Here is a 57,671-nt window from a genome sequence, read left to right on the forward strand (position 1 = left end):
CGTTGCTGCCTGATGGCCGTAATAAATCCATCCTGAAGCGTTTGCAGCAAGCTGTACAGGGCAGCACTCCTTCCCGGAAAACATCCTGGAAACTGAGTCGCGTGATCTGGAAGGCGGGTGAATACAAGATCAAAGAAGCTACCCCTTATCTGATCCAATTATTTCAAAAAGGCGACACGCTCCATCAATACGCCTGTACCTGGGCATTGGCCCGTACCGGTAATGAGGATGCAGCCGGCGCCTTGCAGGCAATTTATAAAGACCACTCCTCCCCATTGGTCAGCCGCATAGCCGGGGCCGGTCTGCTTACTATACTTACCGGTACAGCCCGGGAGCAACACGCCACGCACTACCTCAATGCCCTGCCGGAAGCGATTAAAGCAGTCATTGAAAGCAACCAGGCCACTGCATTGGAGTCCCTGCTCACAGAAAGGCTATTGCAATTACAACCGCAATACAACTGGCTGGAAAGCCTGTACCTGCTTTCGGTGGAAAGAAGATGGCTACGCCCTTTTATAAAGCGGTTATTGCTGCAGGCGCCTTTACAACCCAATTATTTTAAACACGTACGCGCTATTTATAAGCTGGCTGAGTTGCTGGATGATTTTGAATTTACCGGCGTGCTGGGCTGCCGTATAGAACGGGAAGAAGAAATGTTTGAGCACCATGTGCCCAATACTGTCCGAGAGCGGAAAGTATTTGTGCAGGAAGTGGATGAATATGTGAGCCCGCACAAGGAACTGCTGAAAAAGAACAGCCGGCTGGCCTACTCACAAAAAACACGCTGGTACCTGCACCGCCGTATACGCCGCCGCCTGCAAATGCTGGGCAATACCAACAATACCGATTATGTGAAGCTGGCTACCGCCTTGCTGATCAGCTATAATAAAGAACGGGATTTTAAGGAGACCTACTCCACTACCCATTATACCTGGATAGGTGGCCGGTACACACAGGTGAAGACCCATTACCCGCAAAATGCGCACGCCGTATTCATGCACCAGGTATTAAGCGGTGAACATCCTGAGCTGCAACTTGTCAATGGCCATGTATGGAAAATATTAACACCCGCGGCCGCCCGTGCTGCTGCACAGGCACGCCAGGCCATCCAGAATAACCGCAATAGCGGCGGCTTGCTTAAAAAGCTGATCGGACTGTTTTCCAAGAAGAAAACTGCCTATACGCCGATAGCTGGTCCCGTGCCCTCATCAACGCAACAGCCGGCAGCGGCAGCGCCAACTTCCAATGAAAATGGAACGCCCTTCCTGCATTTGTGGAACCAGCTTCCGCAATCATACCTACAATTGTTGCTGGAAGCGGAGATGGAAGAGATCCATGAGTTTGCCGCCGGGGCATTACCCATTCACCCATCCTGGCAAGAGATCAAGGCAAAACTCGACCTACCCGTTTATAAACGTTTAGTTACATCACCCTTTTCCATACCGGCTGAATTCGGCTTTACCCTCGTACAGGAAAGGTATGCTACCCTGCAACCGGAATGGGACCTGGTAATTGCCCTGCTCAATGCCGGCCATGAACCGGCAAGGAATAAGGGAAAAGAGTGGACTACCGCTTACCAATCTGCTTATTTTCTCCAAAGTGATTTTATCAAAGACCTGGTGTTTGCCCGCCAGGCTGATATCAGGCAATGGGGCGCCGCACTTATCCGTAACAGTCAACTGACCAGTGACCTGAAAAAAGCGGTGGCAGGCAAAGCCATTGCAGAAATAATGGCTACTACCACCACGGATGAAAGCACCGCAGCGATTATCAAAGGCGCCGGTGACAGTTTATTTGAATTGTTTGGCCCCGAATTACAGGAAGTACCGTTTACCATCATCGCCGACCTGCTGCAGCATTCCGCTCCACCGGTACTGGTATTTGGCCTGCGGTTATTAAAGGCCAACCGCCAGCAGGTGAAACCTGATACGCTCAGCAAATCCCTGTTGGTAGGGTTACTGCAACATCCTTATGCCCCGGTACGGGAAGCCGGTATTGGCTTATTGACCGATATAGAGGCAGGCACTTTACTGAAGTACCAGGAAGAGATGATCGCCGCCTGCGTATCCGTGCATCAGAATGTACGGCAGGGCATGCCACCGGTGATTGGCCGTATAGCACAGCAGGACACCCCCTTTGGCAATAAGGCAGCAGAAGTACTGATGCCTTTCCTGTTAAGAAAAGAAATTAGTGAAGGATTGCATGAAGATGTGAGCAGCCTGTTGTGCAATGAGCTAAGCGGCTATTTGCAAAATGCCAATAAAGAAACTGCCCTCAACCTGTTGTACGGTAATTATAAAGCTGCACAGAACGTGGGTGTGGTGATCCTGGAGAAGTACACCAGCCCCGATCAGTTGACCATTCCGCAGGTAATAGCCCTGGGTGGCCATGAAAACCTCACCGTACGTACCTGGAGCTGGAAGTTTTACCGGGAGCAGGCCGCCCGTATTAAGTATGAAAAGGAAGCAACTGTAAAACTACTGGAAAGCAAGTGGCAGGATACCCGGCAGTTTGCGATGCAATATTTCAGGGAACAGTTTACGGCTGCCGATTGGTCGCCCGAAGCCCTGATCACTTTAGCCGACTCCGTAAAACCCGATATAGAAGCATTTGGCCGGGAACTTATTACGAAGTTCTTCGACAGTGAGCATGGTATGCAATACCTGCTGCAACTGAGCCAGCACCCCAGTGAAAAGATGCAATTGTTTGCGACCAATTACCTGGAACGTTTTGCAGCCGGTGATGTAGAGAAGATACAGTCACTGGAATTTTATTTCCGCTCCGTATTGACCCGTGTAAACAAAGCGCGGATCGCGAAGAACAGGATCTACCAGTTCCTGCTGGCCGAAGGGCGGAAATCAGAAGCGGCCGCCAAAGCAGTGAGCGCTATCCTGTCCGACATCTCTGCCATGGCTGCCATTGGCGATAAGGCCAAATGTATCGAGGTGTTACTGCAGCTCCGGTCGCTCTATGAGGTGGAAACACCTTTAAAGGTAAAACTCATTGAAACAAGATTATCATAAACCGTCAGCATGTTATTCAATTATCGCTTTGCAGGCAATAGTACAGTGACCAGTACCTCGCACATGACAGGAATGTCGTTTGCGCCGGATACTTTACGCGAGAGCGCCTGGTTTGTGGGAAAGCTGCACAAGAAGCTGGCTTTCCGGGAGGCCATTTCGGCCCTGCATGATGTAGTGATCAGTGATCTCCGGTTCAAGCCCAAAGACAAAACCGCTTATAAGGAATGGGTAGCGCAAAATGAAACGATGTTCCTGGCAGAGTATATGGCAGGTTATGATGCACAGGCTGCCACCAACCGGATGGCGGAGATTAAAACAGAACTGGCCACCATCGCGCAACAAAAAGATAAGATCCTCTCCCCTTTTTACAGGGCACGGAAGAGATACTTCGATTACCTGTACTTTGTCAACAGAGAAGCCTGGTTTGTGCTGGACCCGGTAATCACGATCCATCCGGATGAATTATTCTTTGAGTGTTTCAGTGAAGATGAATCCACTTATGGCAAGCTGGGTTGCAATTACAACGTGTTTAAAGAGATCAACGACTACAAGTGTGGTACTACCAATGTAGATTATTCTTCGGGTCTGTATGAAGAGTTCCAGAAGATACGGGATTATAAAGAGACCGAGCTGAAGGTAGACCCCACCGGCTTTACGGTACAAACCACCCAAGAGGAGGCCTTCAAGGAAAAAAAGATTGACCTGCCGGATAGCTGGGTACGTGGCTTTTTACAGGTCAGCAGCGCTATGACCCTGCCCACCATCCAGGTAGAGCTGCACCCCATGGATATTTACAGCATTTGCCTGCTGTTGCGCCGCTTCAAAGAAAAGAGAGGTCCCCGCTCCCTGCGGTATGTGTTGGAGCCGGGCCACCCTGTAAAAGTGGTGCTGGAACCCTGGGGTAAAGAGATCGTATGCGCGCGCAGCGTATATACCGGCTCGATAAGCCAGGAGATAAGGACCTGGGGCAGAAGAAGGCTGTTGATCCTGGAAAGACTGATACCGGTAGCCAAAAAGTTTACCGTGCATTTGCTGGGCACCGGCCTGCCTGCTTTTTATATTGCCGACCTGGGTGATATGAATTTTACGCTGGGCCTGAGTGGCTGGACCAGTAATGACTGGAGCCATGCCGGGAATTTTGACCTGCTGGCCCCACGCCTCACCGTAGATGATGCCACCAAACAACAGGTATTTGCCGCACTGCAAAAGGAATGGCTGGGCACATCGGCACAGATTGCCCAAAAGCTCAATATAGATACGGCCAAAGTAGCCGGCGCGCTGAGCGCCTACACACAGGCCGGGCGGGTGATCTATGACCTGAACAGTGATGTATACCGCCTGCGGGAACTGAGCCGGGAGCCCCTCCCCTTCGACAAGTTGCGTTTTGATAACCCGCGCGAAGAAATGGCAGCGCAGTTACTTACCACACAGGAGATAAAGGTTAGCTCCCAGGCATTGCCGGATAATTGCCTCCAGCTTACCGGTACGGTGAAGAGCGCCCGGAAGACCTTTAATCCGCAACTGGTGATTGATGGTGATGAGAAGATCAAATCGGCGCATTGCGATTGCAGTTATTATATAGAAAATAAGCTATACAAGGGGCCTTGTGAACACATGCTGGCCATGCGCCAGTCATTCAATAAAACGAGGATTGCCCATGGCTTGAAATAAGCGCCCTGGTATTCTAAAAAGATACCGGTCATTTTTATAAAATTAAAAAACAGCAACCTATATTTGTTAACCGCTTTTCGTGTTCTTTGACAGAGGGAAAAAAGATGCACCTTGCTTCCGAAAGGAAAGGGCGATGTTTCGTCGTCCATGCAACATGAACTATTCATGCATCACCAAATGTAATCTTTACTATGGCATACCGGCTACCAGTGCAATTTATCAGTACTGGCACTGTGTGCCTTAAATTGCACTGGTAGCCGGTATGCCTGGCGTTGATTAATCTGGTCACCGGCGCGCACGAAGGCAGCATGCTTCCCTCTGTCAGAACATGATATTCCACTCTTCATCCACTATGTTCGATAGCAAACCCACCCGCCAGCAATTGTATGACCGCATCCGCGAAAGCTCGAAGGATGCCGTGGTATTGGAGGAAATGAAGCGCCTGGGATTCTGGTCTAAAAATGATCAGTCGCCCACTATCCCGGAATTGCTGATCAAACAAGAGGTTGAACTCAATAAAGAGTTCCAGCAACTGTTCAACCGGCACCGGCAATACCAGAACAAGGAGGCCGTATTGAAGGAAATGCGGCTAAAGCGGATGGCCGAGGCCAAAGCAAAGCGGGAGGCGAATAAGAAGAAACGGGAACAGCAACGCTTTGAGAAAGCGGAAGCCTGGCGGAAGCAAAAAGAAACGGAAATTATTTACCTCGGCGAAGAGGTATCCATAGGATTAAACCATACTGAATCCAATGTAGCTGCTTTACAAAAGCACCAGTTGCCTGTATTTGTGAATGAAAATGAACTGGCATTGGCGATGGGTGTTACATTGAAAGAACTGCGCTTCCTGGCTTTCTCCCGGAAGGTATCTACCGTATCTCATTACAGGAAGTTTTACCTGCCCAAAAAATCAGGCGGCAAAAGGTTGATCTCCGCCCCCATGCCACGCCTGAAGAAAACACAGTACTGGATACTGGAAAACATCCTTAATAAAGTAGCGGTGCACCAGGCGGTACATGGCTTTACGCTGAATCGCTCCATCCTCAGCAATGCGCAACTGCATGTAGGTAAAAAGGTGGTATTGAATATAGATGTGAAAGACTTCTTCCCTTCTATCCACTTTAAAAGGGTGAAAGGACTGTTGCAGCAACTGGGCTATGCAGAAAAGATTGCTACCATCCTGGCCCTGCTGTGCACAGAAGCGGTAACAGAAGCCGTAGAGATTGACGGGAAAGATTATTTCGTACAAAAAGGAAACCGGGTATTGCCGCAGGGTGCGCCTACCAGTCCGGCCATCACCAACATCCTGTGTTATAAGCTCGATAAACGTTTACAGGGTCTGGCTACCAAACACCAATGCCATTATACCCGCTATGCAGATGATGTTACTTTCTCCTGGAACAGCAACGATGTTAATGCACAGCAAATGGTATGGCGTATTAAGAATATCCTGCAGGATGAAGGATTTACCGTGCATCCCGACAAGGTCCGTATTATGCACACCGGAACGCGCCAGGAAGTGACGGGCATCGTCGTAAATGAAAAATTAGGCATAGACCGTAATAAGCTGCGCCGGTTCAGGGCGCTGCTGCACCAGTTACAAACCAAAGATGCTGCGGAACTCATGCCGGGTGTGGAAAGTCCGGCCAATGTAGTCATTGGCTATGCCAACTTTGTGAAGATGGTGAAACCAGCACAGGGCGCCGCCTTTTCTAAACAGATAGACCAACTGTTCCAGTCCGGCCGCCTGCAATACCTGGTGAAAGAAACACCACCTTCACCTGGTAATAATGGTGTGCCCCCTACTCCTCCCAGTCAACAGGCAGGCAAGGATGATGATAAGCCGTGGTGGAATGTGGTGTGATTCATTCACATTAAACCTTATAAGCATGAAGCAATTACTTTTACTCCCTCTATTATTATTAGCGACTGTTTCCCTTTTTGCGCAGCCTGCGGGATATGTGCCGGGCACACAGGTTTGCTGGACTTTCAATAACCGGCCACATGGTTATTTTAAAGCGGCCGGCAATGGAGAAAGGCATGTTCTCATTTCATTTACCGGTAGCGGGCTGAAACTTTGTGATAAGTTAGAAGTAAATGCTCCCCAAAAATTGCTGAGAGATTCCGGTATTAACTGGAATGGACGTACGGTAAGAGGCCCCGGTGATACGATTGTGTGGGAAGTATTCACTATACTAGATACTGACAATTATTCATTGGCCGCCTATGCCAATGACATCAATTATTTCTTCCAGCATATTGCACCGATTGATACCAGCGACCATACAAAGTTTCATATGGAAGGATTAAGTGGAGGCGTAGCAAAGATTTGGGGATTCCTGGGCAATCACCAGAGCCACAACAGCCCTTACCGGCATATATTCTCCACGACCATCAGTATGTCAGGGGGATTTCTCAGTCCCGGTTTAGCACCTCTTGTAAGACCTGCCAGCATCGGTAAAAGACATTGGGTATGGCATGGCCTGGGTGATACCACCAACGGTCAAACGCCTCCCCATGCTTCTGAAATACTATATGACAGTTTAAGCGGTACCAAACACCTGACCCTGCAGCCGGGAGGAGCGCATAATGGAACAACATGGGACCAATGCCTCACTTTATCAGGTACGGATACTACTACTAACCGGTGGATATGGATGGTGACACCGGCGCCTCCCGTTACACCACCACCTACAGATCCCTATCCTGGTGGCCCGGCCGGGTATACACCAGGTACACAGGTTTGCTGGACATACAATGGCCGGCCACATGGTTATTTCAGGGCAGCCGGCAACGGAGAGCGGCATATCCTGATCGCATTTACGGATACGAGCAGTAGTTGCAACAGTTACCAAAATGAAGCGCCGCAAAAATGGCTGAATGATGCCGGCCTTAACTGGGATGGACGTACCGTAAGAGCGCCCGGGGATACTATTGTATGGGAAGTGCTCACCATTGTGAATACCAGCAATTATTCATTGTCTGCCTATGCCCGGGATATTGATTCCTTCTTTAAGTACATCGCCCCCATTGATACCAGTGACCATACCAGGTTTCATATCGAAGGGATCGGTGGTGGCGTAAACAGGTTGTGGGGATATGCAGTGAACCATCAAAGCCACAATAGTCCCTACCGGAATATATTTTCCACCACGATAAGCCAGGGCACTACCTGGCTCACCACCAATGTATGGCCATTACTAAAAGCATACAGCCCCGGCAGAAGGCATTGGGTATGGCATGGGGCAGCCGATGGGGGTGGTACGCCACCCGGGGCCTCCAAGCAATTGTATGACAGCCTGGGCGGATTCAAGATATATACCTTGCAGGCAGGAGGCACACACAGCGCCAATACCTGGGATAGCTGCCTGAGTTTATCCGGAACAGATACCAGCACCAACCGGTGGCTGTGGATGGTAGCCAACAATACATCACCCTTGATGACAGGAAGAGCCACTCAATTCACACAGGAGACAACCATTGATAAAGGGATAACCTTGTTGTATCCTAACCCGGCCAGGAATAACCTGGTGATTGACCTTAGTCATTTACCGGCCGGCTCTTATACCCTGACAATCGTAGATGCCATGGGCAGGTTGCACAAGCAGGTTCGTCAACTCCGCAATACCAATTACCCGCTGGATGTTTCCGCTTTGCGCAGCGGCATTTATACGGTACAAATTAAAGCAGGTAGTTTCCAGGTACAAAGAAAGCTACATATAGAATAGTGCAAGCTGATCATAAGACATTTCAATAGCTACTCCACCTACCTTGGCAGGTGGAGTAGTTCGTATTGACATGAATCAAGAATTATCCGGGGAAATAACCATATGCCCAAATGAATGCCATCAACAAGCATATTATCAAAATAATATATTTAACTTAGGCATATAAACAGGTTTTCTCTGCATTAAATACCAAATCCAATCAGAGAAATAGTCGCCTTATCGCTATCAATAAATCAAATTCTATCCTTCACCGATTTATATCCGCATTCCACGCAGTTACATAACACTACTACTACTGGTCCACTAAAGAAGTATGGACAACCTTTATCAGTGGTTAAATTCTAATTTCCTATTTCATAGTACATATCCCCTAGCCTCCAAAACAAACAGTTTTTTTACCCTTTAAATCGTTTGTCATGAGAACACTTTCCATCCTAATCTTCACACCTGTTATATCAATTGGACAGTCCGGAAATCTTGACCAGATAAGAAATGGCCCGGCCAGCAATCCTTCCATGAATTTTTACACCACCTTCAATAATCCTGAATGGGTAAATGGTAATGCAGAACCATCCAATGCCCACTATGTAGAAGGTATGTCCATTGCATACCGTTCATTGATAACGGAAGCAATATCCGGCCAGTCCTATGAGTATGTGATCAAATATGATACCCGGCACAGCGGCAGAATGGCCATTGATTACCTTACCCATTACCAGCGACTGGAACCGCATGGATCATTTGGGCATGATGCCGAAGTAATAAACCCACGGATCTTTAAATCAGGCAACACTGAATATTTACTCGGTACAGTAAGTACCAATACCTTCCCTATTCCTGCACCTTTCCAGGCGGCAGGCAATACTCCGGTGGCCGGGATGCCCCAAAATAGTTTTAATGCACTGCCGGCCGGGGAAAGAATGATGTCTATTTACAATGGTGTCATAACTTCTATTGCCTACGATCTTCAACAGTCCTTAACAATTGCTGCTACTAAATCCAGCACACGCGTTCGCATCCGGTTCACCGCCGAAAAGGATTCTGTAGTATTAGCCTGGGGCGGGCATATAGGCAGCCGGCGAGACTGGGGTTTCATCAATGCCTCTACTCCCCGTTCTGCCGGAGGTATCAGCGGCTCTCCCTATCACATGAGGCAGCTATCCATAAATACCTACCCTGATTTGGTTAATATATCCGGTGTTGGTAACCAGGATAGGTCACTCTCTGCAGCCGCCGTGGTTGCTGTACAGGACAATACTGCGCCTACTGTGGTATTCTGTCCTTCCAATGGAGAAATCGAATGCCCGGAAACTCCGCAGTTCGGCAATCCTTCATTCACTGATGATTACGATCAGAGCCTGGACGTTACATTTAATGATGTAACAACACCTGGCTGTGGCAATACGTTCAGTGTAACACGTACCTGGACTGCGAAAGATGATGGTGGCAATACTGCAACATGTAGTCAGACAATAGCAGTTGTTGACAAAACACGGCCTTCAATCACTTGTCCGGGAACTGTAGTTGCACAATGTGATGCAGATGTGCCTGCGCCCGATACAGATCTTGTAACAACTTCCGATGCCTGCGGTAATGTAACGGTTACCTGGGAAGGCGACGCTTCTTCAGGCAGTTGTCCTAAGATCATTACCCGTACCTACAAGGCTACAGATGCCTGCGGTAATACTAACACCTGCACACAAACCATTAATGTGCATGATATTACTCCACCTGTAATTACCTGTCCTCCGGATATAGTAGTAGAATGCGGTTCAAACACTGATCCGGCCAATACCGGTACCGCTACTGCTACAGATAACTGTTCAGCAGAGGTATTCTATCTTGATGAATTCGTAGTGAAGAATTGCTTTAATCCTTATATAATCCGTACCTGGATTGCCAGAGACCCATGCAACAATAGAAGTACCTGTGAACAGAACATCATTCTTGTAGATCGCACAGCACCGGTGGTCATCTGTTCGCCCGATCTACAGATAAACTGCGGCGACCCTATTCCAACACCTGTGTCACCTGTGTTTTTTGAAACTTGTTCTCCTACCCTCACAACTGTACTTTACAGGGAAGTGCCTGCGGAAGCATCCGGTTGCCCGGCCAATCCGAATAATATAAACAGGACCTGGACACACATAGACGCAAACGGCAATATAGGTACCTGTGTACAAAAGGTCACTTTTGTACCAGCCAGTCTTACCAGTACCAGTGCTGCCATCACTACAACCGGCAAAGCTGTAACAGTGACAACCCAACCGGTGAATAAAACAGGCAGTATCCCATTAAAAGGTAACCTGTCTGCTTTGCAGGTACACGCAGATCCCAATCCATATTCCAGTGTAATCAATTTCCGTTTTGTTTCTCCGCAAAGCGGTCAGGCCATGTTGGTGGTTTACAACCTTACAGGTGCAAAGATGGCGGTTGTATACAATGGAAATGTTACTGCAGGCTTACTGTATACTGTAAATTACAAAGTGCCTCTTTCACAACGGGTACCCCTCATTTACAAACTGAGTGTTGGAGCTAACTCAGCTCAGGGCAAACTGTTATCGTTTGGCAGGAATTTTAACCAATAGCAGGCAGTTTCCAGGTGCAGCGAAAGCTGCACATAGAATAGCGCCAAGCTGATCATAAGTTATTTCAATAGCTACTCCACCCCCTATTGGCAGGTGGAGTAGCTATTCAACACGGCATGACAAATGAATAGCTGGTCGGCAGGGTAAAAGGGGAAGGCGAATGATAGTCGTATTTAAAGAAGGAGGCGCAGGTAAAGCTGCAGGTTCTGTAACATCGTATTTGTAGTGCCCCACTACCTTTTGAAGGCTTTCCCAATGGGTATTGATCGCATGGTTTTCATAGTTTGTTTTCTTGAAGGTTGTCTTCACACAAGAATTAATCACTCCAGGCATAGATATACAATACCACCCTTCCGCCCGCAAAAGCAGTGGTTAAATAGTAATAGAGATAGTACCAGTAACAAAGCGAGGAAAAGGTAATGGGGAAGGAGGGATAATGGCAGTTTAGCCAATAATGCGACAAACATTATGCCACAGGCAAGTCCTTTAAGCTTTGGCTTATGCTTTTCTATGGCTGTAAAAGACAAACCTTATTTGCTGGTCTGGTTTAATTTGAATAGCTTCATTATTCCGTCTTACCCCACCAAAGCGCACCAACCTTACTTCCTCTTTTTATTTTCTGATTGTAAATCTAAAAGCTGCCATTATGAAAAAGCTTCTTTCATGGGTTGCAGGGTGCTGTATTTTGTTATCCTGTAACAACAACAAACCCGCAGAAACAACCATCGAAAGTTCAAAAGACACGGTCCCAGGCACCAGTTCCCGCGACACAAAACAGGCTGAATTTGCCGATGCCCGGTATGTAGAAATGGGCAAGAAAACATTGGGACTATTTGCTGCCGGCGACATTGATGGATGGATGAATGGTTTTGCTGATACAGCTATGTTCCGGTGGTCATCCGGCGATAGCCTGGCTGGTAAAGCAGCCATCACCAGGTTTTGGAAAGAGCGCCGGACCAAAGTGATTGACTCGATCCAGACATCCAATGATATCTGGATACCGATTAGAGTAAACACTCCCCAGCAAGGACCTGACATTCCGGGCGTATGGTTATTAAACTGGCACCAGGTGAATGTGAAATATAAAAACGGGAAACGACTGATGTTCTGGGTGCATATAGATATGCATTACAACAGCGACGATAAGATTGATCAGATCATTCAATACATAGACCGGGCACCTATTAACAAAGCACTGGGTATTCAATAAGTTTCATTGCCATTCAGCAGTGGTTCGAGGATTCATGAACCACTGCTTTCTGCCTGCTGTCCTCTTCTTCGTGGTTCAAAACCATTTGCTTTCAGGAAGTCTGTCAACTCACTTATAAGATTCCAAACAGCCCCCTCATCCCCGTCATTGCTTTCCTGTACAACCAGTCTTTCAACAAATATTCCTTCAAACGTCAGTCCTTTCGGTTTCAACAGGCTGACCAGTTGTTTTTTGGGCACCTTATCGGTGATACGCTCATCAATACCTATGTAGACGTTGAACCGCTTGCTGGCGCCGCCTATTTTTACAGGAAAGTCATTTACGGAACCTACCAGTCTTTTACCGGCAAAAAGGAATCTTGAATTAACAGCCGTTAATTCTGTGTTGAACCCTTTATCCGTAAGGGCCTTAAATGGAGGGCTGTTAAAAAGTGCCGTTGCCCTTTTAAAATCAATGAACGCCCCCAATAAAAATACAACGTAGCCAAACGAGGAAAGGGCCACACTTACCATTGCATTCACCCAAATCTTCTGTAAACTGGAGTCGTAGGAAGTCCGGTTTACAATAGTCAGTACAGCAAAAATGGCCAGGAAAAAGATAACCAGTCCCCAGACCTTCTTTTTATTCAGCAGTATATAGTCAAGTACTTGCATACATCAAAGTTATGACTTAGACGCTATCTGCCATCCGTCAAAAGGTTTAACAGTGGCACAATTGGGGGTACCGTCCTTACCTGTTCCGGGAACACGGGTTTCCAGTATAAGGCTGGAGTTGGCCGTTACCTGTTGTACCATCTCTGTTGTAATTCCCCTTAACGGGACCTTTAACCGCCTGCTCCAGGGAGATGCTGGCTGCCCGGCCATAGCGCCAATGTCAATGTAGACGAATCTTTCACCGGCTGGTCCCTGTACAAAGGGACCTGAGAAGTCGGGCTGACCATCTTTGCCGGTCTTTAATTTAGCAGGGAAGGTAAAAATGAGGTCAGTTCCGGCAGACTGCTGCGTCTGCACGGTTTCATAAGTATTACCACTCCCCTTTTGCAGGGCAAATTGGACGCCTGTTACAGGCGCCAGCAGGATGATACAAAAACTGATTTCCTGGTTCATAAGATTTGATATGATTACCACACAGCAGGCATAAGTGTCGACCTGATCACCTCATTAATAACAGGCCGCTGCGTGGAATAAATAATGTTTATAGTATCTCCAACCACCAGTATCCCACGGGAACATTTATCCCTGTACGTTTTCCCATTAACATCTGTAAACTCATATTCAGCATATTCGCGTATTCCTTTTGAATACCCCATCTTCACGACTACCGCTTTGGCATTACGACCATACTCTTGTATATGATAGTTTTTATAACTGTCGGCCAGTTTAATCATACCGTATACGCCCCCAACCCAAGAGGCAATGGTTAAAACAGTGCCCAATGTACTGCCCCGTGTCCATTTTACCCGCCTATCTTCCCAACCTATTATTTCAGGAAGCGGCGGTAACGGGATATTCCGTTTGTCCGGAAACAGCGCATAGGAAATATAGTACGCCATATACATACTTCCGGTCAAAAGAGTAATAAAACCAATGAGGCAAACGAATGAAAGTGGCGCATCCTCAAACCAGCAATAAATGGTTGCAGGCCCCGTCAAAATGATCAGGATCAGCGGGAGGAAAACATTCTTTACCATGCCATGCATTTCCGGCTTTACAGCCTGTTTATCATAAATATAAACAAGAAAGGGCAACAATCCGGCCTTTTTGTGACCCGGTCCTTAAAGGCCCACCCGGAGTTATGCAATCGTTTGTGCAACCCCTGTTTACAATCATTTAATTTTGAAACAAGAATCTATCTTTGACATTTGCAGGAGTTTAAATTTATGCAACCGTTTGCTTTAGTTACAATCGAAAAGAAAACTGCATATTACATAAGATAGCCTCCCGTGGATTTTATCAATAACATACAACAAGGTGATCACCTGGTATTCCGGCAAGCCTTTTTGCAATGGCAGCCCAAGGTATATACTTACCTGGTACGGAAAACAAAAGATGAAGCCATAGCCGAAGAACTCACCCAACTCACCTTTATTAAGTTATGGGACTTCCGCCATACCCTCACCACAGAATATTCCTTCGACACCCAGCTTTTTCGCATAGCCCGCACTACGTTAATTGACGGTATCCGGGAACGTGAGCGGCGCAGAAAGCTGGAACAGGGTTTACAGGTTGCCAATCATGAGGCCGGCGATATCTTCCGGGAAATGCCTACCGCCTCCCTGGAGATTGCCCATGCCTTAAGTTCACTTCCGCCGGCCAGGAAGAAAGTATTCCTGCTCAACCGCCTGCATGGCTATTCGTATAAACAGATTGCCAGCGAACTGTCGATTTCTGACCGCACCGTGGAAAAACACATTTCACTCGCGCTGAAACAATTAAAGAAAATGCTATTGCTCACCCTCCTGTCCTCTATTACCGGATGGTAAAAAAATATTTTTGGGCCTATTACGGGTAAACCTTCTTCACAAGCGTATTATATAAAGACACCTTTTTATTTTGAACTTATCCAAAGAAATTATTGAACGTTTTTTAGCCGGTCGCTGTACCCCGGAAGAAGCAGCCGCCATACTGGATGCCCTGAGGGAGCAGCCCGGACTGCTGGATGCCTATATGGGCAAAGATGACTGGGATGAGATTGATGAAAACAAAGCAGTGATGCCGCCTGACGTAGAGGCCCGCACTACGAAGGCGGTACTGAACTACACTACGCGGACAACGCCGGGCGCTTTTTTAATAAAACGCCGATGGATGATGGCTGCAGCCTCTATAGTGGCACTAAGTATTACCGGTTTTTATTTGTTCAAACAACGATCATCCCCGCAACAGGATCAGGCAGTGGCGCAATCAAAGGAGATCAGCGTAGACGTTCCACTGAATAAGGATACAATGATCATGAATACCGGAAAAGGGAAATTAACAGTGGCATTGAAAGACGGGTCACAAATATTACTGAGCAGCCAGGCAGAGATCCGTTATGAACCTCAATTTACCGGAACCAAAAGGGAGATCCAACTGAAGGGAGAAGCGTATTTTAAAGTGTCGAAAGATAAAAGCAAGCCGTTTATTGTATATAGTCATGGTATTACTACAACAGCCTTAGGCACTTCCTTTACCATCCGGGCCTGGGGAAATGACCCGCAGGTATCTGTGGCGCTTCACACCGGGAAAGTGGTAGTCAGGTCCATAACAGCCAGTGACAGTTCCGCCAAATCCATTTACCTGTTGCCGGGCGATCGGTTAACGGTGAATACACAAACATTTGCCACACATATTGAAAAAGAAAAGCCTGCTGCAATAGTGGCGAAAGATACGCCTCTGAAAAAAGCCTTTGTGCTGGATTTTGACCGGGAACCATTGGCAAAAGTTTTTGATAAGCTAATACAGGAATATGGTACGGCGATACAATATGATGGAACTTTGTTATCGGAATTGAGCTTCACAGGCAGCATAAAAACAGATGACCCATTAGAAAAGATACTGCAAAACATTGCTTTACTGAATAGCTTAACGGTGACCAGAACGCCCAAAGGTTACCTCATCAGCACCGGTCAATAATACAATACCAACATATGCCTTCAAAACATGTACAAAGTACATGCGGCATTCTATTACCTAAAACTACCGATTTATGAAAAGGATCAGGCGTTTACCAAAACTAAAAAAGCTGCCATTACTCCATTCACTGCTGTTGCTGGCATTTACTTGTTGCATGAGCATCACCGGGTATACCCAGACAACGCCCGCCTCCATCCGGGGCGTAGTACAAAACGAAAAGGGGGAAGGTTTAGCAGGCGTAAGCATTGCGATCAAGAATGATTCCCTCCGTTACAAAAGCAACACTTCTACTGATGCGCAGGGTGTGTTTACCTTTTCCGATCTGCTACCCGATATTCCCTATACCATTTCCTTTTCCTTTGTAGGTTACGAAACACAGACCAGGAGCCGCTATGCACTGAAGCCGGGCGAGAAAGCCTCTATGATGATTAACCTGAAAGAGCTGCCGGCCGACCTTCAGCAGGTAGTGGTAGTGGGATATGGCACTTCAAAGAAGATCAGTGTAACCGGTGCAGTAGATCAGGTTTCGGGCAAGCGGATTGCAGAGCGTCCCATCGCCAACATATTTCAGGGATTGCAGGGCGTGAGCCCGGGACTTAATATCACGTATGGTGGTGGTCAGCCGGGACAAACACCCACCATCAATGTGCGGGGGTATACGTCCATCAACGGTGGTGGTCCGTTGATCGTTATTGATGGGATTGCCGCTGCAACAGATGATCTGTTGAGATTAAACCCATCCGACATCGCCTCTATTACGGTATTACGCGATGCAGCTTCTGCAGCTATTTATGGCGCCAGGGCATCGTATGGCGTACTGCTGGTAACCACCAAGGAAGGTGTTAGCGGTGGCAGGCAAAATATCAGTTATAATAATTATTTCGCCTGGTCCAGGAGAACCATATTGCCCGAACCAGTAACCGATCCTTATATCTATTCCAGGGTGCTGGAAACTTCCACTGATAATACGCCCTGGGATTACGTCAACTTTTCGGATGAATATTATAAGTGGGCCAAAGAACGTTCCGATAATCCCTCCATTGAAGATGTACGGGTAGATCCATCAGACCCATCAAAATGGGCCTATATGGGCAGCAATAACTGGAATGATTACTTTTTCAGCAAAACCAGTTTTTCCCAATACCATACTATTTCTTTCAGTGGCTCTTCTGAAAACAACAGGAAACTGCCCATCGGCTATTTGTTGTCTGCCGATTATACCAAAGAAAACGGATTGAATAAACTGACGAAGGATGACTGGAACCGGTATGGGCTGCGGGGCAAACTGAATATAGCGCCATTCCCCTGGCTGAAGCTGGATAATAATCTCTCTGTATACCAGTTGAAACGCGATGCACCCACTTATGCGGCTACCGATGTTTATTATCTGCAGCCAACCAACGTAGCCAAAAATCCGGATGGTACCTGGGGCAATAACTCAGCCGGCAGACTGGCTGCACAGCTAACCAGCGGTGGCCGCAATCAACAAACCCGTTTTGGGTTCCAGAATATTGCACGGGCAGTAGCTACGTTTTTGAATGGCAGCCTGCAGGTAACGGGCGATGCCAGTTTTAAGCGCGAGCTTTGGAAGTACCATAGAGAAGACCTTCCTTACCTGCTTGGTTATGGCCCCAATGATGTACGGCAGGAAAACAGCATAGGATCTATTGCTGAAACGAATGGTATTATCAACCAGGATGTATTTGACCTGTATGTTAATTACAATAAGGAACTGGGTGATCATGCGTTTAAATTGCTGGCAGGTTATAACCAGGAAAGTTATGAATGGTCGCCGGTAACTGCTTCCAAAACACAGTTGATATCCTCCTCTGTGCCTTATATCGGACTTACTACGGGCGATGCCACCGTTAGCACCACAGGCGAGGGTGGTTATTACTCCTATGCCATCCGTAGCTGGTTCGGCCGTATTAATTATACTTTCAAAGACCGGTATATTATAGAAGGCAATGGCCGGTATGATGGATCCTCCAGGTTCCCTTCCAATAATCGTTGGGGCTTCTTCCCTTCTGTTTCTGCCGCCTGGATAGCCAGCCGGGAAGCTTTCTTCGACAAGCTGGCGCCCACCCTGTCTACCCTGAAATTACGCGCTTCTTATGGCGACCTGGGCAACCAAAGTGTCAATTATTTCGGTTACGTACAGTCATTGCCTACGAAGTTATCCACGTACCTGATCAATGGCAACAGGCAAACCGTTATAGGTAACGCCTCAAGTCCCTATAACCTTGCTCCTTCATTGCGGGTTGACCCCTCCAATTATACCTGGGAAAAGGTAACCACTACCAACGTAGGAGCAGATATTGGCGTACTCAATGATAAGGTGCTTGTTTCTTTCGATTACTTTGTACGCAATACCCTGGGTATGCTGGCGCCCAGCCAGGAACTGCCCGGCGTACTGGGCACTTCAGCGCCGCAACAAAATTCAGCGGATCTTTCTACACGGGGCTGGGAACTTTCCGTAAGCTACCGCAATAGCTTTAGCGTACAATCCCAACCGCTCTCCTTCAACGCACGGCTGGTGGTATCCGATTCAAGAAGCAAGATCACCCGATACAACAATGCGCTGGAGACCTTTTCGGCAACTTACCGGCCCGACCAGTATATTGGTGAGATATGGGGCTTAACGAATGATGGTTTCTTTCAAAGCAAAGATGAGATTGACAAGCTGGACGAATCATCACTGATTCCCTGGGGTGCTTTGGACATCGTACCAGGCTGGCCTAAGTACAAGGATTTTGATGGCGATGGCAAGATTGAGCAAGGCCCTTCTGCCAAAGATCCCAAAGACCTCCGCGTCATTGGCAACAGCAGCCCGCGCTACCGCTTTGGATTCAATCTTGATATGAGCTGGAACAATATTGACCTGAGCGTATTTTTACAGGGTGTGGCCAAGCAGGATTATTATCCACGCCATTATCTTTTCTGGGGTCCCTACCAACAACCTTATGCCAATGTATATCCCTGGAACCTGGACTTTTACCGGGCTGCAGATGATAATGCCCAACAAATCGCACAACATTCAGCCTCCTATATCAACGCAGGGCTCGCCAAAGCCAATACCAACGCTTATTTCCCAGTATTGCAGTCATGGCTGGCTGACAATAATTATGGCAGCGGCCTGGACATCGCACAAACTAAATATCTCTTAAATGCAGCTTATTTAAGGGTTAAAAACGTTACGGTTGGTTATACCCTGCCTGCCTCACTCATGAAGCGTTTTGGTTTTAAACGCCTGCGCTTATTCTTCAGCGGAGAAAACCTGTATGAGTTTTCTTCCATCAAAAAATACCTTGATCCTGAATCTATCAGTGACGGTTTCGGATGGGAATATCCTTACCAGCGTAAATATTCTTTTGGAGTGAATGCAGATTTATAAGTATTGACCTGCCAATTAAAAATGAAACAATGAAAAAGATACTTTACTATATACTCGCAGGAAGTTTAATAACAACAGGTGCCTGCAAGAAAGATTTCTTAGACCGCTATCCTCAAACAACCATTTCGCCGGAGCTGTTCTTTAAATCAGAAGACGATCTGTCGCTCTACATCAATGGCCTGCTCAATCATGACGGCGTAGGAAACTATTTAGACGATCAGAGCAGTGACAATACGGCCACCACGGGGGCCGTCGAGGTAAAAGTCGTCATGACGGGTTCGCCCAGCTCAAAAACCATTACATCAGGCTGGAACTGGAGCAGGCTTCGTGACATCAATTATTTCCTGGATAATTATGGGAAAGCGGCAGTGACACAGGAAGTGAAAGACCATTATGCAGGCCTGGCCAGGTATTACAGGGCCGTATTTTATACAGGCATGGTAAAAAGATATTCTAATGTTCCCTGGTATTCCCGCACCATCAATCCCAATGATACCGCGATGCTGTACATGGCCCCTACTCCCCGCGCCCAGGTGATGGATAGTGTTATGGCCGATCTGGCTTTTGCTGCAGCACATGTACGAGCCACTGTTCCGGCAGGTACCCCGGGTGTATGGGCAGTAAAAACCTTCTATACAAGGGTGGCTTTGTATGAAGGTACTTACCGCAAATATCATAGTGAGCTAAACCTGGGAAGTTCGGCTAATTCCTTCCTGGAGAAGGCCAGGGATATTGCAAAAGAGATCATGGGCTCCGGCAATTTCCAGTTAAACAATACAAATAGTCCGGAGAAGGATTATGGAACGCTTTTTGGTTCGGCCGACCTGTCGGCCAATAAAGAAGTGATCCTGAATACACCCTATGATCTCAGCAAAGCAGGGGCCGGCAGCAGTAATATTAACTCCACGGTATTTGGGGATTATGAGCAATCCCCCTCCCGCAGCCTTATACAGGCCTACCTCATGAAAGACGGTTCCCGCTTTACTGATATAGCAGGTTATGAAACATTCGGCTTTGTGAAGGAATTTGAAAACCGCGATCCGAGAATGAAACAGACCTTGGTTTATCCGGGTTTTGCAAGGATTACCGACAGTAAATCTTATGTACAAAGGCTCAATAAAAATTTCACAGGTTATCATCAGTTAAAAGGCTATTACAATAACTCTACCGACAATGTCATACTGGGCAGTTTTGATTTCCCAGCCTATCGCTATGCTGAGGTGTTGCTCACCTATGCAGAAGCGTTGGCAGAACTGGGTACTATTACACAGGCCAATCTGGATGAATCGGTAAATCTTGTAAGAAGCAGGGCTGGCCTACCTGCCTTAAACCTCGTAGCTGCTAATGGCAATCCCGATCCGGTGCTGGCCGCTCAGTATCCCCAGGTTTCCGGCGCGCAGAAAGGTGTACTGCTCGAAATACGCCGTGAAAGAAGGGTGGAATTTGCCATGGAAGGATACCGCTACGATGACCTGATGCGCTGGCAAGCCGGCAAGCTGCTGGAAAAGATACCGGAAGGCATGTATTTTCCGGGCCTGGGCAAATACGATCTGACCGGCGACGGACATGAGGATATTATTTTGATTGATAAGAGCAGCAATATACCGGCCGAAGCACAAAAGGAAAAGAATGCACTGGGAGAAGTATTGGTGTATTATAAAGCGGGCAGTTTCGGAGAGAATGTGACCGTTTACCTGCGCAATGGCAATAGCGGCGGCACGCTGGTTACCGAAGTAACACCCCGGAACTTTATCGAACCTAAGTATTATTACCGCCCCATCCCTTATAACCAGGTGGTGCTTAATCCGAAGCTTACCCAATCTTTTGGCTGGGAGTAAATCATTCAAATAATATCCATTATGAAAAGAAGGGAAATGCTCAAAGCGGTGGGATTGATGACCGGTGCTATGGCCGCAGCTAACCAGGCTGTACTGGCTGCAGCCACCGGTGTGGGAAAAGAGAAGGTTCCTAAACCTGTATTGCGGGTGGTACATATCACTGATGTACATATACGCACCGGCGACAATGCACCAGATAGGTTTAAAAAATGCCTCAAAGAAATAACAGGGCAGAAGGTTGATTTTTTCCTCAATGGCGGAGACTCGATCAATGATGCCTCCTATGACAACGTAAAAAGGGAAAGCGTTACGGAACAATGGAGCTTATGGGACGATTGCTTACGGTCCATCGGGCAATATGAAGTATATAGCTGTATTGGCAATCATGATCCTTGGTGGGCAGCGCCTTCCCAAACAGATGAAATGTATGGCAAAGAGTATGTGGTAAAGCGATTAAAAATACCAGGCCGGTATTACAGCTTCCCCAAAAAGAACTGGCACTTTATTATACTGGATGGCAATAACAAAAATATCTCCCTCGATGAAGAGCAATTTACCTGGCTGGAGCAGGAGCTTGCCAGACTTCCTGCTTCAACCCCTACCCTGTTGATGTCGCATTATCCTATACTGGGTACCACTCCTATATTGGTAGGTGGCGGTCATTCGGACCATAAAAAGCTGAAGGACCTTTTTTATAAACACCGCGACAAGGTAAAGGTATGCCTCAGCGGACACAACCACCTGTATGATAAAACGCTTTACAACGGCGTATTGTATTGCTGTAACGGAGCTATGTCTGGCTACTGGTGGGGTAAGGGAGATAAAGAATCGGCCGGCGCCGGCTACTACCTGGAAACACCTCCAGGCTATGCTATACTGAATTTGTATGAGGACGGTACAGTAACGAACGACTATACGCCCCATGCTTACCTTTGATTGTTGAACATTCATTAATGACCATTCTCCAGGGAAACCTATTTTAATTAGCTATATGAAAAGATTTGCTACAGCAGTGCTCTTTCTTTTTTCCACCGCTGTTTTCTTCCCGGCTCAGGCGCAGAAAACTAAAAAGGCGGTCTTTGTTATCGTAGACGGTATACCAGCCGATGTGATTGAAAAACTGGCCCCGCCCAACCTGCAGGTCATTGCGAAAGAAGGTGGCTATACAAGGGCTTATATGGGTGGTGTTAAAGGAACGTATACACAAACGCCCACCATTTCTGCAGTGGGCTATAACAGTATACTCACCGGCACCTGGGTTAATAAGCACAATGTTTGGGACAATGATATTGCCCAACCCAATTATCAGTATTATACCATTTTTCGCTACCTGAAGCAACAATACCCGCAGAAGAAAACAGCTATTTTTTCCACCTGGCTGGACAACCGCACGAAGCTCGTGGGTGATAATATACCGGCTACCGGTAATATTCCCGTAGATCATCATTACGATGGGCTGGAGCTGGATACGGTTAATTTTCCGCACGACAAGCAAGGTAATTACCTGAATAAAATAGATGAAGCGGTGTCCAACCATGCGGCTGACTATATTAAAACCCAGGCGCCTGACCTGTCATGGGTGTACCTGGAGTTTACTGATGATATGGGACATGCATTTGGAGACAGTCCTGCGTTTTATGAGGCAATCAAAAATGCAGACAAAAGAATAGGCTATTTATGGGAAGCGATCAAATACCGGCAACAACATTTTAAGGAAGACTGGTTAATCGTGATCACTACAGACCATGGCAGGGATGCCAAAACCGGAAAAGGTCATGGCGGCCAGTCAGACCGCGAACGCAGCAGTTGGATATTTACGAACGCCCAAGACCTGAATGCTGAGTTTCGTGCGCCACAGGCATCTGCCGTGGATATTATGCCTGGCATTGCCAGGTTTATGGATATCAGTCTTCCAAAAGAAAATGCCTGGGAAGTAGATGGTATTCCCTTCACCGGTAAGTTATCCTTTATTGCACCATCTTTTGAATACATCGGCAATACAGTAAAAATAAAATGGACGCCTGTTGGGAAAAATGAGGATATCAAGGTATGGGTAGCCGCCACAAATAATTTTAAAACCGGTACGCGCGACGAATATCAACTCATTAAAACATGGCCGCTTAGCCAGGGATACGGAGAAGTGAAAATACCCGGTGAAGTGGGAACATTTTATAAAATAGTACTGGAAGGCGTTTACAATACAGCCAATAACTGGCATAACGCCAACACAAAGTAATTATAAGCAGCAGGTGGGCCATCTTCAACAAATGGTCCACCTGCTGCATTCATTATTTTACCTGCAATCTTACAACAGTACCATCTATTTCCAGCAGGTAGAGGCCTGGCTTTATACCAACGAGGGATATCTGCGGTAATCGTACGGCAGGATCAATGTTAACAGACTTGATCAACCTGCCCTCCAGGTCCTTGATCGTGATGGCAGCCGTTTTGCGCTTGCCGGTGATGGTAATGCTATTGCCGGCAGGATTGGGATAAAAACCAATGGCAGGCGCAGCAGGAGTTACGTGTACCGTAAGTTGCCGCGGCTTCGCCGGCAGGATAGACGGGTTCATGTAATGTACCGTTATACTGATATGATCAATACGGGCCGACATGGATACGCTTGCCAACCCTGCGTTCAGGGAGGCCGCAATGGCCACACCGAAATCATTGGCATTAATATCAGAAGGCAACCAGGAGAGCCCCCAGGTATCTGTTGAGCTGCCATAGGTAGCCGTTGCATCACTACTGGGCCAACCGGCGGCGCTGGCATGTTCTGCACCTGCTATACTGCCATTTTTAACAATCATCACCGATAGATCCTCTACAGAGCCTCCCAGGCTAAGCCCTCCTGCACTACGCTCCACAGTTACTGTAATACCGCATATAGCAGCGCCTGTTGGAATAGCAAACCCCAGGTTCTGCACCACCAGGTAATTGGTTTGCGCTGTAGCAAATAACGACAATACCTGGGTGGCTTGTGCGCGGCTGCCATCAGATAAGGCAGCATTGCCCGGATTGTTCCAGGCCACCGTACCAAGAGATGTATTATTGGAAAATAAAGCAGCATCCAAAGGCCCCACCTGGATACACTGGGCAACAGCAAATGGATGAATGAGAACAATGCATACGAATGCCATAGAAAGAGCAAAGCTTTTCATGAAATTTGGTTTAAAGATTAATTAAGCAATAGAAGCCTCACCGGGACGATTATACGGTCCCGGGACAATACAGGGGCATCCCAACGTGCATCGTTGTCGGGCGACCCGGCCAAATGATCAATAAGGGAAATGTTTAACCGTTACCGGCTAAAGGATAAGGGGGGCTTCATGAGCCCATGCAGGAAATCAGCGGTTGAACCATTGCTACTAATAGAGAGAGAACCAGAGAGGTACAAAGAGTTGCGTGCATTATAACGGCAACGGGAAAGTTTTATGATAATAAGCTATCATCTGTTCTTTTTTCTTGTTTTAAATCAATTCAATGCATCTATAACCAGTCTGGCATTGATATAGGACAATATAGTCTATAATTGCATCTCATCTTTGTGGGCGTTGCGGATAGCAGTAAGTTTTTGCAACCACCTGGGAGAAAGAAAAAAGATAGCCAATATGGCCAGCAATAAACCTGCGAGCAGTGCCACCCCTACCTCCAGTTGCAATACCTTAACCCGGTTGGCTTGCCGCAAATTCTCCTTTTCATGACCCTCTTTTAGCAGCGCTTCCTTTTTCTCATACACAAACTTTGCCTGCAGCTCTGCTGTCTTTTTACGGGTCTCTTCATTGAAAAGGCTGTCTGCATAAACTTTATGCAGCTTGAAATACTTCAGGCTATTCCGGTAATCGCCTTTTGCTTCATATAGACCGGCCAGTGATTCGCTGGCATTCGCTATTCCCTCTTTATGGTTTATTTCATTGGCCAGTGAAAAACTTTCCCGGGCATAATCAATGGCCACATCCGTTTGCCCGAGTCCACGGCAGGCCCTGGCTATCGAGCCCGTGGTGTTCATTCTGCCCAATTTATCATGGGTTTGCAGGTAATACTGCAGGGAAGGCTCAAAATAAGCCAGCGCCTCCTTGTATTGTCGTTTTTCACAAAGTACACTACCTATATCCACCCTGACAAAGGCGGCTACATAGCCATTGGGATCGTTTATAACCTGCATTGCCTGCCGGTATAGTTCCAGCGCCTTGTCATAATCGTTCCGCAGTTGATATACACCGGCCATGTCAACGAGCAGGTATGCTTTTCCTACACTATCCCTCATTTCCTGCATCATCCCATAAGCTTTGTTTAGATGTTGCAAAGCCTCTTCCTGCTTCCCTGTATTTATATAGAACAGGCCAATGTTCCTGATCATATTAGCGGCCAGTCTTTTTTCATTTACTTTTTCAGCCAGGAACTGCGCCTGCTGAAAATAGGAAAGCATTTGCGCATAATCGCCCTTTAAGGAATAGTAATAACCATGCACAGACAGTCCTTCCGCTTCTCCCTTTTCATATTGAATATCTTTGGCGTATCCATATGCCTTTTGCGCATAGAATAGCATACTATCCGGGTTTATTGCATAAAAACTGGTAGAGAACTTAAGCAACACATTGATATACCCGGTATCCCGTTCAAAACCTTTTTTGGATGCTTTCTCTGTAAGAAGATGCCGGTAACTTTCCAGCCGGTAGGGTTGTGCAAAAGAGTGACAGGCGAGCAATAGCCCTATAAAAAGGACTGCGGTATGGCGTTTCATGGTGGGTACGGGGTTTAGGGACTTTAACAAGGGTCATAATAGCTACGTAAAATATAAGAAAAATTGCTAATTCACAATACCCCCCGTAATAAAAAAGACCGTCTCCATGTACTGCTGAAGACGGTCTCTCTTTTATGATGAAGATCAAGCTTTATATCACAAATCCATCCGGCAGGATGGCGCCTTTTTTAACGACCACGATACCGTCCTTGATGGTATACAGGGAGTGGTCGGTATTTTCGAGGTGATCGCTGCCATTGATGCGTACATCATTACCAATACGGCAGTTTTTATCAATGATGGCATTCTTTATATAGCAACGGTCGCCAATGCCCAGCGTAGGCAGTCCGCGCTCCTGTGCATGGGTCATTTCCTCAATGGTTTCATAATAATCGGTCCCCATCAGGTAGCTGCTCACAATGGTGGTGCCATAACCAATACGGCTGCGGATACCAATCACACTGTGTTCAATACGGCTGGCATTAATGATACAACCTTCTGAAATGATCGCCTTTTCGAGGGTAGTGCCACTGACCTTGGCAGGCGGCAGCATACGGGCCCGTGTATACACGGCATTGGAATTGTCGAACAGGTTGAAAGGAGGAATATCCTGTGTAAGCGCCAGGTTGGCCTCAAAGAAGGAGTAAATATGCCCGATGTCTGTCCAGTAACCATCATACTGGTAGCTGGCCACTTTATAATTTTCCAGTGATTTGGGCAGGATCTCCTTCCCGAAGTCTGTACAATCCTTGTATTCATCCAGCAACAGGTCGTTCAGCAACTTGCGGTTGAAAATATAGATACCCATGGAAGCCAGGTAATCCCTGCCCTGGGCCTGCATTTCAGGCCCGGTATCGCTCGACCAATCGGGCAACAGGTCTTTTTTAGGCTTCTCTATGAAAGAAGTGATCAGGTTATTGTCATCTGATTTTAATATCCCGAAATCAGAGGCTTCACGGGCAGCTACCGGGATGGTGGCAATAGAAATATCAGCGCCGGTGTCCTTATGGTTGGCCAGCATTTTCTGGAAATCCATCTGGTAAAGCTGATCACCCGACAATATGAGTACATATTCGCATTCATGCTGGTTAATGTGCCGGAGCGACTGGCGCACCGCATCCGCTGTACCCTGGTACCAGGAGGGATTGTCCGGCGTTTGCTCTGCCGCGAGGATATCCACAAAAGCGGCGCTGAATATGCTAAAATGATACGTATTCTTAATGTGCTTGTTGAGCGAGGCAGAATTGAATTGCGTAAGTACAAACATCCGGGTAATACCCGAATTGATACAGTTGGAAATAGGAATATCCACCAGGCGATACTTTCCGGCAATGGGTACAGCAGGCTTGGAACGACTGGCTGTAAGAGGGTATAACCTGGTGCCGGCTCCTCCACCCAATATGACTGCAATCACTTGTTTACTCATAATTGTGGGATTTTATAATTTGATCAGTGCTTTTTTGTGAATTGTGCATCGGAATTGTCAATGGGCTGCTGATAATAACATGACTTTCGAAAGAAAGTTTACCCCAATGCCGCCTGGTATACTTCAATATACTGCTGAACGCTGCTTTCCCAGCTAAAATCCAGTTGCATCATCTGCCGGCGTATTTGCTTCACTGTTTCCTTTTGATGATACAATTCTGTTGCCCGCCATATGGCATGGGTAATATCGCCTACAGTAACATTATTATAGCAGATACCATACCCGCCCGGATCGCCATGGTCAATAACGGTGTCTTTTAACCCACCGGTACGCCTCACCATCGGCACCGTGCCATAGCGCATGGAGTACATCTGGTTCAGGCCGCAGGGCTCCACCCGGGAAGGCATCAGTAAAAAGTCCATGCCCGCATACATGGTATGGCTGAGCCCTTCATGATAGCCAATGTATACATTGTAATCGTATTGCGACATCGGCTTGATGGCATTCAGCGCTGCTTCCACTTCCGGAAAACCGCTGCCCAATACCAGGAAGTTCATCCGCCGGCCAATGTAGCTCAGGGAATCACGGATCGCCTGCGGCAACAGGTCGGCCCCCTTCTCCCCCACCAGCCTGCCGATAAACCCGATCAAAGGCTTATCAAAGTCCAGGGAAAACTGATCGCACAACTGCATTTTATTCTTGGCCTTGCCTGCTTCTGTATCGTCCAGGCCATACCGGTGTACCAGGTATTCATCAATTTGCGGGTCCCATACATGTACATCAATGCCATTTAAAATGCCATAACATTTCCCTTTCTCGTATTCAAACAGGGCCTCCAGCCCATTGCTCATGTATTTGAGTTCATCCAGGTAACTGGGACTTACCGTAGTGACCTTATCGGCGCATTTAATACCGCTTGCCAGTGGATTGATCGTTTTATTCCATTCCAGCAGCCCCCATTGCCACAGGTCATAAGGAGGAATGAAAATGCTCTGGTCCCATCCCATCCACCCCTGGTATTGGGCATTGTGGATGGTAAGTACGGTACGGATACCGGCAATAGGCCGGTATTTGTAACAGTGTTTCAACATAAAGGGGATCAGCCCCGTATGGTGATCATGTACATGGATAATATCCGGGAAATGCTGCCAGGCATTTACCCAATCCAGCACGGCGATCTGGAAGGCAGTAAAACGCTCGGTATCGTCATCATACCCATACACTTTTTCCCTGTCCAGCAGGCCATTAATATCTACCAGATAGAGGTCAAACCCCAGCTTATTCGTCTTTTCTTTGATAACCGTAAATTCAAACCACCAGTTGCCCAGGTTGGTATGTCCTTTATGGACCACCTCCCATTGGTTGGCGTACAGGAACTTTGTCCGGTACATGGGCATTACCACTTTGGTAATATGGCCCGCTTCATTAAGGTATTTTGGTAAAGCTCCCACTACATCGCCCAATCCTCCTGCCTTGGCCACCGGGTAACATTCCGCGCTAACGTGTAAGATCTCCATGCTGTTTCAACGATTGGTGTGCATAAATCCCTGTCAATTTAGGAAGGATTTCGATTCATTGTTGCAGAGGCTCTAAAAAAGATGAAAGAATTGCTATGCGTTAACGGGAAGCTGTAGTTATATCATTACAAAACCTACTTTTGCGGCACTATCGATTGCGTGACTTTATAAATCTTTAGGCATCTTATGCCTGCGATGACAAAAAACTATTACTTTTAAAAAATTTTTACTAAAAACTGCTAAAACGGTTCTGCATGAGTCAACAAACCAAATGGTCCCAGTTCGGAGTACTAATCATTGTGTTCTTCTTCTGGGGCTTTGTAGCGGCTTCCAACAGTATTTTCATTCCATTTTGTAAGAAGTTCTTTAACCTGGATCAGATACAATCCCAACTGGTAGGTTCTGCCTTCTATGGCGCCTACTTCTACGGATCGCTCATCCTGTACCTGGCATCTGCCATCGGCGGCACTGACCTGCTGAATAAGATCGGATATAAAAAAGGCATCATTTATGGTTTGCTGATCTCGGTAGTTGGTGCGCTGGCGCTGGCCTTCATCAGCGGCTCGGGCAATGCCACCTTTGGTCTCGTATTGTTGTCCTTTTTCATCATTGCACTTGGCTTTTCCCTGCAGCAAACTTCTGCACAACCCTTTGCGATTGCCCTGGGCAGTCCGGAAACGGGCGCCCACCGGCTCAATATGGGCGGCAGTGTTAACTCCTTCGGTACCCTGCTGGGCCCTCTGGTGGTGAGCGTGGTATTGTTTGGCAGCGTTGCAGCGAAGAAAGAAGCGTCGATCACCAATATCCAAACCCTGTATTTCTTCCTCTCCGGTCTGTTCCTGCTGGCAGCCGCCATCTTTGCTTTTGCTAAACTACCCAAGACTACCTCCGATGAGAAGCTGGAAAAAAGTCCGAAGGCTTTATATGCCTTATTGATCATCGGTCTCATCTTCCTGCCGGTACTGTTTGCGGATTTCGTGAAAGAGCAAACCGGTATTAGCAAGACAGCCATCGTGATCGGTTCACTGCTGATCATCCTCGGCATCCTCTTCACCTCCATGTTCCTGGCTTCCAGAAATCCTGAAGGCTGGGGTGCCATGCAGTACCCTCAGTTGGTACTGGGTATGGTGGCCATCTTTGTTTATGTAGGTGTGGAAGTAACCATCGACAACAACTTTGCGGCGCTGTTGAAATTGCCTGCATTTGGTGGTTATGATGAGTCGGAGATCGCGCACCTGGTATCCCTGTACTGGGGTAGCCTGATGATCGGCCGCTGGACAGGCGCCGTCAGTGTATTCAACCTGCCAAAGAACACCAAACGCGTTCTTGGATTGGTAGTTCCTGTAGTAGCTTTCGGTTTGATCCTGTTTGTGAATTACCTGAAAGGAGATAACGTAGTGAATGAGTTCCTCCCCTACCTCATTCCTATCATCATAGCCGCATTGGCCTTTCTCTTTGCAGAGGAAAAGCCGGTAAAACTGTTGCTGACCGTTTCGGTACTAGCTGCTGTTGCGATCCTGATCTCGCTGGTAACCACGGGTATGATCTCCAACTTCGCGATCATCAGCTGCGGTCTTTGCTGCTCTGTAATGTGGCCCTGTATCTTCGCGCTGGCAGTTACCGGTCTGGGTAAATACACCAGTCAGGGTTCTGCTTTCCTGATCATGATGATCCTGGGTGGAGCGATCATTCCGCCGGCACAAGGTGCGATCATCGACCTCGATCAGGCAAGACTTGCAGGCGGGGGCGAAGGACCCAATTTTACACACCTGTCTTATATCCTTCCGCTGATATGTTTTGCATACCTCGCCTGGCACGCACTCAAGACCAAGGGTGTGTTGAAAAAACAAGGCCTGGATATCGATGCGCAGGTAGCTGGAAGTCACTAATCAACCAAAATAATTTGTAATTTCGCCCCCGTTCCAACGGGGGCCTTTTTTATATAACAACTAATCATGGCAATCAGTCAGCGGCAAGAGCTTGCAATAGGTATTGATATAGGCGGCACCAACACCGTATTCGGCATCGTAGATCATCGGGGCGATATTTCCTACCGGGGTGCTATTTCAACGAGGAAGCACAACAATGTTACCGATTACATTAACGAATTATACGAGGCCCTGTTACCGGCTATTGATGAAGTAGGCGGCATCAACGCCATCAAAGGCATTGGCATTGGCGCTCCCAATGGCAATTATTATAATGGTACCATCGAATATGCGCCCAACCTTCCCTGGAAAGGCGTTATTCCCCTGGTGCAGTTGATGACCGGTAAGTTCATGGTGCCCTGCTCCCTCACCAACGACGCCAATGCAGCAGCGGTAGGCGAAATGATGTATGGTGTGGCACGCGGCATGAAGGACTTCATCATGATCACACTCGGTACGGGTGTGGGCAGTGGCATCGTGGCCAATGGCCAACTGATCTATGGCCATGACGGGTTTGCCGGCGAATTGGGCCATACCACCATTATTCCTGATGGCCGTAAACACAAAGGCACCGGCCTGCATGGTTCATTGGAAGCGTACGCTTCCGCCACCGGCGTAGCTTTAACCGCTATTGAATTCCTGGAAAGGGATAATCACCGCGACAGCCTGCTGCGCAATTATGCCAAAGAAGAGATAGACAGCCGCATTGTTTATGATTGTGCTATACAAGGCGATAAACTGGCGCAGGAAGTATACGAGTTTACCGGTAAGGTACTGGGACTGGCATTGGCCAATTTTGTGATGTTCTCTTCACCGGAAGCGATCATCCTTTTTGGCGGCATGACCAAGGCCGGCGACCTGATCCTGAAGCCAACACGCGAGCATATGGAAAAGAATATGCTGCCTATTTTCCAGAATAAGATCAAACTGCTGTTCTCCGAACTGAAAGAAGCTGATGCAGCTATATTAGGCGCCAGTGCGCTCGTATGGGAAATGAAGGGATAACTACCTGTATCAGCTTTAATATTACTTACAAAAGCCGCTTTGCAAGCGGCTTTTGTGTTTTTCTGACACACTCAAATTCGCCATAGTACCGGTATAAACTTGAGTCATATCATTTATTTTAAAAATATCTACCTAATAAAGCAAGTGGCATCACTTTTGAGAAACTTCGGGGTGCAAGAGGCATGTACTTTGTGAAAACGTAAATTTTGATTCGTGATGCGATACCCTAATTTGTGCAGAAATCTGCTCCCTATGCTCTTATGTGCTTCCGTATTCACAGCCTGTCAGAAAGAGGCGAATGTGGAAGGATCGAAAGAATCAGGTGCGAAGAATAGCGATGCGGAGATCAGAGTCTCCGGGCTTGTTGAAGAAGACCCGTCCTTACTGGCAAATATTCCTTTGCTTGTTTCCTCTCAAACAAATATTGTGGCGACCCTTGGTTCAAGGGGTGGAAAGCCCAAAGACACAGATGGCGATGGCATTTCCGATGCCAATGATGCATGCCCAACACAACCGGAAACCGTTAATGGTTACCAGGATGCAGACGGATGTCCGGATACGGCCCCTCCCCCCACATCTACAGATTCAGATGGTGACGGTATTGCTGATGCATCCGATAGTTGTCCTGCTCAGGCGGAAACTTTTAATGGCTACCAGGATGCAGACGGATGCCCGGATACTGTGCCAGATACCGATGGTGACGGCATTGTTGATACCAAAGATAGCTGCCCTACCCAGCCTGAAACAGTAAATGGTTACCAGGATGATGATGGTTGTCCGGATACAGCGCCCATAGTACTTCCTCCAACTACTTTACCCTCCAGTGCTTTCATAACGATGCCCCCGGTCGGCCTTCAGGGAGGAGAGTATTCCTGTGTTGCATGGGCTGTGGCGCAGACAAGATCTGCGGAAAAATATTATAAGACCAATGCTGCCAGCTATAATGCAGCCGTCAATATTTTCAGCCCGGAATATATTTATAACCAGGCTAAATTCGGGACAGACTGTTCATCAGGCACAGGGATCTCAACCTGTTTAAACATCCTTAAAAACCAGGGAGTTTGTACCTGGCAAAGTATGCCCTATACCAGCTTAAGTTGTTCTTTATTGCCCACCAGCAGCCAGATCGCAGAAGCAGCCAACTATAAAATTGGTTCTTATGCAGTAGTGTATCAGAATGACCTGGTTGCACTTAAAACATTGCTGGCGCAGAACCACCCATTGATCGTTGGCAGCAGCATTGATGACAATTTCAGGTATGCCACAGCCGGATTTATCTGGAAAAGCTTTAACAGCGCATACGGCACCAACCATTCTTATGTGCTTTGCGGGTATGATGACAACAAACATGCGTTCAAGGCGCAGAACTCCTGGGGCACCTCCTGGGGTGATGCAGGCTACATCTGGATTGATTATGATTTCTTTGCTACTTTGCCGGGAAGCGTTTATACGATCCAAAGTGCATTATAATATTCTTACCTGGGTACAACAACAAAAAAGGTGTCGCAAATGCAACACCTTTTTTGTTTTGAATAGTCAGGCAACTACTTCATCTGAACAATTTTTCCGTTGGCTGATTGATCGTTTACCCTCAATTTGTAGATCAATGTTGCCTTACTGGTCTTTTTGGCTTCATACTGTACATACTTAACATCGCCGGCTTTGATCGCTCCATCATAAACAATTCCGAGCTTTTGCCCCAGCGTATTATAAACTTCCAGGATCGCCCTGCCTGATACAGGGGATGAGAACCGGAAGCTTATGGTGGAAGTAAATGGATTGGGATGGGCCACTACCTGCAGATCAGAAGCTATGGCCTTCTTTTCAGCAATGGCTGCCTTGTCAGTAGTTGTTGTAGCAACGGCTCCTGAAGTTTGGCCTGATGCTCCTGTCAATGTTTGTGCACAATTATCTAACAGTGTAATGGTCTGCTGACAACTGGCTGTATGACCGGCATTATCTTCAACGGTCCAGGTGCGGATGAACTGATTGTTTGAAACAGGGCCATCAACAGAAGTTACTGACTTGATGCCACAGTTATCAGAAACAAAAGGTGCACCTACTTTGGACGGATCTGATTTATCGGCACACTTTACAGATACATTCGGAGGACAAGTGATCAGCGGATCATCCTGATCTGCCACAGTAATCACTTGTGTACAACTTTCTTTGTTGCCACAAAGATCTGTAGCCTCCCATTTACGTGTAATGGTGTTGCTGCATCCATTACCCTGGTTAGACTGGGTTTCGGTGAAGACAACAATTAGTGGTGTACCTCCTGTCGGACAATTATCTGTTGCTGTTACAGCCGCCGGTGCAGGAATATTACAGAAGTCAACGGTTATATCACCCGGGCATCCGCTTAATACAGGCTTGGTCTCATCTACTACAGATGTTGTTTTTGAACAGTTATTGGTAGTAGAACCCTGTTTTGAAGTTAAGGTAAGTTTTACTGTATAGGAAGTACCACAACTGGAACCTAATGCGGCTACATCCACTTTAACAGAACTACCCGTTGTTGATCCGTCAAACTCTGCTGATGGGTGAGTTCCGTCAAATGTCCATGCGGCATTGAAATCGGCCGGGATCGGGTCTTCAAAACCATCATTGTTTGAATCGTAGAAGTAAACATTATCCTGTGCGCCCGGACAAACAGTAGATGGTCCTTTAACAATACAATCAACGCCACCGCTTACTACTATAGTTACGTCAGACGAATCTTTACAGAACGGAGCTGCTAACTGAGTAGCGATCACCCTTACGACATAATCACCCTGGGCAAAAGGAGAGAGTATGTTGAAGGTAGCATTTCCGGCGGCCGGACTGTTCAAATTAGTGAAGGATGAATTTCCGCCAAACGGGCTGGATACCAGCTTCCATTGAAAACTATAATTGGCTGTTGTGCCCGGAGAAATACTTTGGATGCCCAATAGCGTAGACGTAGTGTTGTTTAAATTGATCTGCAAAGTATTGTCGGCATCCTGTGCATCTACTGTTACATTTACCACCGTACCAATGTTGGTATAAGCGGAGCAGGTAATATCTGCAGTACCGGCCCTGGACATGGTGAGGTTCAATGTAAATGAACCGCCGGTAAAGCTTGAGCCGGAAGGAACGATGGTAACCGGGCTTGTAGTGGTCGTAAAGACATGTGTTACCGGATCTTCTCCCTGTATCTTAGCGCCTGCTGTATTATTGCTTAAGCTCCATTTGTAGGTTACACCCGCTTCAGTGGTGTAAGGGAATACAATAGATGTTGTTTCAATACATACCGTTTGAGCAGTCAGTGTTGGACATAGCGGGGGAGCAACAAATACGGCATCTGTCTTTAATGATCTGTCGCTGCTACCGCCATCTTCTGTGAAATCATTGGTATGTTGGGCATTATCCAATGCAAACCCTTTAATGCGGGTGTGATAGGGTGACCCGTTAATGGAAGAAGCTGATCCACCCGGTCCCCAGTCTACAGAACTGGCAATGTGACCTCCCCAGGCGATAACTACCTTTTCATTATTGCTGCCGGCAATAAAGGCGCCGGTCGTAAACCTTACCAGCATAACAGCTTCCAGGTGAGCAAAAGCCGCCAGGTCCACAACGCCAGGAGCCTGGTATTGAGCAAAGGTGATCGTACCATTATAAATAACCAGTTGTTTTTTGGTACCAATAGCACCAGCCAGCGTTTGTGCCGCCAGTGCGTTAAAGCTTCCGGTCAGGATGGCATTTTGTGCAGCATTACCATAGTTGATGGCCGGGATCGGGAAAGTATTGAAAGCAGCATTGGTTGGAATGCCCGCTACGGTTGGATTTTCCAATGGTTTTACAGCTTCTTCAGCGTGCGGGAAAAAGCCATGGGGGGAAAGGTTCTGAGGGCCTGTAATATAGTCCAGCGCATATTTACTTCCATCCCTTACATCAAATCCGATGCGTATTACATAGCTGGTGTTTTCGGCCAGGTTCTCACAAGTAACCCTGTAGGGAACAGAGTGGCTTTCATTAAAGTGCGAGCCCGTTCCGCCCAGGTTATTGTTCGTCCAGTGAACAGGGTCTACCCTGGCAATAGCAGATATGGGTTTGCTGGATGGTTTACCGCCATTTTCGCCCTGGTCCAGGTTATAGGAAGGCTGCTGGGAAAATGCCTGGAAAGAAAACAAATTCAACAGTAGCAATGCCAGGACACTAAACGGCCAACAAGGCCAAAAGATCCTTCTGCCGACATGCTGTCGATTGTTAAAAATGGTATCCATAAAAAAAGTTTTTAAGTTAGAAAAAGTTTGAGGCTTTTGATCTAAACCTAAGGCTACGCGTCATTCTCTGGGCCGATTGGATATCAGATCGTTTTTTTAACAATGATCAAAGGAAGAAGAAGGGAAGGATTATCAATCCGGAAGCAGCAGGGATAAAGGATGGACATGCAGAAGGAAAATCAATAGTTATTCCTTCTGAAAACAAACAACCAGCTTTGAACGCGTTATGCCGGAGGGCTCGAATCACTACAACGGGCATAAACACAGATCAGGCAAAATGCAGGCTGTACCGGCAAGGGTACTAGTATTTCTTTATTTGATATGGATGTGAACAGTCGTGTAGAATTATTCATACAATCAATTTTTATTGATCATACATAAAATGGAACGCGGCATCATCACGTCGTCTGATACGTGTAATACCCTTGTGGGTGTATTATAACAACTACTAAGCAGGACCAGAAGTAGAAAAATTGGATCGCAGTTATAGGAAAAGGCGCAGGTGCTGAATTAATGTTAAGAGGCGGTACTTTTTGTAATTACCAGATAGGAAAGTGGAGGTACAATGGTAAATGGCAATCAGGAATCCATATAATAAATGTAACCAAATTAAATGGAAATTAAATATTTCTTTACCGGGGTCAAGATTGGCAGGTACATGAGTATACAAAAAGAAAGGAGAGCGCCTTTCTTTTTGTATACCTATGTAGACTTTCCACCTAATACCGCACCGATACCCCCACAGCAAAAGCTGTACCCCTGCCCTTTGAGTAAAAGCCGGGTTGCATGAACCATTTGGCCCTGGCCGGGAAATAATCTTCATTGAACAGGTTTTCGATACCCACGCTGAGCCGGGTATTTTTATTGACCTTATAGCTGGCAGCGAAGTTGAAGAGGTTATAGGCTTTTACCGCGCCCTCATTACCATTGTAGATGCCGGTGGTGGAATTTTTGGCAAAGCGTTCGCGATTCATGATACCCGTATAATTGAGCATGAGGTCCAACGCCTGCAGGGGTGTCCAGGTGACATTGCCAGTCGCTTTCGGCGCTGCAATCCGGCGTCCGTTCATGTACAGGTCCACGTCATCATTGTATTTACCGTTGTTATTAATATCCCTTTTTCCTTCTGTATAGCTATAGGAACCGCCCACTGTCAGGGTACGGTTGAAGCGATAAGCAGCGGCCAGTTCAAAGCCATACACCAATTCCGGGCTGCGGGCGGTATTGAACAAGCCAGTAGCAGGATCATATATTACTTCAATGCCCAGTTTGGAAGTACTGCGGTAAGCAGCCGCCGTGAACTGAAGGCCCTTGTAACGGCTGTCGAACCCGATCTCAAAGTTGTTCACTTTTACCGCATCGGTATTGATCTTATCAATGCTGTTCACTTTGGCATCCCGTAACGCCAACCCGATATCCATAACAGAAAACCCTTGTGAAAAGCTGATAAAGGGGCTGAACAGTTCGAAGCGGTTGTACTTCAATCCTGCATTGAAAAGCCCCGTATTGTATTTTAATGTACCGCCTTTTACCATGAAGGAAGGTGTTACAGTAGCGCCACTGGCATTGGTGATGCGGAGTGTTTGGTAATCGTCCACATCAATGCGTACATCTTCAAAGCGGAACCCTGTTTTAAACACCAGGTTCTGTACAATGGTGAGGTCGGCCTGCGCGAAGGGCGCCAGGTTGGTCATATCCATGGTAGGTACCCATACCCTGCCATCTACCAGGGGCTGGGAAGTTTTATCGCGCAGGTAATCCACGCCATAAGCCAGGTTGGCTTTCAGGGAGGGGCTATTGATGACAGGGGTTTGCAGGAATAACCGGGCGCCTTTCTTGTCATTGTTGGCCAGCGACTGGCCATCGCCTCCATCAAAACGGCCAAGTGAAACATAAAATACATCTTCGCGCTTTTCATAATACACATCGGCGATAAGGCTGGTATGCAGGAACAGGTTGTCGACCCTGTACGATAGGTGCAGGTTATGGTTATATTGGGCGCCGGTAGGTTCGCCCAATGGCTTGCCTAAAACGCCCGTTGCTTTTTGTCCGGTAGCGAGGTTGCCGTTCACCAGCGTATAATTGCTGTGTTGCAGGCTGCTATAGTAGTTATATACTAATTGCAGGCGCTGGTTCCTGCCTGGCTCAAATCCCAGTTTGGCAAAAGCATTGTAAGTATCCGTTTCCCCGAGGCTGTAATTGGGGCCTACCAGGTCGCCTTTGGCGTCTTTGTACTCACCGGTTTGCTCAGCCGTACCACTCACCACGTAATCGAATTTGCCCACTTTGCCATAAAACAACTGGTTGATACGCCCGCCTACCGAGTTCTTCACCTTTACCAGTGAGCCATTGAGCTGTACATCTGTTTTACCACCGAAGGCCGTAGTAGTATCGGGCACCATCGTCACGTAGTTGACCAGGCCGCCGGCAGCGCCATTGCCATAAATGGCCGTAGCGCCTTTTACTACTTCTATTTGTTGCAATACAGCAGGATCGATGGAACGCAGGTCAACTTCCGCATTGCGCAAGGGGGATGACTGGCTTACACCATCTACCATTACCAGCATGGGGCGGCCACGGAGGTTCTGACCCACATTGCTGCCCGATTGAGCGGTGGGTGCGTAACCAGGCACCTGGTTGGCCAGGATGGCGGTAAGATCGGGATTGATGGCCATTTCTGTTTCCAGCTTATGACGCGGGATGACGGTAACAGAAGCGGCAATATTGCGGATATTCTCTGGCCGGCGAGAGGCAGATACTATTACATCGGACAGGGTATCAGCGTTCGCCATCGTCCGGATGCGGGAGGTAGTGTCGGCTTTAATGACCTGAGCAGTAACAGTAGAGCAATAAAATAATAAACAACATAGGAGTACAGAGGGGATACACTTCATCGCATTTCTCAATTTGGGCGCGAAGGTATCCAGCAATGATATACCAGGATTATTCCTCCTTTATTTATTCCGGAAATAGTAAGTGAATTTCCGGCATCAGGCCCGCTTCTGCTTACTACCTTTTCTTCTGCCGGATAATAAACACACCCGGCACGGGTCTTTGTCCGCCTTTATCGGATGGTTGTATCGTTTCCTTTCCGTTTACCAATACACAACTGCTGCCGCCGCCATCGAGGTTCAGGGCTTCCACGCATCCCAGGTCCTGGAATATTTTGGCTTCCTCTGCCAGGGTAGCTCCTTCTGCTACACCCGGAAAACGCCCCTGTATCACCAGGATGATCAGTTCCCGTTTACGGTAACCCATCGCCGTACGGGGATGCAGGTCCTTCTCTCCTTTCACAAACATCTGCTCTTGCTCATTGGTAACGTTGATCAGGCCATCCTTCAGCAATACTGGTCCGCCGCCGATAGCCGTATGCATTTTCCACCATTTCCAGTGGTCCAATGTATTCAGGTCGGCCAGATTGGGATCGCTGGTCTTTCCTTTGGCCAGTATGGGACGTTCCTGGAAGGCATAAGGCCAGCGTTGCGCCGTATCGGTAAACAGCCAGGCCACATCGGCCCGCCGGCTTTTGGTAATACCTATAGCGCTACGGGTGGGGTAATAAAAGGAATCCGTACCCTTTTGCTGCAGGGCAGGCACATTATAAGCCAGCATGCTGTCGTTGTTGATCACCACATTCAGGTTCTGATTGGTGGCAAAAGAGAAAAAAGTAGCATTCATCACCACCAGCGGCTTGCCCTCCTGCTCATAGAATTGCGCCGGCGTGTACCGCTTGCCCTTTCCTACCTGCGTGGCAAATTCCAGCTTGCGGTTTTTCAGGCTGGCCACAATACAGTAAGCAATAAAGGGACGCCCGTTGAGGGAATCTGTTGTTTTATACAGTTTCACAGAGGAAGGCAAATTGCCAAATCCTGTATCTACCGGTTGCCAGTTCAGTTGGGCAAAAGAAAAAGGAGCACACACAATCATGAGTATGCTCCCCAGCAAAAATGTCTTTTTCAAGCCTTGATTATAATGATTGATAAAATTAAACCATTGCTTTCTGCAGTTTCCAGGTAGAGATACCATAACCGGGAATAACATGCTTATCACTGTGGTAGGAAGAACGTACCAGCGGACCGCTTTCCACATAATCAAAGCCCATTTCATAGCCAGCTTCACGGTATTCGGCAAATTCATCCGGGTGTACAAACCTGATCACCGGTAAATGCTTGCGGGTAGGCTGCAGGTATTGTCCGATCGTGACTACATCCACCCCGCTGTTGCGCAGGTCTTTCATGGTTTGCAGCACTTCTTCTTTCGTTTCACCCAGTCCCAGCATGATACCGCTTTTGGTACGCATGCCGCCTTCTTTCAGCACTTTCAGCACATCCATGCTACGGCGGTATTTGGCCTGTATGCGCACCTGCCGGGTAAGGCGTTCTACCGTTTCAATATTGTGCGATACCACTTCGGGCGCCGCTTCAACAATCCGTTGTATATTCTCCTGCTGACCCTTGAAGTCGGGTACCAGTGTTTCCAGCGTAGTCTCCGGGTTCAGGGCCTTAATAGCTTTAATGGTATTGTACCAGATAATGCTGCCGCCATCCTTCAGCTCGTCACGGTCAACAGAGGTCACTACCGCATGCTTTACCTGCATCAGGTAAATGGCTTCCGCCACCCGCTGGGGTTCATCCCAGTCTACCGCCTCCGGCCTGCCGGTGGCCACGGCGCAAAAGCCGCAACTCCGGGTACATACATTGCCCAGGATCATAAAGGTAGCCGTACCTTCTCCCCAGCACTCTCCCATATTGGGACAGTTACCGCTTTCGCAAATGGTGTGTAGTTTGTGGGTATCTACCAGGCCGCGGACATGCTTGTAATTCTCGCCGGTAGGCAGCTTAACCCGTAGCCAGTTGGGTTTCTTGACTTTAGCCGTTTCGGGTACAGTATTGATAATCGGTAATTCCTGCATATTTAGTCATTCAGTGATAGGTATCAACAACTTAGGATAGTAAGTTGTTCAGCGGCCCGCCTTCAGCGGGACAAGCAAAAATACATCACTTTCGCCTACCTAAAAGCAGGGTCACATAACCATTGAAGAAAAACTGCTTTTCCTTATTAAAAGCTATCTGGGAGATCTTCTGGGCATAGAAATCGGCCGAAATACCTACTTCCACCGCGGTCACCGTTTCATTGAAACGCCCGAAATCGAACCGTAATCCGGCCTTGGCATGGGCGCCCGGACGGATCTTTACCTCGCCCCAGCCTACGGTGAAGCCGGAAGCGCCTATTTCTACATATTGGCTGTCAATAATGGTGGGATAGGTAGAGCGGATGCGCTCTTCTGTTTTCGTCACCACATCCACATAATAGGGCTTTACAAAGCCGGCAGATACCCCGGCAGCATAAGTTGCCATGACGGCTACTCCATTTTTATTACCCTTACCGCCAATAATCCTTTGCTGTCCAATGCCCAGCCTCAACTGGTAAAGATTATTGGTTTTGCCATAGATCACACTGTTCACATTAAAAGTGCCCACCTGGTAGGAAGTCCTTTTTTCCTTGGGATGCTTCTTTTCATTCAGCTCTATCTGGAAAATGGTGGCTACCCGGTTACTTTTGAACTTTCCCCATTCATAGGAAAGCCCGTACCCGTCTGTAGAGAGTTTCAGGCCAAAAACGCTTTGTTTATTGAAAATGATCTCCCCTTCTTCTTCCATTTTCAGCAATTTGGCTACCTGCTCACGTTTGGCTGCTTTTTTATCCTTTTTAGCTGTGGGAGATTTGGGAGTGGGATTGTTCTGCGCCCAGGCAGAACTGGCTATAAGAACGACTACGATTGACAGAACGAGTTTCTTCACCGGCTGTGATTTAATTATTCAACGTAAATTTAAGGCAAAAATAAGATAATGACTTCTACTGTTGTTTACGAAGGAAACCTTAGAACGGTTTGTTTACATCTGAAATCAGGCACTGAAATACAAACAGATGCCCCCACCGACAACCAGGGTAAGGGCGAACGCTTCTCCCCAACCGATCTGGTGGCCACAGCGCTGGGCTCCTGTATGCTCACCATTATGGGCCAGAAAGCCCGGGATATGGAAGTAAACCTGACGGATACGAAGATTGAAGTAGAAAAGATCATGGCCGCCGACCCGCGCCGCATCGCAGGCATTAATTTAACATTTTCTTTTCCGGAGACCCTGCAGGTGGATGAGAAGCAAAAGATCATACTGGAGCGCGCCGCCCATACCTGCCCGGTAATTTATAGCATACATCCGGACATCAAAGTGAATGTGACCTTTCAGTGGAATCCGGCCGTGATTAATTTGAAAGTGTAACTAATTTGAAAATTTGAGAATTTGAAAATGTGGTAATGGGGGAATACAGCAAATACCTGTGTAGCTAAAGCCAGCCACACAGGTATTTTCATTATCAAATTATCATATTACCATATTCTTCTTCAACAGCGCATTTCCCACCGCACAGTCCAGGCAGCGCTTATGGTCGCAATACATATTTTTTAATTCAATGAGTGCCTGCGATTCGAAAGCATTCTGATTGGTAATACCCCACTGCTGAAATCCGCGTGTAATGGTGTTTTCTTCGGCCTCCAGTTCCTGCAGCCATTGCAATGCCCGGTCCTTATATTCCTGCTCCTGACGCTGATGGCCATAGGCAAATAGCAGGGGAATAATCGTATTGATGAGCAGATTCCTGATCATACTGTCCCCTGTTCGCTTGGGCCTGGCCGGCGATACCTTATCGAAAGTATAATGGTGGTCCCAGTAAGCGCTGGCCTGTACATCCAGCAGCTTTTTAACATCTTTTACTGAAATGGTTTCCTTAATTTTTGAGAACAAATGACCTGAACTATGAACCAGCATCGCCAACTGCGCCAGCCTGATAGTGGGAAAAGACGCCGGCCTCATGCGAAGGAAGAGAGCGGCTTCTGGTCGTTGGTGGAGCTTGTATGCTACCTGGTAGAACTGATAAGTTTCTTTTAACCGCCGGGCATAATAATCTTCATAATCCTTTTGCAGCAAACCCGCCTGCCCCATCAGCATAGCTTCCAATTGTACCAGTTGGTTCCTGTGCTTGCCCAGTACAGAGAGGGAGATGCTCCGGGCCATGGCTTCAAAGACTTCCGCATTCACCTTCATACCAAAGTTCCTGGCCAGCAGCCACCAGCAGGTTTCGTCCCAGTGCTGGTTATTTTCGGCCAGGCATTCAAATACCACTTTCGATTTACGTTGTAACCGTTCTACCAGCAGGCGTTCATTCCAGGATACCCAGGTAATGGCGGCCGTTTGCGTGATCTGTTGCTCACAGGGAATGAACATGCGGCTGTTCATCCAGTCTTCGTATTGCTGTAACAGTAACTTAGGCACCCTTTCCTTTAAAGTAAGCACAGGGATCGTATTATTGTTGGAACTATCCAGGTCATCTTCCCACACTACATGTAAGATCACCGGATTATACCGGGGATCCAGTTGATGGGCGTGTTTATACCATTCAGAAGTTTTGACGTGCAGCTCTACCGGGCCTACCAGTACAGCATGGCCTATTCTTATTTTGGCGGCTAAAAAGTCGGGGCCCTGGTTGGTATTTAAAGTGCCTGGATGAACGATTTCAAAGTCCTCCCCTGTAGTAAACTGTAAGTGCTGGCGATTAAAATACTGGAATTGCCAGATAAACTGGAGCAGGCGTTCGGTCATAGCGATATTGCATTTGAAAGTATATACGAAACTTTCAAACCATCGTATTGCGCGATATGATTTTAATTAATAGATGTATTAGCCCAATGCCTGCAGGTACTGCACTACCCTGCTCACGGGCAGTCCCATGACATTATAGAAGTCGCCATTAATACGTTTAATGCCCGTTACGCCTATCCACTCCTGAATGGCGTAGGCGCCTGCTTTGTCGAAGGGTTGGTATTTATCTACGTAAAAAGCAATTTCAGCGGTGGTAATGGGATGAAACCATACTTCTGTCGTATCGGAAAAAGCAATTTCCTCGCCCGCATGCAAGATCACCACGCCGGTAATAACAAGGTGTTTTCTATCCGATAGCATGCTCAGGATGTCAATGGCATCTTCCCGGTCTTTCGGCTTGCCGAGAATCACATCCTCCAGCACCACCACGGTATCTGCGGCTACGATAGTGGTACCGGCATTGTAACGTTTGTACTCCTCACAGTCCTGGACAGCCAATGCCTTCTGGCGGGCGATATGTACCGGTATAAGCGGGGTAGCAAGTCCCGGCGGATAACTTTCATCAGTAGAACGTACAATAATATCAAATGGAACTTCGGCCCATTCCAGCAATTGCTTGCGCCGTGGCGATTGAGAGGCCAATACTACCCGTTGAACAGCCATTATCGAAAATAGATTTTAAAGAAGATCATTGACAGGATACCGGTGAGCATCACAAACTTTACCCAGTTGCTCAGCCGGTGAAAATCGGCGCTGGCATAAGCCGTATACAGTCTGCTCAGGATATACAGCAGGGGAACAATGATCAGCATAACACAATACAGGGCCGACCACCACCATTCGAACGTCAGCACATACGCTTGTACGATCATAAGGGCGGCTATCAGTACGATGAGCCAGGTGCCAATGAATACCTTCGATACATTGACGCCCCAGGCGATGGGCATGGTACGGCAACCATATTTCTCATCGCCGGCCATATCTTCAATATCCTTGATCACTTCCCGGATCAGGGAAATAATAAAAGCAAAACCGGCATACAGGAAAGTGACCCGCATGATCTTGGAAGCCTCTACCACCCCGTACAGTCCGGGTGTTTTAATGATCCTGTAATGGACCATAAACCCCACCACCATCACCGTCCAGGCCGTCAGCAGGGATATAACAATATTACCGCTCAGCAGCTTCCGCTTAAAAGTAGTAGAGTAGAGCCACAGGGCAATCACACAACCTACATTGGCAGGCGCCAGCCACCACACCCGCGCTTTCCAGGCTACATAGGTGCTGATGAGGATACCGATGGCCGATAGTACCCAATGCCATACAATAGCCCAGCGCCGCTTGATGATCTTTTCCACCACCAGCCGGCCGGGTTTATTCACCTGGTCTATATTGAGGTCAAAATAATCGTTGATAATATAACCGCCTGCAGCGATCAATACAGAAGCAATGACCAACAGCACAAACAGGTGCACCGGGATCGCTAAAGGCATATTGGCCTGCTGAAATACGGGGATGATCACGCAATACAGGAACAACAACTGGGTGAATGCAATAAACACCAGGTTCAACGTTCTTACCAGCCGTAAAAATGCTACCAGTAGTTTCATGAATGCGCTAAGATAATCACAGAATTCTGAATGTTTCGGGTTTTGAGTTCCGTGTTTCGGGTTCTTTGTCAGTAACGTGTAAATTAAATTTAATACAGCCAGTGGGGCCGGTTTTAATCGGCCGGCATAAATCGCGGCAGCAACCCGAAACTCCAAACGCGAAATTATAAACTCGCAGTATTCGTGTGCAAATCCCAGTGATCATTCAATTTGAGTACTTTCTCGATAACATCCCGCACACAGCCCATGCCACCCGGCGCCCCGGAAATATAATGCGCCAGTTCCCTGATTTCCATGGCTGCATCGGCCGGGGCGCAGGCCATGCCTACCGTTTGCATCACTTCATAATCCGGAATATCATCCCCCATCATCAACACTTCCCCTTTTTGTAACTGGTGCTGCTGCATGTAGTGCTGCAGGTGGGCCTTTTTGTCCTTTACCCCCATAAATATATCCTGGATGCCCAGCTTTTGCAGGCGCTGTACGGCCGGATCACTCACACTGCCGGAGATCACTGCCACCCGGTACCCTTTCTTAATAGCCAGTTGCAGGGCAAATCCATCCTTGATGTTCATACGCCGGTACTGGCCGCTATCCAATACATATACCGTACCATCGGTTAGTACGCCATCCATATCAAATACAAACGTTGTGATCTGCTTAAACTGGTCTAGAATACTCATGGGCAATGGGTAGTAATGAGCAACAAAAATAGGGAATACATAAAAAAAGAACGCTGAATGATATACACCATTCAGCGTTCACCATATATAAACAGCTTTTAATTCTTCCGGCTGTTATTATTATTGTTATATACCAGGTTCTTCTGCACGATCATATCATTCACCACATTCACAGCCTCACCAAGATAAATATCATTGCCACGGAGTGATTTGATCCATTGCTTAAAGCGTTCCAGCTTGCCGGCATCATATTCAAACTTCTTCAGGTCTTCGGCCATCGCTTCCACATCCAGCTCTTTCGCCGATTTGCTGAGCGAATCTATCTGCCTGGCCACGGCTTTCATCTGCTTTTGCTCTTCCTGGTACTTCTTCAGGTTCAGTTGCGCCACCTTATCATTTTGTTTGGCCAGCCATTCAGCATTGAACTTGATCTTTGTAAAGGCATCGCTGGTTTTCAGGCGGTCATCGCTCGCTTTCTTGATGGGCGCCAGGTCAAGGCCATATTTCCAGCGGCTGTAATCGGCCTTTTGTATCTCATCCCAGGGCAATGCATCGGGATTGTCCTTTTCGCGCAGCTTGGAATACTCTGCCAGGTCGGGCAGGGCAATATCGGAGCTTACGCCGCGCAGTTGGGTAGAGCCGCCATTGATGCGGTAAAACTTCTGCAAAGTGAGCTTTACGGTACCCAGCTCACTGTTGGGATTGAGCATACCCAGGTTCTTATCCAGGCCAATATTGCGTTGTACAGTACCCTTACCATAGGTAGAGGTGCTGCCTATAATGATACCCCGGTCATAATCCTGGATAGCAGCAGCAAATATTTCAGAAGCAGAGGCGCTGAACTCATTCACCATCACCGCCAGCGGTCCGTCGTACAATATGCTTTTATCGCGGTCGGGATAGATCTGGGGTTTGCCATCACGGTCTTTTACCTGTACAATCGGACCGCTTTCAATGAACAAACCTACCATTTGTACCACATCGTACAGAGAACCGCCACCATTGTTGCGCAGGTCCATCACAATGCCATCTACTTTCTGTTCCTTGAGCTTGATGATCTCTTTACGTACATCTTCAGAACAACGGGGACCTTTCGGATTGTCGAAATCGGCATAGAATTCCGGTAGGTAAATGAAGCCGATCTTACCACCGGTGGTATTTACAATAGCACTGCGGGCAAAAGTTTCATCCTGCACAATCTTGTCACGGATGAGGCTTATTACTTTAACGGAACCATCCGCTTTTTTCAGGGTAAGGCGTACCTCAGTACCTTGTTTACCACGGATCACCTTTACGGCGTCTTCCACAAAGAAGCCACCCAGGTCTACCGGTTCGGCAACGCCCTGTCCCACCTTCAGGATCATATCCCCTACCGCCACTTCGCCCGATTTCCAGGCAGGACTGCCGGTAATGAGGGAGCCGATCTTAATACCACCTTCATCTTCCCGCAGGGAAGCGCCAATACCAAAAAAGCTGCCGCTCATCTGCTCATCAAAATAACGCTTATCCACGGGCGGGAAGTAGGTCGTATGCGGGTCCATAGACTCCGTGATCGTCTTTACATATTCATTAAAACGGTCATCATCATTGATCTTTACTTTCAGGCGCTCATAGATCCTGTCCATGATCTTCATCACCCGGTCGCGCGCTTCCTTTTCCAGTTCGGCATCGGTTTTCACCTTCACGCTGTCCTTTCCTTTATTGCGTTCGCGGGCATCCAGCAGATCAGCGTAACGGTCCAGCGTCAGGGATTTCAACCTTTTACGCCATACCTCCTTGCGTTCTGCTTCATTCTTCGGGAAATCAATTTCATCGGTATTGAAATTGGCTGTTTCTTCCTTGGTAAAGTCAAACGGCTTGCTCAGCACCTCTTTATAGATCTGCTCTGTTTCGAGGATACGCTTCTTCACGATCTCAGAAACCTCGGGCACAAATTGTACCGGCTCGCCCAGTAACTCATTGTCGATCTTTGTTTCGTATTTCTTTAACCGCTGCACGTCCGACTGCAGCAGGATATTCTTATTCTCATCCACATAACGGTTCACCAGGAACTTTTTGAACACTTCCCTGGAGAAATTATCGTCTATCTTTTTAGGGCTGTAGTGAATTTCCGACAGCATCTCCCCCACATTATGCAGGATCTTCTCATATTTTGTGGCGGGCGGCTTATCGCCCCCTCCTAATCCAAGTGTACGGAAGGCAAGAAACAAACCGGCTCCCAGAATGATCAGCACAACAGGTAGATTCTTTCTTTTAACCATATATTGTAAGACTTTAGTCATTGCTTCCAAAAATAACGATAAATAAGATGGGTTGTTGCAGCGCAAAATGAATATTAACAATCGGTTTTGTCTAAAATTCCAGGAATCAGGAAGACCGGAAAAGAGCAAGGGATAAGCGGCTAACTGATGCTATCTGTGCGCATTAAATAGGGAACAGTGAAAAAATGTGAGAATGATTTTTTGACAGAAATCAGATTTACTTTACTTTTGCACTCCCAATACGGTGGTTGTAGCTCAGTTGGTTAGAGCATCAGATTGTGGTTCTGAGGGTCGCCGGTTCGAACCCGGTCATCCACCCCGAAATGGCGTTCAAAATTCATTTTTGAGCGCCATTTTTCTTTGGTGCCCGTCTGCAGTACCGTCTTACCATGCCTGCCCTGTTTTACCTGACAACCAGGTTATTCCACCCTCCAAAAAATATTTTCAAAATCGTGAACAATTTACCAACCTCCTTTAAGCCATGTGTGAACCATGTGTCAAAGATGTGTGCGCCATTGGAGAACACCCCCATTTGACACATGGTTCACACATGGATGAGGCCAGGATGACAGGAGGATGGGCAATGGAAGCGGGTTGAATCGCCACAGCCCGCAAAAATAGCCGTACCTTGCGCCCTCAATTTTTTCGTTTTTATTATCCTTCAATTGATTACAATGAGTCCCTGGTGGCTAATGATCCCCATCTTATCTGCACTGACCGGCTGGCTGACCGTTCAGTTATCTGTCAAACTGTTCCTGACCCGCATTCTCCCCCGGAGACGCCGGCAATGGACGGAACAACTGGCTAAAAAGGTAAGTACCGAGCTGGTTTCCTTTGAAACCCTTGAACAAAAGATCACCAGCCCGGAAAGCATACAGAAACTGATGCCCCAGGTGGAAGGACATATTGATGATTTCCTGCGGACGGGCCTTCCCAAGGCCTTCCCCATCATCAGCACCTTCATTGGCGAGCGCACCATCAGCCAACTCAAGGAGATCTTTATGAAGGAATTGGAAACCATCTTCCCCGTGGTAATGAAAAGCTATGTAAAAAACCTGCAGCAGGACCTCAACCTGGAGCAGATGGTGATAGACAAAGTGGAAGCCATTACCACAGAAAGAATGCAAGCTACTGTTAATCAATCCATAGGCCCCGACCTGGACCGGGCAGCCCTGATAGCCGGCCTGTTTGGTCTCCTGGTGGGATTGATACAACTGGCCATCGTATTGGCAACGACCTGATAAGTGGATGATTTCCACAAACCATCGTCATTTTTACCTTTCATCACAATGTCAGAACCCTGTCACAAGTTCTAGAGGACTTTTGCGTCTAACCCTTGCAATAATAATTAACCGGTATATGAGAAGTTTTCTGTTATTAGTTATTTGTGCTGTTTTGTATAGCCAAAGTATAGCCCAGTTTCCCGGAGGAGGTGGCGGACGCCCAGGTGGCGGTGGCGGCATGCAGAATATTGGCCACTTTTATGGCCGTATTATAGATGCCAAGACCAATAAAGGCGTGGAAGCCGCTTCTGTGCAGTTGATCCAGACCAAGATGGACCCTGCCACCAAAAAGCCGAAAGATACGCTGGTAGGCGGCATGCTTACCCGTAACAATGGTGATTTCAGCCTCGAAGGCCTTCCCTTATTTGGTCAGTTCCGCCTCAAAATAACCGCCATCGGTTATAAAACCATCGAGCAGAAAGTAGCTTTTGAATTGAAGTTTGGCCAGGGCGATATGAGCCAGGCCATGAATGCAGTAGATAAAGACCTCGGTAATTTCAAACTGGAACAGGATGCACAGGTCATGGAAGCGGTAACAGTAACCGGCGCCAAACCCCTGATTGAAATGGGGATTGACCGTAAGATCTTCAACGTGGAAAAGAACATCACCTCTGCCGGCGGTACCGCAGTAGATGTAATGCGCAGCGTTCCTTCCCTCAATGTGGATATTGACGGCAATGTTACCCTGCGTAATGCGGCGCCACAGATCTTTGTGGATGGACGCCCCACTACCCTCTCCCTCGACCAGATACCGGCCGATGCCATCCAAAGCATAGAAATGATCACCAATCCTTCCGCCAAGTATGACGCCAGCGGTGGACAGGCAGGCATCCTCAACATCGTATTAAAGAAGAACCGCAAAGCAGGTTATAACGGTAGCATCCGCGCCGGTATAGACTCCCGTGCCCGGTTCAATGTAGGTGGCGATATCAACGTACGCCAGGGAAAACTCAACGTATTTGCCAATGCCATGTACAACCAGCGTAAATCCAAAGGCTGGGGCTGGAGCGATCAGTTGAACACAGCTACGAGCAGCAGCATTTTCTCGCACCAGGAAAATGACCAGGTGAACCGGGGTTCTTTTGCCTTTGGCCGCTTCGGGCTGGATTATTTCATGGACAACCGCAATACCCTGTCTATTTCGCAATCCATTGTACGGGGCCAATTCAAGAATGACAACCGCGAGAACTATCAGGTTGATACCAATGATGTATTCTTCCAAAGCCAATACCGCAACAGCCTCGGCGAATTTGAATTCCGTAATTACGGTACGCAATTGAGCTTTAAGCACCTGTTTGCCAAAGCCGGCCGCGAGTGGACAGCCGATGTGAATTTCAACCAAAGCCGGAATGAAAACGAAAGCAATATCCTGGCCCGTTATTTCTTCGATCCCAGCCAAACCAATCCCAAGACCGATGAAACCCTGCAAAGGTCGATTGGTGAGGGTAAGAACACTTTTGTCGTTGGACAAACCGATTATGTGCACCCCATTACCGAGAACATGAAATGGGAAGCTGGTCTGCGGGCCCAGATCCGTAAGTCAGAAAGCTCCCAGGCCATCGCCAATAATGGTACGGTAGATCCTCAATTCAGCAACAACTTCGAATACACGGATTATGTGTACGCAGGTTATGCCACTTTCTCGCAGAAGATCAAAGACAAATGGAGCTACCAACTGGGCTTGCGCGCAGAGAGCTCTAACTATGAAGGGACACAATTGGGTAAAGCGGAGTATTCCAACAGCTTCCCCATCAGTTTATTCCCCAGTGTATTTATAACCCGTTCATTTAAGGACAAGCAGGATATCCAGATCAATTACTCCCGCAGGGTGAACAGGCCCAACTTCTTCCAGTTGATGCCGAACTACGATATCTCGAACCAGTTGAGCTATTCTACCGGTAATCCCAACCTGGTACCGGAGTTCACCCATTCGTTGGAGCTTTCTTACCAGAAAACTTATGGCACGAAGAACAATACCTTCCTCGCTACTTTGTTTGGCAAGTATACCGACAACCTGATCGCGCGTTACCAGTACTGGCAGAAGTTCAACGCCGATTCGGCCTTCGTGAGCACCTGGATCAATGCTACCGACGCTTATGCAGCCGGACTGGAGCTGGTATTCCGGAATAACTGGACCAAATGGTGGGACATGAACTTCAGCACCAACGTGTATTATTCCAGGATCAATGGCGATAATGTAACCAAGCAGTTGACCAATGAGCGTACCAGCTATTCAGCCAAGCTGAACAATACCTTCAAATTCGGCAAAGGCTGGAGCATACAACTGAGTGGTGATTATATTTCCAAGAGCGCCCTGCCGGTGAGCACCAGCAATAGCGGTGGCGGCGGTGGTGGTGGTGGCCGTGGCGGTGGTGGTGGCGGTGGCTTTATGATGGCCGCGCCTTCTTCCGTGCAAGGCTTTATCGAAGCCAATTATGGCGCCGACCTGGGCCTGCGCAAAGAATTCCAACTGTGGAAGAATACCGCTACTATATCTGTAAACTGGAACGATATTTTCCGCAGCCGACGTTATTATGCCTTCTCCGAATCAGCAGGCTTCACACAGTGGGACTGGAGAAGAAGAGACCCGCAGATCGTTCGGTTGAACTTCAACTACCGTTTTGGCAAGTTTGATATCGCCCTGTTCAAACGCAAGAACATGAAAGGCGAATCAGAAGGTATGCAGAACGGTATGCAGGGCATGGGACAGTAAACAGTCTTTTCCTACGTATAACAAAGGGGGGCGAATCATCGCCCCCTTTTATATTAGTTTACCCTGCCCTCCTCATCCTTCGCCCCGCCACTGTCATGCCGGCGTTTACGGGCATTGGTATCTTTCCCCAACCGCCAGGATACAGCTATACCGAATCGGCGGCTATCAAATTCCCGCCGGCGAAAAGCCGTTACCTGCTGAATGCCCAGCGTTTGCTCGCGCAAGATCTTCGTCTTAAAAATATCATCGGCTTTCAACCGTATGCTCCCTTTTCCATCGAACAGCGTTTTCTGCAACCCGGCGCCGATAGCATAAATGGCATCATTCTGTGTTTGTCCCCACCCCTGCCTGCCCGGGAAAAAACCGGTGATTTCTCCCCGCCATCCTTTGCCCAACTGCCATTCACTGGAAACCTCTATTTCACGCACTGTGGTATGCCGGTCTATTTTTATCTCTCCCGCTCCGCCCTGCTGATGTACCCAGAACAGTAACAGGTTGCCCCGCACTGTCCACCAGCGTGCCGGCTGTGCCATACCATACAGCACCAGGGTATAGGAGTCACTGTTCACCAGGTTCATAGGCCTGGTGATGAAGATGCCGTCCGTTGCCTGCGTCACCCCATACGGCAACTGTTCGTCCCGGTTATAACCCGCTGTAACACTCAGAAACTCCCGGTAACTATAACGCAGGTCATAATAATGACTGAAGCCTGGCAGCAGATCGGGATTTCCTCCGGTGTAAGAATAGTTGTCGCGGTACAACAGGAAAGGATTCAACTGCTGGTAATTCGGCCGGCGGATACGTTTTCCGTAACTCAGCACCAGTGTGCTATTCCCGGTACTGTCCAGCTTATAAGATAGATAGAAGGAAGGAAAGAGGGTACTGTAATGCTTATAAAAAGCCGAACCTGCCACCAATGCATTACCCGGTTGCTGCCCTTTCAAGCGCACATCTTCCAGCCGGAGGCCGGCCTGCAGGCCCCAGCGTTTCCACTCCTTACGGGCATTCACATAGGCTGTACTGATCGTTTCAGTATACCGGAAATCATTTGTTTTCCGGTAATCGGGCACATTACTGCCATTGATTTGATCGTACCAGCGGGCTTCATTGTCCATACGCACATTGCTGATCTTGGCGCCGGCTTCTACCCGGGCATTGCCCTTGAATGGTAATACATAATCTGCTTTCAGGGAACGGATGCGCGTAGAAGCAGGCTGTACAAACAGCGATTTCCAGGATGAACTCACCTGCCCGTCCGGTAACCAGGTGTCATTCCGTAGGTATTGTTCACCATCAGCATAATATTGGATCAGGTCTGCATCTCCGCTCAATTGTTGCCCCATCGAGTCCAGCTTATGCTGAAAGTTCAGGTTAGCACCTATATTTCTCCAGGTATATGACCCGCCGGTATATCCAAGCGCTGTAGAATCCGGTTTGCCCGCTCCATCCACATGCCGGCCATGGAAGTCAAACTGTTCTTTCTTAAGCTGTGTACTGCCGGTAACCATAAAGCCCAGCGTAGTGTTGCGGGAAAGAAAATAATCTATACCCAGCCGTCCATTCCAGGTATTGACGGTACTACGGGAATAATTGTCGAGCAGCACAGCAGATTGAGGTGTGCCATCCGGCCTGAAATAATCCCGGCGGATCGTTTCTTCACTATAATTCTTGTCACGGCTATAAGCTACATAACCGAAGATATTGGATTTGCCCTTGCGGTAATTCCCATTGAAGCTGTTATTATACCGCGCATGCACGCCCTGGTTCATGCCTGCCTGAAGGTTGCCATGAAAGCCCTGTTGCTTGTTCTTTTTAAGCACAATATTGATAATGGCGCCTCCCGCGGCATCATAAGAGGCTGGCGGATTATGGATCAGCTCAATTTTATCTATTACACCGGCTGGCAGGGAACGCAGGTAAGCGGCTACATCACCGGCAGGTAAATACGTAGGCCGGTTGTCTAGGAGGATCACCACACCGCCACGCCCGTTCAGGCTGATCTGGTCATCCTGGCTGATCATCACACCCGGACTTCTGGCCAGCACTTCCAGCGCATTGCTGCCCGCTGCAGAGATCATGGCATCTACATGCACAATGGTCCTGTCCATTTTCTGTTCTATCACCGGTTTCCGGCCTTTCACCGTCACCACTTTGAGTGTACGCGTATCCTGGGCTGGCACCAGGTAGCTTAACAATACTATAGCAAGCAGTATAAGGGCTGTCTTCATGCTTCAGGGATTTTTAGCCAATTTCCGGCATGAACAGGGGCATGGAAAGTTTTGTTGACGGGCATGTCCAGGCCGGGGATGGATATAGGAAGATGGGTGATGATAAGGCCGTCACCTGGAATAGCCTGTTCATCACCCATGCAGGCTGCTTCACTTTTTCCTTTACACCTTACCCGAAAATTTGCAGACATTTACAGTATGCCATCCCCCCGCTATATACGGAAAGAGAATAAGGTACTGCTACACCTCCTGTTCTGCCTTATAGTGCTCGCCACCCTGTTCATGGCGGTTTACTTTTATACCAATGGCGAAGGAGATTTCAGGATCACCGTATATAGCTCCTTATTGTTCCTGCTTTGCATCTATACAGGAAGGTATGTATGCATGCAATGGTTCCGGCGCAACTCACTTGGCCTGCTTGCACTGCATACCGTAGTAGCTATAACCAGCCTGCTCACGGTCTGGTGGCTGGTCCATAAATACCTGCTGGGGCATCCTCATGTTGACTGGGTTGAACTGAGCGCCTCTATAGGTCCTTTTTTTATGATGGGACTCGTTATTGGTATGCTGTTAAAACTGATCAGCACTACCCTCCAAAAACAGGTACAGGAGGCCAGCATGGCTGCAGAGCAAAAGAAAACAGAGCTGCATCTCCTGCAATCCAGGCTCAGCCCTCATTTTCTTTTCAATACCCTCAACAACATGTACAGCATCTCCGTGGTACAGCAGGAGCGCATACCCGGACTGATACTCAAATTATCCGAACTGTTGCGCTACACCGTATACGACACACAGGCTTCTTCCTTACCACTGGCGCAGGAACTTGCCTATATTGAAACCTATATAGCCTTTGAAAAGATCCGTATTGGCGACCGGTTGCAACTGGAAGTGGAACTGGGTGCTTATTCGCCGGAAGTACATATTCCCCCTATGCTGCTGATCGTGTTTGTTGAAAATGCTTTCAAACATGCCAAAAATACCTTCAGTGACAAGATCTATATCCGCATCGCCCTCCGGCAAACAGATGAGGATATCCTTTTCACCGTAGTCAATTCTTTTGTGGAGGGACCACAGCCCCTGGCCGAATCCTCCGGTATTGGATTAAGCACCACCGATAAACGCCTGAAAATTTTGTATGGCAACGATTATAGCCTGCACCGGGAATGCCGGGATGGCCTTTATACGATACAACTACGACTGAACCTCAAAAAAACAACCTTATGATCCGCTGCCTGATCATAGATGATGAACCATTCGCCCGCAAGATCATACTGGAATATTGCAAATACCTGCCGCAATTGCAGGTGCTGGGCGAATGTTCCAATGCGCTGGAAGCACGTAAAACGTTACAGGAGCAGGCGGCAGACATTATTTTCCTGGATATTCACATGCCGGTCATGGACGGCTTTGGTTTTCTCAAAACACTCCCCCACCCGCCGCAGGTGATATTCACCACTGCCTATAAAGAATATGCAGCCAATGCATTTGATGTAAACGCCTGTGATTACCTGATAAAGCCCTTCACCCTGGAGCGCTTCATTATAGCCATAGATAAAGCAACGAAACAACTGGAACCAACCGTTGGCGCGGGAAACAGCCCGGTGCCCGACTATTTCTTTCTCAAAACCGACGGCCGCATTCACAAACTATTCTTTAATGAGGTACTATATGCGGAAGCCAATGGCAATTATACAAAGATTGTGACAACAGGCCAGCAGCTGATGCCCAAAATGCCCTTTTCCGACTATGAAGAACTGTTACCCGCAACGCAATTCGCCAGGGTACACCGGTCTTTTATCATTAACCTTTCAAAGATCCGGGTGATTGAAGGGAATACGGTACACCTGGACAAATACCAGATCCCCATCGGCAGTAATTACAGGGAATCACTGCTGAAAATACTGAAACTGACAACCTGATCAGCATAGTATAAATCTACTATTGCCCCCCTCCGCCGGTTGTCGCAAGTTTGTGTAATAAATAAAAGCCATGAAAATTACATTTTTTATTACACTGCTATTTACCTGCGTTACCATCAACGAAAAGGACAAACTCACCGGAAGGTGGGAAACCAAGCCTTCTCCCAAAGGAAATGTTACAGGCGTCATCTTTAAGGAAGACAACAGCTTTGAAGGATATATCAATAAAAAGCCTTTTACAAGCGGCGTTTATACCCTGGATAATGACACCTTCTCTTTTACAGACAATGGCTGTGATGGGAAAAAAGGCCTTTATAAGGTCATATTCTTTTCAAATGATGATTCACTCAGGCTGGTGCCTATAGTGGATAGCTGTATCCAAAGGAAAGAAGGAATGAGTAAACTGGTAATGGGAAGAGTAAAGCAGTAGTATGAGAAAAATAATCCTGTTGCTGGTCATCACAGCCGTATGCATTTCCCTTACCTCCCTGATCAATAATGAGCCCCGCACAAAAGCAGCACTTGGAAAATTGCTCTTCTTCGATCCCATTTTATCAGACGATCGTACCATCAGTTGTGCAAGTTGTCATATACCGGAAAAGGCATTTGCCGATACACTACCGGTAAGCCTGGGCGTACATAATAGAAAAGGTACAAGAAATACGCCCTCAGCTATGAATGTTGCCGGCCAGCGTTCCTTATTCTGGGATGGAAGAGCGGCCACCCTGGAAGCGCAGGCGCTTGCTCCTATAGAGAATCCTTCAGAGATGAACCTGCCCATTGAAGTGGCATTGGTGAGGCTGAAGAAAAATAAACGATACAGGCAGTATTTCCGGAGCCTGTACAACAGTGAGCCTTCACGCCATAGCCTGGCAGATGCTATGGCTGCTTTTGAGCGTACCCTCGAAACGAGCGACAGCCCCTTCGATAACTGGAAATTTACCGGTGACAGTAATGCTGTTAGTGCCGGGGTTAAAAGAGGGTTTGATATTTTCAATACAAAAGGAAAATGTGTGAAATGCCATTTCGGCGCTGACTTTACTACGCATGAATTCAGGAATATTGGCCTGTTCAATGGAAAACACCTGAACGATAGCGGCAGGGCCCTTATCACCGGAGCTATCGGCGATATAGGGAAATTTAAAACACCGGGATTAAGGAATATCGGTATCACTGCTCCCTACATGCACAATGGCCTGTTCAGCACTTTACAGGAAGTGATTGAGTTTTATAATGATCCGGAGAAAATAATGCCAGGGGCCATCAACAGGGATACCCTGCTCAACGAACCGATGCATTTAACCAGGCAGGAGAAAGAAGACCTGGAAGCATTCCTCCTTTCACTGACCGATAAGCAATTTACTGCCGCAAAAAAGAACTAATACCAGCTTC

The 57,671-nt window shown here is 47.6% G+C and carries 40 protein-coding genes and 1 tRNA gene (1 of these 41 only partly in view); 23 read left to right on the forward strand and 18 right to left on the reverse strand.

Going from position 1 to position 57,671, the window contains the following annotated elements; genetic code table 11:
* The 6 genes from HB364_RS27985 to HB364_RS28010 form a co-directional block, all read left to right on the forward strand.
* A protein-coding gene (locus HB364_RS27985; RefSeq protein ID WP_167291734.1) for a hypothetical protein crosses the window boundary here: on the forward strand, positions 1-3,023 show its 3' portion. 313 nt of this gene lie to the left of the window's left edge; only the last 3,023 of its 3,336 coding nucleotides appear in the window; its start codon lies off the left edge, out of view; it ends in the stop codon at positions 3,021-3,023.
* Between the two features lie 9 nt (positions 3,024-3,032).
* Positions 3,033-4,694, forward strand: coding sequence for an SWIM zinc finger family protein (locus tag HB364_RS27990; RefSeq protein WP_167291735.1), 1,662 nt, complete (start codon positions 3,033-3,035; stop codon positions 4,692-4,694).
* A gap of 352 nt (positions 4,695-5,046) precedes the next feature.
* The gene (locus tag HB364_RS27995; RefSeq protein WP_167291736.1) at positions 5,047-6,555 is read left to right on the forward strand and encodes a reverse transcriptase domain-containing protein; all 1,509 of its coding nucleotides are present in this window, start codon (positions 5,047-5,049) and stop codon (positions 6,553-6,555) included.
* 25 nt (positions 6,556-6,580) lie between these two features.
* Positions 6,581-8,419 carry a T9SS type A sorting domain-containing protein gene (locus HB364_RS28000; RefSeq protein WP_167291737.1) on the forward strand — a complete coding sequence of 613 codons (1,839 nt, stop codon included), beginning with the start codon at positions 6,581-6,583 and terminating at the stop codon, positions 8,417-8,419.
* Between the two features lie 416 nt (positions 8,420-8,835).
* Positions 8,836-11,007 carry a hypothetical protein gene (locus HB364_RS28005; RefSeq protein ID WP_167291738.1) on the forward strand — a complete coding sequence of 724 codons (2,172 nt, stop codon included), beginning with the start codon at positions 8,836-8,838 and terminating at the stop codon, positions 11,005-11,007.
* A gap of 646 nt (positions 11,008-11,653) precedes the next feature.
* Positions 11,654-12,217: a nuclear transport factor 2-like protein gene (locus HB364_RS28010; protein ID WP_167291739.1), complete on the forward strand. Its 564-nt coding sequence runs from the start codon at positions 11,654-11,656 to the stop codon at positions 12,215-12,217.
* 32 nt (positions 12,218-12,249) lie between these two features.
* Here HB364_RS28010 and HB364_RS28015 read toward each other — a convergent pair whose 3' ends face one another.
* The 3 genes from HB364_RS28015 to HB364_RS28025 are packed head-to-tail and all read right to left on the reverse strand — an operon-like array spanning position 12,250 to position 13,967.
* Positions 12,250-12,870 carry a hypothetical protein gene (locus tag HB364_RS28015; RefSeq protein ID WP_167291740.1) on the reverse strand — a complete coding sequence of 207 codons (621 nt, stop codon included), beginning with the start codon at positions 12,868-12,870 and terminating at the stop codon, positions 12,250-12,252.
* Positions 12,871-12,879: 9 nt separating this feature from the next.
* A complete protein-coding gene (locus tag HB364_RS28020; protein ID WP_167291741.1) occupies positions 12,880-13,323 on the reverse strand; it encodes a DUF5990 family protein in 444 nt (147 codons plus the stop codon).
* Positions 13,324-13,337: 14 nt separating this feature from the next.
* A complete protein-coding gene (locus tag HB364_RS28025) occupies positions 13,338-13,967 on the reverse strand; it encodes a hypothetical protein (protein ID WP_167291742.1) in 630 nt (209 codons plus the stop codon).
* Between the two features lie 192 nt (positions 13,968-14,159).
* Here HB364_RS28025 and HB364_RS28030 point away from each other — a divergent pair, with 192 nt between their 5' ends.
* The 6 genes from HB364_RS28030 (at position 14,160) to HB364_RS28055 (ending at position 23,296) form a co-directional block, all read left to right on the forward strand.
* The gene (locus tag HB364_RS28030; RefSeq protein ID WP_167291743.1) at positions 14,160-14,699 is read left to right on the forward strand and encodes an RNA polymerase sigma factor; all 540 of its coding nucleotides are present in this window, start codon (positions 14,160-14,162) and stop codon (positions 14,697-14,699) included.
* Positions 14,700-14,769: 70 nt separating this feature from the next.
* The gene (locus tag HB364_RS28035) at positions 14,770-15,828 is read left to right on the forward strand and encodes a FecR family protein (protein WP_167291744.1); all 1,059 of its coding nucleotides are present in this window, start codon (positions 14,770-14,772) and stop codon (positions 15,826-15,828) included.
* A 73-nt stretch (positions 15,829-15,901) separates the two neighbouring features.
* Positions 15,902-19,222 (forward strand): SusC/RagA family TonB-linked outer membrane protein, encoded by a 3,321-nt coding sequence (locus HB364_RS28040; RefSeq protein ID WP_246228640.1) that lies wholly within the window; start codon positions 15,902-15,904, stop codon positions 19,220-19,222.
* 29 nt (positions 19,223-19,251) lie between these two features.
* The gene (locus HB364_RS28045) at positions 19,252-21,060 is read left to right on the forward strand and encodes a RagB/SusD family nutrient uptake outer membrane protein (protein ID WP_167291745.1); all 1,809 of its coding nucleotides are present in this window, start codon (positions 19,252-19,254) and stop codon (positions 21,058-21,060) included.
* Positions 21,061-21,081: 21 nt separating this feature from the next.
* Complete coding sequence (locus HB364_RS28050) at positions 21,082-21,996, forward strand: metallophosphoesterase family protein (protein ID WP_167291746.1); 915 nt, start codon at positions 21,082-21,084, stop codon at positions 21,994-21,996.
* A 55-nt stretch (positions 21,997-22,051) separates the two neighbouring features.
* Complete coding sequence (locus tag HB364_RS28055; protein ID WP_167291747.1) at positions 22,052-23,296, forward strand: alkaline phosphatase family protein; 1,245 nt, start codon at positions 22,052-22,054, stop codon at positions 23,294-23,296.
* Between the two features lie 52 nt (positions 23,297-23,348).
* Here the strand turns inward: HB364_RS28055 and HB364_RS28060 are convergent, their stop codons facing one another.
* The 4 genes from HB364_RS28060 to HB364_RS28075 all read right to left on the reverse strand — a co-directional run bounded on the left by HB364_RS28060 (position 23,349) and on the right by HB364_RS28075 (position 28,747).
* Complete coding sequence (locus HB364_RS28060; protein ID WP_167291748.1) at positions 23,349-24,221, reverse strand: T9SS type A sorting domain-containing protein; 873 nt, start codon at positions 24,219-24,221, stop codon at positions 23,349-23,351.
* 365 nt (positions 24,222-24,586) lie between these two features.
* Positions 24,587-25,804: a tetratricopeptide repeat protein gene (locus tag HB364_RS28065; RefSeq protein ID WP_167291749.1), complete on the reverse strand. Its 1,218-nt coding sequence runs from the start codon at positions 25,802-25,804 to the stop codon at positions 24,587-24,589.
* Positions 25,805-25,955: 151 nt separating this feature from the next.
* Entirely contained in the window at positions 25,956-27,230 is a 1,275-nt protein-coding gene (locus HB364_RS28070) for a glucose-1-phosphate adenylyltransferase (RefSeq protein ID WP_167291750.1), read from the reverse strand.
* Positions 27,231-27,328: 98 nt separating this feature from the next.
* Positions 27,329-28,747 (reverse strand): glycogen synthase, encoded by a 1,419-nt coding sequence (locus HB364_RS28075; RefSeq protein WP_167291751.1) that lies wholly within the window; start codon positions 28,745-28,747, stop codon positions 27,329-27,331.
* A 254-nt stretch (positions 28,748-29,001) separates the two neighbouring features.
* Here HB364_RS28075 and HB364_RS28080 point away from each other — a divergent pair, with 254 nt between their 5' ends.
* The 3 genes from HB364_RS28080 (at position 29,002) to HB364_RS28090 (ending at position 33,150) form a co-directional block, all read left to right on the forward strand.
* Positions 29,002-30,636: a sugar MFS transporter gene (locus tag HB364_RS28080; RefSeq protein WP_167291752.1), complete on the forward strand. Its 1,635-nt coding sequence runs from the start codon at positions 29,002-29,004 to the stop codon at positions 30,634-30,636.
* A 66-nt stretch (positions 30,637-30,702) separates the two neighbouring features.
* The gene (locus HB364_RS28085; RefSeq protein WP_167291753.1) at positions 30,703-31,680 is read left to right on the forward strand and encodes an ROK family protein; all 978 of its coding nucleotides are present in this window, start codon (positions 30,703-30,705) and stop codon (positions 31,678-31,680) included.
* 252 nt (positions 31,681-31,932) lie between these two features.
* On the forward strand, positions 31,933-33,150 hold the full coding sequence (locus HB364_RS28090; RefSeq protein ID WP_208420123.1) for a C1 family peptidase: 1,218 nt from the start codon (positions 31,933-31,935) through the stop codon (positions 33,148-33,150).
* 74 nt (positions 33,151-33,224) lie between these two features.
* Here HB364_RS28090 and HB364_RS28095 read toward each other — a convergent pair whose 3' ends face one another.
* From HB364_RS28095 to HB364_RS28115, 5 genes are all read right to left on the reverse strand, one after another.
* A complete protein-coding gene (locus HB364_RS28095; protein WP_167291755.1) occupies positions 33,225-35,924 on the reverse strand; it encodes a hypothetical protein in 2,700 nt (899 codons plus the stop codon).
* Between the two features lie 719 nt (positions 35,925-36,643).
* Entirely contained in the window at positions 36,644-38,818 is a 2,175-nt protein-coding gene (locus tag HB364_RS28100) for a TonB-dependent receptor (RefSeq protein WP_167291756.1), read from the reverse strand.
* Between the two features lie 115 nt (positions 38,819-38,933).
* On the reverse strand, positions 38,934-39,884 hold the full coding sequence (locus HB364_RS28105; RefSeq protein WP_167291757.1) for a phosphodiester glycosidase family protein: 951 nt from the start codon (positions 39,882-39,884) through the stop codon (positions 38,934-38,936).
* Between the two features lie 25 nt (positions 39,885-39,909).
* Entirely contained in the window at positions 39,910-40,836 is a 927-nt protein-coding gene (gene lipA / locus HB364_RS28110) for a lipoyl synthase (RefSeq protein WP_167291758.1), read from the reverse strand.
* A gap of 85 nt (positions 40,837-40,921) precedes the next feature.
* Complete coding sequence (locus tag HB364_RS28115) at positions 40,922-41,725, reverse strand: hypothetical protein (RefSeq protein ID WP_167291759.1); 804 nt, start codon at positions 41,723-41,725, stop codon at positions 40,922-40,924.
* 48 nt (positions 41,726-41,773) lie between these two features.
* Between HB364_RS28115 and HB364_RS28120 the strand changes: the two genes are divergently transcribed.
* Positions 41,774-42,205: an OsmC family protein gene (locus tag HB364_RS28120; RefSeq protein WP_167291760.1), complete on the forward strand. Its 432-nt coding sequence runs from the start codon at positions 41,774-41,776 to the stop codon at positions 42,203-42,205.
* A gap of 102 nt (positions 42,206-42,307) precedes the next feature.
* Here the strand turns inward: HB364_RS28120 and HB364_RS28125 are convergent, their stop codons facing one another.
* The 5 genes from HB364_RS28125 to HB364_RS28145 form a co-directional block, all read right to left on the reverse strand.
* Entirely contained in the window at positions 42,308-43,582 is a 1,275-nt protein-coding gene (locus HB364_RS28125; protein WP_167291761.1) for a DUF2851 family protein, read from the reverse strand.
* 78 nt (positions 43,583-43,660) lie between these two features.
* Positions 43,661-44,245: a Maf family nucleotide pyrophosphatase gene (locus tag HB364_RS28130; RefSeq protein WP_167291762.1), complete on the reverse strand. Its 585-nt coding sequence runs from the start codon at positions 44,243-44,245 to the stop codon at positions 43,661-43,663.
* Entirely contained in the window at positions 44,245-45,192 is a 948-nt protein-coding gene (locus HB364_RS28135; protein ID WP_167291763.1) for a geranylgeranylglycerol-phosphate geranylgeranyltransferase, read from the reverse strand. The genes HB364_RS28130 and HB364_RS28135 overlap by 1 nt, the downstream gene beginning before the upstream one ends.
* A gap of 164 nt (positions 45,193-45,356) precedes the next feature.
* Entirely contained in the window at positions 45,357-45,875 is a 519-nt protein-coding gene (locus tag HB364_RS28140) for a KdsC family phosphatase (protein ID WP_167291764.1), read from the reverse strand.
* A gap of 98 nt (positions 45,876-45,973) precedes the next feature.
* Complete coding sequence (locus HB364_RS28145; protein WP_167291765.1) at positions 45,974-48,136, reverse strand: carboxy terminal-processing peptidase; 2,163 nt, start codon at positions 48,134-48,136, stop codon at positions 45,974-45,976.
* A gap of 244 nt (positions 48,137-48,380) precedes the next feature.
* Here HB364_RS28145 and HB364_RS28150 point away from each other — a divergent pair.
* From HB364_RS28150 to HB364_RS28160, 3 genes are all read left to right on the forward strand, one after another.
* A tRNA-His gene (locus HB364_RS28150) sits at positions 48,381-48,454 on the forward strand.
* A 356-nt stretch (positions 48,455-48,810) separates the two neighbouring features.
* Entirely contained in the window at positions 48,811-49,377 is a 567-nt protein-coding gene (locus tag HB364_RS28155) for a peptidase M16 family protein (RefSeq protein WP_167291766.1), read from the forward strand.
* A gap of 118 nt (positions 49,378-49,495) precedes the next feature.
* Entirely contained in the window at positions 49,496-52,132 is a 2,637-nt protein-coding gene (locus tag HB364_RS28160; RefSeq protein ID WP_167291767.1) for a TonB-dependent receptor family protein, read from the forward strand.
* A 53-nt stretch (positions 52,133-52,185) separates the two neighbouring features.
* Here the strand turns inward: HB364_RS28160 and HB364_RS28165 are convergent, their stop codons facing one another.
* Positions 52,186-54,360, reverse strand: a complete 2,175-nt coding sequence (locus HB364_RS28165) for an outer membrane beta-barrel protein (RefSeq protein ID WP_167291768.1) — start codon at positions 54,358-54,360, stop codon at positions 52,186-52,188.
* A 198-nt stretch (positions 54,361-54,558) separates the two neighbouring features.
* Between HB364_RS28165 and HB364_RS28170 the strand changes: the two genes are divergently transcribed.
* The 4 genes from HB364_RS28170 to HB364_RS28185 all read left to right on the forward strand — a co-directional run bounded on the left by HB364_RS28170 (position 54,559) and on the right by HB364_RS28185 (position 57,661).
* Positions 54,559-55,584, forward strand: a complete 1,026-nt coding sequence (locus tag HB364_RS28170; RefSeq protein WP_167291769.1) for a sensor histidine kinase — start codon at positions 54,559-54,561, stop codon at positions 55,582-55,584.
* Positions 55,581-56,279 carry a LytR/AlgR family response regulator transcription factor gene (locus HB364_RS28175; protein WP_167291770.1) on the forward strand — a complete coding sequence of 233 codons (699 nt, stop codon included), beginning with the start codon at positions 55,581-55,583 and terminating at the stop codon, positions 56,277-56,279. Before HB364_RS28170 ends, HB364_RS28175 begins: the two co-directional genes overlap by 4 nt.
* Before the next feature lie 70 nt (positions 56,280-56,349).
* Positions 56,350-56,709 (forward strand): hypothetical protein, encoded by a 360-nt coding sequence (locus HB364_RS28180; RefSeq protein ID WP_167291771.1) that lies wholly within the window; start codon positions 56,350-56,352, stop codon positions 56,707-56,709.
* Between the two features lies 1 nt (position 56,710).
* Positions 56,711-57,661 carry a cytochrome-c peroxidase gene (locus HB364_RS28185; protein WP_167291772.1) on the forward strand — a complete coding sequence of 317 codons (951 nt, stop codon included), beginning with the start codon at positions 56,711-56,713 and terminating at the stop codon, positions 57,659-57,661.
* The last annotated feature ends 10 nt before the right edge of the window (positions 57,662-57,671 follow it).

The sequence above is a fragment of the Paraflavitalea devenefica genome (assembly GCF_011759375.1).
In the GTDB taxonomy this organism is placed as follows: Bacteria; Bacteroidota; Bacteroidia; order Chitinophagales; family Chitinophagaceae; genus Paraflavitalea; species Paraflavitalea devenefica.

Coding starts and splice junctions, on each gene's coding strand:
- HB364_RS28090 (WP_208420123.1), top strand. CDS start 31,933: ATGCTCTTATGTGCTTCCGTATTCACAGCCTGTCAGAAAGAGGCGAAT.
- HB364_RS28085 (WP_167291753.1), top strand. CDS start 30,703: ATGGCAATCAGTCAGCGGCAAGAGCTTGCAATAGGTATTGATATAGGC.
- HB364_RS28060 (WP_167291748.1), bottom strand. CDS start 24,221: ATGAAAAGCTTTGCTCTTTCTATGGCATTCGTATGCATTGTTCTCATT.
- HB364_RS28055 (WP_167291747.1), top strand. CDS start 22,052: ATGAAAAGATTTGCTACAGCAGTGCTCTTTCTTTTTTCCACCGCTGTT.
- HB364_RS28185 (WP_167291772.1), top strand. CDS start 56,711: ATGAGAAAAATAATCCTGTTGCTGGTCATCACAGCCGTATGCATTTCC.
- HB364_RS28000 (WP_167291737.1), top strand. CDS start 6,581: ATGAAGCAATTACTTTTACTCCCTCTATTATTATTAGCGACTGTTTCC.
- HB364_RS28170 (WP_167291769.1), top strand. CDS start 54,559: ATGCCATCCCCCCGCTATATACGGAAAGAGAATAAGGTACTGCTACAC.
- HB364_RS28095 (WP_167291755.1), bottom strand. CDS start 35,924: ATGGATACCATTTTTAACAATCGACAGCATGTCGGCAGAAGGATCTTT.
- HB364_RS28100 (WP_167291756.1), bottom strand. CDS start 38,818: ATGAAGTGTATCCCCTCTGTACTCCTATGTTGTTTATTATTTTATTGC.
- HB364_RS28135 (WP_167291763.1), bottom strand. CDS start 45,192: ATGAAACTACTGGTAGCATTTTTACGGCTGGTAAGAACGTTGAACCTG.
- HB364_RS28175 (WP_167291770.1), top strand. CDS start 55,581: ATGATCCGCTGCCTGATCATAGATGATGAACCATTCGCCCGCAAGATC.
- HB364_RS28040 (WP_246228640.1), top strand. CDS start 15,902: ATGAAAAGGATCAGGCGTTTACCAAAACTAAAAAAGCTGCCATTACTC.
- HB364_RS28020 (WP_167291741.1), bottom strand. CDS start 13,323: ATGAACCAGGAAATCAGTTTTTGTATCATCCTGCTGGCGCCTGTAACA.
- HB364_RS28125 (WP_167291761.1), bottom strand. CDS start 43,582: ATGACCGAACGCCTGCTCCAGTTTATCTGGCAATTCCAGTATTTTAAT.
- HB364_RS28080 (WP_167291752.1), top strand. CDS start 29,002: ATGAGTCAACAAACCAAATGGTCCCAGTTCGGAGTACTAATCATTGTG.
- HB364_RS28005 (WP_167291738.1), top strand. CDS start 8,836: ATGAGAACACTTTCCATCCTAATCTTCACACCTGTTATATCAATTGGA.
- HB364_RS28045 (WP_167291745.1), top strand. CDS start 19,252: ATGAAAAAGATACTTTACTATATACTCGCAGGAAGTTTAATAACAACA.
- lipA (WP_167291758.1), bottom strand. CDS start 40,836: ATGCAGGAATTACCGATTATCAATACTGTACCCGAAACGGCTAAAGTC.
- HB364_RS28130 (WP_167291762.1), bottom strand. CDS start 44,245: ATGGCTGTTCAACGGGTAGTATTGGCCTCTCAATCGCCACGGCGCAAG.
- HB364_RS27990 (WP_167291735.1), top strand. CDS start 3,033: ATGTTATTCAATTATCGCTTTGCAGGCAATAGTACAGTGACCAGTACC.
- HB364_RS27995 (WP_167291736.1), top strand. CDS start 5,047: ATGTTCGATAGCAAACCCACCCGCCAGCAATTGTATGACCGCATCCGC.
- HB364_RS28065 (WP_167291749.1), bottom strand. CDS start 25,804: ATGAAACGCCATACCGCAGTCCTTTTTATAGGGCTATTGCTCGCCTGT.
- HB364_RS28160 (WP_167291767.1), top strand. CDS start 49,496: ATGAGAAGTTTTCTGTTATTAGTTATTTGTGCTGTTTTGTATAGCCAA.
- HB364_RS28120 (WP_167291760.1), top strand. CDS start 41,774: ATGACTTCTACTGTTGTTTACGAAGGAAACCTTAGAACGGTTTGTTTA.
- HB364_RS28140 (WP_167291764.1), bottom strand. CDS start 45,875: ATGAGTATTCTAGACCAGTTTAAGCAGATCACAACGTTTGTATTTGAT.
- HB364_RS28010 (WP_167291739.1), top strand. CDS start 11,654: ATGAAAAAGCTTCTTTCATGGGTTGCAGGGTGCTGTATTTTGTTATCC.
- HB364_RS28155 (WP_167291766.1), top strand. CDS start 48,811: ATGAGTCCCTGGTGGCTAATGATCCCCATCTTATCTGCACTGACCGGC.
- HB364_RS28015 (WP_167291740.1), bottom strand. CDS start 12,870: ATGCAAGTACTTGACTATATACTGCTGAATAAAAAGAAGGTCTGGGGA.
- HB364_RS28050 (WP_167291746.1), top strand. CDS start 21,082: ATGAAAAGAAGGGAAATGCTCAAAGCGGTGGGATTGATGACCGGTGCT.
- HB364_RS28070 (WP_167291750.1), bottom strand. CDS start 27,230: ATGAGTAAACAAGTGATTGCAGTCATATTGGGTGGAGGAGCCGGCACC.
- HB364_RS28145 (WP_167291765.1), bottom strand. CDS start 48,136: ATGGTTAAAAGAAAGAATCTACCTGTTGTGCTGATCATTCTGGGAGCC.
- HB364_RS28180 (WP_167291771.1), top strand. CDS start 56,350: ATGAAAATTACATTTTTTATTACACTGCTATTTACCTGCGTTACCATC.
- HB364_RS28165 (WP_167291768.1), bottom strand. CDS start 54,360: ATGAAGACAGCCCTTATACTGCTTGCTATAGTATTGTTAAGCTACCTG.
- HB364_RS28075 (WP_167291751.1), bottom strand. CDS start 28,747: ATGGAGATCTTACACGTTAGCGCGGAATGTTACCCGGTGGCCAAGGCA.